We start from the raw sequence: 57,671 nt of genomic DNA on the forward strand, positions 1-57,671 counted from the left end.
TATCAGCGGGCCGGAGTACGGGCCGAGGATGTGGACTTCGTCGAAGCACACGGCACCGGAACGATTCTCGGTGACATGATCGAGGTCAAGGCGCTCGGCGCACTGCACGGGACCGACCGAGCCGAACCCTGCGGTATCGGTTCGATCAAGGGCAATCTCGGCCATACCGAGGGCGCTGCCGGTGTCGCCGGACTGATCAAGGTCGCGCTCGGTCTGCACCACGGTATTGTCGCGCCGACGAGATTCGCCGCGCAGGAAAACCCCCGGCTGCGGATGAGTCACCATGGTCTGCGCTTGGTCGCGGAACCGATGCCGCTGCACGGACCGGCACTCGGCGGGGTCAGCAGCTTCGGGATCGGTGGCACGAACGCGCACATTGTGCTGGCTAGCGCACCCGCGAAGTCAGCTCCGGCGGCGTCCGGCGGTGGCGTGCTCACGCTGTCATCGAATGACCTGGATGGGTTGCGTCGCAATGCGCTTCGGCTCGCCGACGCATTGGCGACGGTGCCGGAGGATCGGTTCGCACAGCTGTGCTGGACCAGTAACCAGGTCAAATCTTCCGGACGCACGCGACTGGCGATCGTCGCGACCGATCGCGCCGACGCTATCGCACGCCTGCGGGTCGAGCCCGAAATCGGTGTGGCACAAGCGGTCGGCACCGGTTGGATGTTTACCGGTCAGGGCTCGCAGTTCGCCGGGATGGCACGGGCATTGGAGGCGACGAACCCATCGTTCCAGCACGCCCTCTGGGCAGTCGATGATTGCATGTTCGACCACCTGGATCGCTCGGTGCGCGATCTGCTGCTCGATGAGAGCACCGATATCGACCGCACCGACCTCGCACAACCCGCCATCTTCGCGATGGAATACGCACTCGCCCGCTCACTCGCCGACGCGGGCGTGCGGCCCACATGGCTCATCGGCCACAGCATCGGCGAATTCGCGGCCGCGGCCGTCGCGGGCGTTTTCGACCTCGACGACGCGTGTCGACTGGTGGTCGCGCGCGGTCGGCTGATGCAGCGGTTGCCCGAGGGCGGCGCGATGCTCGCCGTTCGCGCGGACGAGGACCGGGTTGCCGATCTGATCACCGACGAACCCATGGTCGCGATAGCCGCCGTCAATGCGGGCACGGAACTCGTGCTTTCCGGTCCCGGCGCCGCGCTCGACCGGATCCGGGGCACACTCGAGGCACACGGGGTGAACACCAAGGCGCTCAACGTTTCCCATGCGTTCCACAGTCCATTGATGGCACCGATGCTGGCCGAGTTCGAAGCTGTCGCCCGTCGCTGCACCTACCGGACACCGAGCATTCCCATCTACTCGACCGTGCGCGGCCGACTGCTCGACGAGTCCGAGGCAATGGATGCCGCGTATTGGACCGAACACATCCGTGCGACAGTACGTTTCGCCGACGCCGTCGAGGCCGCGCTCGACACCGAGCCCAGCCATATCATCGAGATCGGACCGCGCCGGATCCTGACCGCCCTGGTCAGCCGGATACGGCCCGAGATGACACCGCGCTGCCTCGTGCCGAGCCCCGGACCGGCGGCGACCGGCACCGAATTCGCGCAAACCGTTGCCGCACTGTATCGCGACGGTTTCACCCCCGATTGGGATCAGCTCTACCGACCGGCGCAGCGTGTCCGGCGCCGCCTACCGACCTACGAGTTCTCGACCGCACACCGATTCTGGGTCGAACCCCCCACCCCCACAACGACTTCCACGACTCCTGAGGCAACAACCACGATGGATCAATTGATCGCACTTTTCCGCGAGCAGGCCGCCGTATTGGCCAGTGTCGCAACGGCATCCACCGAGATACGCACGCCGCTGCCGGATACCGACCGGTCGTCCGTCAGCCCGGAGACGGTCGCTGGCATCGTGCGCGCGGAGATGGCCAGAGTCAGCGGCTTCGCGGCCGACCGATTGCGGGACCACCAGACGATCACCGATGGGCTCGGGCTCGATTCGATCATGCTCACCGACCTGTTCGGCGGACTCGTCCGCAAACTCCCCGGACTGACCATCGATCCGAGCTGGTTCACGGCGGCGACGACGCTGGGGGATGTCATCGGCTACGTCGCGGATCAGGTCACCGGTGCGCCCACTCCCGCCGCGCCCGAACCCGAACCGGAGCGCGTCGCCGTCGCGCCGGAGTATCGGATCTCGGAGTTCACCGAGGTGCGGGCGATCGCCGATCGGCTCTCCGGTGCCGAGGCACTCGGGCTGTCGAATCCGTACTTCCTGATCAATGACGGCGTCACCCGGGACACCTCGGTGATCGACGGCGCACCGGTGCTCAATTTCTCCAGCTATAACTACCTGGGCCTGTCCGGTCATCCGGCGGTCGTGACGGCCGTGCAGGATTCGGTCGCCCGCTATGGCAGTTCGTGTTCGGCCAGCCGCGTGCTCTCCGGCGAGAAGCCGGTGCACCGCGAGCTCGAGGCCGAACTCGCCGGTTTGCTCGGCACCGAGGATGCGATCGCACTCGTCGGCGGCCATTCGACGAATGTCACGATCATCGGACATATCGTCGGACCGCAGGATCTGGTGATCCACGACAGCCTCGCGCACGACAGCATCCTGCAGGGCTGCAAACTCTCCGGCGCGACGCGGCGGCCGTTCCCGCACAACGACCACGCGGCGCTCGACCGGCTGCTCACCGAGATCCGGCACCAGTACCGCCGTGTGCTGATTCTCATCGAGGGCGTCTACAGCCAGGACGGCGATATTCCGGATCTGCCCGCGATCATCGAGGTCAAGCGGAAGCACCGGGCGCTGTTGATGATCGATGAGGCCCATAGCATCGGTGTGCTCGGCGCTGGTGGTGGCGGTATCGGCGAATACTTCGGCGTCGATCGCGACGACGTGGAATTGTGGTCCGGCACAATGTCGAAGGCGCTGGCTGGCTGCGGCGGCTATGTGGCGGGTAGCGCCGAACTGATCCGCTTCCTCAAATACACCACGCCGGGATTCGTCTATAGCGTCGGCATGACCCCGATGAATGCGGCCGCGTCGGTGGCGGCGATCCGCCAGCTGCGCGCCGATCGGGCTCCGCTGAATCGCCTGCGGCACAACGCACAACTGTTCCTGCGGCTCGCTCACGATGCCGGTATCGACACCGGCGACAGCGCGGATACCCCGATTATCCCGTGCATCATCGGCGACTCGATGCAGACGTTGACACTGTCGAACGCGCTGTTGCGTCGCGGCATCAATGTCAACCCGATCCTCTACCCAGCGGTCCCGGAAAATCTTGCCCGCCTGCGCTTCTTCGTTACTGCCTGTCACACCGAGGACCAGATTCGCGACACGGTCAAGATCCTCGCCGAGGAGCTGGCCCTGCTTCGGTCAGCCGGCCGAGCCGAACTCACTACCGATTTCGGCGAATAACACCGGGGCATCGGCACCGAAGGTGACCGCGGCGGTATGCAGCGCTTCTATCGCCGCGGTCAACGCGTCCGGATCCATCGCGTGCTCGATGACGCTCAATGCGAAGTGGGGGCGATGCACGGGACCGATATCGAAGGGACTCGTCTGCGAACGCCTGGACGCGCCGAGGGTTGCGACAAGTTGGCGCGACCTGTCCTCGGCAGGTCCGAACTCCTCCTCATCCAGACGCGCGAAGGCGGTTGCCATGTCATCGAATGGCGGGGGCAACGGTCGCCCCTCGTTCAATGCCGTCAATGCCGGTGCCACCCAAGCTCTTTCGGCGATACCCGCCAACTCGCAGGCCTTGACCGCGCACCGTCGAGCCAGCCGCCGCAAGGTCGGCTCATCCATGACGGCGATCGCCTCGGCGAGCGGGCGGTCGAACCGCGCTAGTTCCGCGGCCGAAAAGTGTTCGCTCAGTTCCGCTATCGGTTCGCCATTCCATTCCGTGCGCGCCATCTCCGCCTCGAGGTCAGCGGCCGGGATGCGTCGCGAACCCGTGGAGTCCATGAGGAGAACCCACTGCTCATCCACGAAATCTTCCGCCGCGTTTCGCTCGGAAATCGGCACATCTTCCGGGATGCCGTAGCCGGGCATATCCCACTGCCGGTGCGGCAGGAGATCACCACCGTCGTCGGGCCACAACCGAATCCGCCAGATATCACCGGGCGTCGTGGTCCCCGGCCATCCGTAGCTCACGAATCCGCGACCGCTGACTTCGATCAGATAATCACCGGGCGGCACCGGACACGGATCGGCCCAGGTACCCGGCGGCGACGAGATAGTCAGCGTCCCATCGGAATCCACGCTCAACCTACCCTCGCAAACTTGCTGCCAGTCGTCGCGATCGTTCGGCGGCCTGCCATCCCACACCTGCACCGTTATCGACATCTCGAAGTTGTTCTGATGCGGACTCAGCACGAGCAGAGCGGTGCCGTCGCCCGCGCACGGCCGCTGCGCACATGCCTGATCGAGTAGGTCGAGTTCGCTGTCCGGATCGCCGAAACCGCCGTCTATGCAGAACTGGCCGTAATCCATCATCAGCTGGACGGTATGCTCGGCAATCCGGTTCACCCCGTTTGTCATTCGGTCATCCTGGCATCGCGGAGCCGATCCGCGAACTGTCTACCCGGCCAGCCCCTCCGCCGCGATGGCGAGATCCTTATCGCCGCGACCGGAAAGACCGAGTACCACGATCGAATCGGCGGGGAGCTCACCGCACTCGGCCAGCTCGAGGAGATAGCCGACGGCGTGGGCGGATTCGAGGGCGGGAATGATGCCTTCGGTTCGAGTGAGGGCGTGCAGACCTCGCAGGGCCACCGCGTCGGTGGCGGTGCGGTAGGTGACGCGACCGATGTCCTTGAGATAGCTGAGTTCCGGGCCCACGCCCGGATAGTCGAGCCCGGCGGCGATGCTGTGGGTCGGCGTGACCTGTCCGTCGTCGTCCTGCAGCAGATAGCTGTAGGCGCCGTCCATTTCGCCGGGACTGCCCGCACTGAGGGTGGCGGCGTGATCACCCGTTTCGACGCCGAGGCCCGCCGCCTCGACACCGATCAACTGGACCTCCGGTTCATCGACGAAGGGGTGGAACAAGCCGATGGCATTGCTGCCGCCGCCGACACACGCCACGAGATAATCCGGCAGTCGGCCTTCGGATTTCAGGATCTGCAATCGAGTCTCGCGGCCGATGACGGTTTGCAGATCGCGCACGATCATCGGATACGGTGCAGGACCCGCCGAGGTGCCGAACAGGTAGTGCGTGGTGTCCAGATTCGACACCCAATCCCGGACCGATTCGCTGATGGCCTCCTTGAGCCTGCGGCTGCCGGTCTCCACCGAACGCACCTGCGCGCCGAGCAGCGTCATCCGCATGACATTGGAGGCCTGGCGGCGCATATCGTGCGCGCCCATATAGATGACACACGTCATGCCGAGCATCGCGCAAACGGTCGCCACCGCGACGCCGTGCTGACCGGCGCCGGTCTCGGCGATGATCCGGGTCTTTCCCATCCGCTTGGCCAGCAATCCCTGGCCCAGTGCGTTATTGATCTTGTGTGCACCGGTATGGGCCATATCCTCGCGTTTCAGATACACCCGTACGCCGGGAACCGCGAGCAACTCGGCAAAGCGCGGCACCTGATGTAGCAGCGTGGGACGGCCGACCCGGCTCCGCAACAATTCGCGTAGTTCGTCGTGGAATCCGGCATCGGCCCGCGCCAGCGCATAGGTCTGTTCCAACTCCAGCAGCGCCGCCATCAGACCCTCGGGAACATATCTGCCGCCGAACTCGCCGAACCGCCCGCGCTCGTCCGGAAGTGTGCTCGTTAGCAACGTGCCCCGCGACACATGATCAATAACCATCCACACCAACGCTTCCTGCCGCGAGTCCCCAGCACCTGTCTACTTCGACTCGCCGCGCGGCGCGCACCCGCAACGGATTAGTTAACAGTCTCTTTAGGTTCCCGATTCGGGATTCACCACATCGGCAGCTCGGCGAAACCGCCGGTTCAGCTGTCAGACCGGCAAATCCGAGCGGTTGCGGACAGTGGCTACCCTGCGCACGCGCAGGCGGTGCAATGCGGGCTCGGCCAGGCGGGCATCACCGGCCAGCACATCGCCGCGGTGAACCAGGTCCGGGTAGTCATTGGCGATGCGGCGCTGGAAGCGATGGGCCGGAACGTAGACCGACAGCGTCACGGCAATCATCCCCCTGATCGTGGGACCGGCCGAAGCGGTCCGTTTTCCACCAATCCGAATACCGCGCCAAACCACTCCGGCCGGCATCGATCTGTTCGACGGCTCGCCGCTGCAGCGGATCCAGGAGCGCAGGTGCATCCTGCCACAGCTCGTCCAGCGCCATGGTCAATTCCTGTTCCAGTTCGGGATCGTTCAGATGCACCACGCGCAGTCCGCTCCTGAACATCTGTGCCAGGCCGTGGAATTGTCGTCGTAATACTCCGAGGCGGTGATGCCGACGGCCGGAATTCCCTGCGACAGTGCGAAAACCGCCAGATGATAGGCACTGGTGACCAATACGCGACACCGCCCGACCTGCCGGAACACATCCACTGGCGTGCCACCGCGGCCGACCGGCGGTAGCACCTTGTCCACCCCGCCAGTAGCGGCAACGTCGAAAGCCGTTCCTCGGAGGCGTATTCGGAGATGATCAGTGGCACCAGCCCGGCGTCCAATTCCGTGGCGCGGGTGCGCACCACCCGCCCGACAATCTCCTGGGCTTCGACGCTGACCTGTACATGATCCGCGCCGGGCCAGCTGGCTAATCCGTTGTCCGCTCGGCGATCTGGCCGCTGTGGACCGCACGCAACGACGCCGCGGCGAAGGCTGCGCAATAGTCGATCAGATTGTCCATCGGCACGTCCAACCGACCGCCCTGCTTCTCCACGATCACCCGCTCCAACGTCCCGACCACCGACAGCGCGAAGATATCGATGATTTCCGCGGGCGGCTGAACGTCCGGCAGCGCCTCGGTGGCCGTGGCCGCGACCAATCGGGCGAAGCGCCACAGTGCCTCGCGCATTCGATATTCGGCACCGGCAGCGGTGGGTTCGACGAAAACGATGCGCAGTTTGCGCGGATCCTCGGCCAATGCGGTGAGATACGTGCCGATACCGGCCCGCAGTTTGCGCGTCCCACGCGGCTCGCTCGCCCCGACCGCCGCGGCCACGGATGCGAACAACTCATCGATGACGTGGTCGAATACCGCCGCGAACAGCTCCTTTGTTCCGGCGAACGATTCGTAGAAGTACCGGTCGGTCAATCCGGCCGCACGACACAGATCCTTGACGCCGGTCGCCGAGTAGCCGCGCGTACCGAACAGCTCCAGCCCGGCGTCCAGGAGTTTGCCGCGCCGCGCCGCGACTCGGTCCTCCGCGCCGATACCGCCATAGGTCCGCACCGGGCGCCGCTGCATCGTCATCTTTGCATTGTCTCCCATCCCGACCGGCGATCTGATAAATATGACGATCGAAATAGTCAGATTTAGGGGTCGTGCAATGACAACTCAGCATCGGGACAACCAGCTCAGCAGACGCTCGCTGCTACGTGGCGCGGCTGCGGTGACGAGCACCGCGGGATGGGCGACACCGACCGGAATCGCGGCGGCCCAGCCGACGCCGCGACGCCGAAATAGCCCGGCGCGCAATACCGTCGCGGTGCTCGGCGCGGGCATCGGTGGGCTTACCGCAGCGCATGAACTCGCCGAACGCGGCTACGCGGTAACCGTTTTCGATCGCAAGGAACTCGGCGGCAAATCCCGCACGATTCCGCTGCCGGGCACCGGGATCGGCGGCCGCGCACCACTGCCGGGCGAGCACGGCGCGCGCGGTTTCACCTCGTTCTATCGCCACGTGCACGACACGATGCGTCGCATTCCACTGCCGGGCACCCGAAAGTCGGTGTACGACAATCTGATTCCATTCTCGGTGAGCGATCCACGCTATCCGCGCTCGGGCGATCTGCCCGACGGCTTCCCGCTGATGTTCGGGTTCTATTTCGACCCCACCCAGGCGCTCACACCGGAAGGATTGCAGCGCATCCTGGTCGAGGTGTTCATGAAGAACAATCTCGTTCCACTGCCGGAGGCCATGTATATGGCCGGACGGGTGGTCACGTATCTGACCTCGAGCGAGGAGCGTCGCTTCGGCCAGTGGGAGCATGTCAGCTGGTGGGATTATGTCGGCGCGGCAAGCAGATCCGCACAGTTCCAGGCGCTGGCCGCCACCGGCCTGACCCGAGCTCTGGTAGCCGCCAAGGAATATGTGGCCAGCACCAGGACCATGGGCAATATGATGGAGGGCTTCTTCATCGCGCTGCTGCAGGAACTGACCGGCGGCCCGAAGGTCTACGAGGTGCTCAACGGACCAACCAATGAGGCCTGGCTGGATCCGTGGATCGGGCTGCTCGAGGGCATGGGTGTGCAATTGCGGCCCGGCCACGCGCTAGAGGAATTCGTGGTGGCCGACGGTCGCATCGGCGGTGCGCGCATTCGGCGCCCCAATGGCAGCAGCGAGGTGTTCGACGCGGATTGGTATGTCTGCGCGGTGCCGACCGACCGCGCGCGACGGCTGTGGTCACCGGAGATCCGCGAGCTGGATCCGGCGCTCGGTCGAATGGATGCGCTAACCGTCGACTGGATGAACGGCATGCAGATGTTCGTCACCGAAAAGCTGGATCTCGGCAAGGGATACAACATCTACCTCGACGCACCGTGGCGGCTGACCTCCTATACCCAGCGCGCGTTCTGGGATGTGGATTACGCCGCGAAATACGGTGACGGATCGATCGTCGACGGCCTCACCATCGATATCGCCGACTGGGATACCCCGGGCATTCTTTTCGGCAAGACCGCCAAGGAATGCACCCGCGACGAGATCTACCAGGAGACCTGGGCGCAGATGACCGCCGCGCTCAACGACGACGGCCGAATCCAGTTGAAGGACGGCATCGTCGGCGAGTGGATGCTCGATCCGGGCGTCGAATGGGCGGACGGGCAGAATACGAATGACGAACCGCTGCTTGTGAATACGATCGGATCGTGGGCCGATCGACCGACCGCGCACACGCAGATCCCGAACCTGTTCCTGGCCGCCGACTACGTGCGGACCAACTTCGATCTGGCGACCATGGAGGGCGCGAACGAGGCGGGTCGCACCGCGGTGAACGCACTCCTCGACGCATCCGACTCCCCCGCCGCTCGCGTCCAACTCTTCACGCGCGATTCGATTCCCGCTTTCGAACCGTTCCGGCAAATGGATGCCGCTCGCTATAAGGCCGGTCAGCCCAATCTGTTCGACCTCGGCTGACCGACAACAGCCTGGTCATTCGCCCCGCACGGGGTTGATCTCGACCCGTTCTGCGGGAGCTGCTGGATCGCGTCGTGCTCGGTCGATCCGCGGACCACGACAATCGGCTCACCGCACGCACCGAGGACGGCGGCAGTTGGACGCTGCCGGCTCGCGGCGACACCGCCGAGGTGGACCGACCCGCGCAGACCTGCCGACGCTCGGGCAAACACATGATCAGCCCTGGACCATCGCCAGCGATGGTCATCTGCAGGATTCGATCATGATGGGTACCGACGTGCACGGCGTCGTCCACCGTCGGCACGGGCGGTCCGACCAGGCGCTAGTCGAGGGGTTCGGACAGGTCGGTCTTCAGGTGTTCGAGTCCGGCCCGGATCCGGGATTTGACCGTGGGGAGACCGACGCCGAGACGCGCCGCCACCTCGGGATAGCTGAGTCCGGAGTAGTACGCGAGCGCGATGGATTCGTGCTGGAGTTCGGTCAGATGGGTGAGGCTGCGGCGCAGGGCGTCCCTCTCGTCGTGACGCACCGCCTCCTCGGCCACCACATCGGTGGGGGGCTGATAATCGCGACTGCCCCAGGAGTGATTGTGGTCCACGGTGGCGCGTTCGTGCCGGACCCGGTCCACGGCCTGACGATGGGCCAGCATGCGCAGCCACGTGAGCACCGAACCGCGGTGCTCGTCGAACCGGATCGCGCAGCGCCACACCTCGAGGTAGACGTCGTGACAGGTCTCTTCGGCGTACCCACGGTCACGGACGATCGCCAGCACGCGCTGGTAGACCAGACCGCGGGTGCGGCGATAGAACTGCGCGAACGCATCTTGATCGCCGTCGGCTATGCGATGTACCAATTCGGCATCGACATCATGGGATTCGATATCAATCGGATCACGAAACTGACACGGAACGGGCCGCAGCGTGGTTGGAATTCGTTCGGGCCGATGTGGAATGCGTTCGGACCGAGATGAAACGAGCAGGATCACGATTGCCCCCAGACAAACAAGTGATGCGACAAGCAGGTTGATTTGGACGTATGAAGCTGCGTCGAAGCGGACCGTCGAGGGCATGGACGGCACTGGCGGAGAACGGAATCCGGCCGGGGACAGGGGCCGATAGTCCAACTTTCACATTACCGCGCCGCGCGCAAATGATCATGTACTTTCGCGCGGTAATGGATTTACTCAGACTCGCAGGCCGAGTTCGACGATCCCCTTCGCCACCGCATGTACCGCGACCCGATTCTTGCGTGCATGCGTGCGGATCAGTTCGAACGCCACCTCCGGCGTGGTGCGCCTGGCATTGGCGATAACACCCTTGGCCTGTTCGATGACGATCCGCGAATCCAGCGCATGCTGCAGCTGCGCGGTCAAACGCTGCTGCTCGCGCAGCACGTTGGAATTGACGATGTGGCCGGTCGCCATGCTCGCCAACAGTCCGCCCACCGAAAGATCCTGATCGGTCCAGACCCGTGGGCTCGGACCGTACAGGCCCAGCGCGCCGACCGTGGTCTCACCGACCCGCATCGGAATCTCGGCCAGCGAGGACAGCCCGTGCCGGACCGCCTCGGCGGCGAACTCCGGCCAGCGCTCGCCATATCGACCGATATCGTCGATCGCGATGGGTTTGCCGGACCGGAACGCGTCTACGCTCGGACCCCGTTCACTGCGATGCTGACAGAGTTCCATGGCCGTCAGCTCCTCCGGAGCCGCGGCGGCCATCCGGGAGCGCTCATCGGGCGTGAGCGCCTCGTCCGGCATCAGCATGACGGTGCAGCCGACCAAGTCGAGCGCGACAATCGCGCTGTTCATCAGTTGGCGCACCATCTCTGCTGTGTCGCCGATCACAGGTAGCAGCTCGGCCAGCCGCGCTGCCGCGGCCACCAGCACCTCATTGTCAGACACTCGCATCACCCCGCACGCGCGAAAGTCGGTCGTCCCCTCAAGTCCCGCGCCGCACTTGCTGACATTCCCATGGTATGGCTAAGCGAAGTCGCACACCACAATTTCGACACCACCTTGCTCCTTTGAATTGTCCAGCTACTCATCGGATTCCGTTGGCCGCCATCCGATAGTGGTCGACATGACTACTATTCGGATGCCACGATGGACGACAGACTCGACCTGACCGTGCCACAAAGATGTACCCGGTGAGGCTTATTTTCGCTGAATGCTCGCCGTCAAAATGTGCCGCATTGCGGCGATAGCAATCACCGCGACCGGGAGACTGCAATGGTGCCTCCGTTCGACGATCGGCAGCGCGACCGATCATCCGAGCCGCTGCCGGATTCGATCCAGTTATTACGATCACTTGTGCGCGCGGTCGACTCGCTGGCTAGCGATTTCGACGTTGTCGAACTATGTCAGCAGCTACTGGAGGCCTGTACCGAAGTCACTGGCGCGACTGATGCCGGATTGTTGCTAGCCGACCAACGTGGTGAGCTACAGGTACTGGCCTCAACAAACGAGTCGGCCCGACTGCTCGGTTTGTTACAGTACGAGGGGCCGAGCCTGGATGCCTATCGGAGCAGGACCGCCGTATCGGCTCCCGATCTGCGTGCCGACGGGGCGCTGTGGCCGGAGTTCGCACATGCGGCAGCGGCCGCGGGATATCTGTGCGCCTATGCCGTGCCGCTGCGGCTGCACCGCGACAGCATCGGTGCGCTCACCGGACTTGCAGGCTCGGCAGCCGCGCTCGGACAGCTGGATCTGCGCATCGGGCAGATCCTCGCCGATATCGCGGCCATCGGCATCGCGCAGCACGTGCTGCGCGCGCAGGACGCGACGATCCAGGCGCAGTTGCCGACCGCGCTGAACACGCGCGTAGCCATTGAGCAGGCCAAGGGTGTGCTCGCCGAGCGCGGCGACCAGGATATGGATCGCGCATTCCAAATCATGCGCGAATACGCCCGCGGCACCGGACGGCGGCTCACCGATATCGCCGGTGACATCGTCGAAGGGCGGATCGATCTGCGTGCCGATGCGGCGGAGTGAGTCAGGTATCGAAGCGGATACGATTTTCCACGACCAGCACCGCGACCTCGGCCAGCGACAACCCGTGCGCGAAGGCATAGGCGCGCAGCCGCGCATAGGCGTCGGGAGCCCCGATATCCAACTGCGCGAGCACGATTCCGGCCGCCTGGTGGATCGTGCGACTGGTCAGCGGCTGATCCCACCATTGCGCGGCGGCATGCGCGGATTTCGCCGATCCGGCCACCAACTGCGCGATGACCAGATCGGCGATATGCAGTCCCGCCGAAATCACATACGGTTCCGGCTTGCCCGGTTCGGCCCGATACAGATCGAGCACGCCGAACCGCACCACACCCAACTGCAAGGGCACCGCGACCATCGAACCCGCCACCGCGACCCGGTTCAACTCATCGGCGAAACCCGGCCACCGCACATCGGTTTCGGCCAGATCGGCCACCAGCACCGGTACACCGGCGACGACGGCGTCCACGGCCGGCCCCTGCCCCGCGGTGACCTGCACCGCCTCCACCCGCGCCGCCACCGAATCACTTGTGGCCCACAGCTGCAGCCCGGCTTCGCGCTCCTGGATCAGGATCGCGGCACGCTGCACCGGCAGCACCCGCACACAGGCGCCGCACAGGGCGGTCATCCCACCGCCTTCGGCCGACAGCTTCGTCAGAAACTCGAGGGCCGACAAAAATTCGTCGGTCAATTGATCGAACTGCCCCACACCATTCCTACGAACTCTCACGACCGTTATCCCCGCCATGAGGTCGACGGTCCCCTTGTCCAAGGATTCGTCACGACCCCGGCACTGGACCGCAACTACGCCGCGGGAAATACGGCGGGTCGGCACCGCAAGAATACGAAACACCGATCGTCCACACCAGGGCCGAACGTCCCACAGTCGCGGCAGCCAGGTCGGTGCGGGGGTCAGCCCATCATGGGATCCATCACCAGTGCAGGCCGGGGATTACCCGGGTGACCCGCGCGGCCGGGCTGGGCAATGCCATCAGCGGCAGGACCACAGGCGCGAGATAGGACAGCGCGGTGCGACCGGAGTCCTGATCCGCCTGCGCCTCCTCGACCGCGTCGGACGCCACGGTCTGCTTCCCCTGTGCCGCATGCGATTCACCGAACCAGCGGAACCCCTGGTGCATGATCGTCCGCTTGACCGACGGCATCAGCAGTTCGACCGCCTGGGCGAAGGTGCCGACCGGTGTGTCGATGCGGTGCGGGCGATCCTCGATGGCGCGCACCACGATGCCGGCGGCGCGGTCGGGATCCGGCACCGGAAGCGAGCGGTAGAGATCGGTCGGCGCGATCATCGGGGTGCGCACCAATGGCATGCGTACCGAGGTGAAAGTGATTCCCGCATCCCGATTTTCGACCGCAGCAATCTCGCTGAAGTTGTCCAGCGCGGATTTACTCGCCACATATGCCGCGAAGCGCGGCACCTTGGTCTGCACGGCGATCGAGGAGATGTTCACGATATGTCCGAAACGCCGTGCCCGCATCGATGGCAGCAGTGCGAGAATGAGTCGCACCGCGCCGAAGTAATTTACCGCCATGGTCCGCTCGAAATCGTGCATGCGGTCGGTGGAATTGACCACCGAACGACGGATCGACCGTCCCGCATTGTTCACCAGATAATCGACATGACCGTGATCGGCGAGCACCGCGGCGACCAAATCTTCGACTCCGTCGGAATCGGTGATATCGCACGGATAGGCATGAGCGACACCACCTTCGGCCCGCACCGACTCCGCCGCGGCTTGCAAATCGTCCACACCGCGCGCCACCATCAGCACGATCGCACCGCGCTGCGCGACGGCATGGGCGGTGGCCAGTCCGATACCGGAGGAAGCCCCGGTGATCAGCACGACGCGGCCGTCCAGCGGGTCGCCGCTATCGCCGGGCCGACCCCGGTTCGGGTCCAGGTTCTCGGCCCAGTACCGCCACAGGCGCTCGGCGTAGCTGTCGAACGACGGCACCGCCAGACCCGTCCCGCGCAGCTGCGCCCGGGTGGAGTCGGAGACGAATTCCGCGGCGAACGAGGTGTGCGGTGCGACCTCGGCCGGAATTCCCAACTGCTCCAACAGGAAATCGCGAACGGTGGAGACACCCGGGAGGTGGGCGAGACCGTTCAGCGCGAACCCGCTGCCGGGCACCGTGCCGATTCCGGTCGGCGCACCCGCGGCGGCCGCGAGCGCACCATAGATCTCGCCGAACGGCTGCGGTTCCAGGTTGACCAGGTGGAATGTGCGCCCGTCGAGACCCTTGCGGCGCACCAGCTCGACCATCGCACCTGCCACATAGTCGACCGGCACGATATTGGTCGCGCCCAGATCCGGCAGCAGCATCGGCAGTTCGGCAGGCAGCGCGCCCAGGCGCGAGATGGCCGGGAAGAAGTAGTACGGACCATCGATCTTGTCCATCTCACCGGTACGCGAATCGCCGACCACGATCGCGGGCCGGTACACCCGCCAGCGCACCCCTTTGGATTCGCGGACCAGCTTCTCCGCGGCGAATTTGGTCCGGTGGTACGGCGAAGTCAGCTGCTGCCCCAGGTCGAAATCCTCCTCGAAGAATTTGCCCTTGTGGTCACCGGCGACGGCCACCGAGGAGACGTGGTGCAGCACCGCGCCCAATTCGCGGGCCAGCTCCAGCACCGAGCGAGTGCCAGCGACATTGGCCGCGTGCGCGGTCTGCTCGTCGGCGGTCATGTCGTAGACCGCACCGAGGTGGATCACATGGTCGGCCTTGGGTGCGTCCTCGATCAGACCGAGGCCTTCGGCGGTCAGATCACCGAGCATCGGAAAGGCGCGTGCGCCACCCTCCCAGCCCGCGGTGAGTTCACTGAATTTCGCCACCGATGCGGTGCGAACCAGCACATGCACAATGGCTTCGGAATCGGCTGCCAGGAGTTCCTGAACCACCCGTCGGCCCAAGAATCCGGTTCCACCCGTCACGATGAAAGTCGTCATCGCATTTCCTCCTGCTGTCGCACTCGAATTGAGTTGTCACACAAGCGCGCCCGACATGCAGCAGTGAATGCGGACATCATTGATTCGGCTTACAGCCAAGTAGTTGCTGAGCCAAAGCAGGGAACACCATTGCCCTACTGGTCGGTAACTTTAATGGGCGCAGCTAGTTGCGGGCAAGCGAACGGCAGCCCAGAGCGATGTGTGAATGGTCACCAATGGGTGCCGCTAATATTGTGTGTTACAACAGTTTTCAGATAATGCTCGAACGCGAAACCTTAATCAGGACACCGCGTTTGCGCACCGGCTCAGCGCTTCTCGGTGCGGGCGGACGGGGATTCCAGCGGTGGGCGCCCCTTCAGATAGGTCTCGAAAGCATCAAGATCGATGGGCCCGACCGTCTTGTCGGCACCCTCGGTGAAGACCGTGAAACCGTCACCGCCCGAAGCCAGGAAGCTGTTGGTGGTGATGCGGTAGGTGGCGACCGGGTTGAGGGGTTGGCCGCCGATGCGCACGCTGTCGGCGACGACCTTGCTACCCTTCGGACTCGACTCGACGTAGGTATAGGTCAGCCCGGCTGGTGAGAGCACGGTCGCCTTGCCATTGCTCCATTGCTGTTCGAGCAGGCGCAGGATCTGACTGCCGGTCATGGTGAGGGTGACGACCTGATTGCCGAACGGCTGCACGCTGTAGATATCGCCATAGCTGATCCGACCGGCCTTCAGGTCGGTGCGCACACCGCCCGGATTCATGAAGGCCGCGACCGCCGCAGCGGGCGCCACCGCGGTGACCGAGAGCATCGAGTCGGCAATGACATCACCGAGCGGCGATTCACCGGAGCCCGCCGGTTCGTGCGGCAGCGACGCCGCCGCGATGCCGACCGGCCGCTGCGCGCGTGGCTCGGCCTGCGCGGCATAGAAGTCGATCAGCGAGGTGGTGGCCGCGTCCGGCGTGACCTCCCTGGTGACCACCCGGTTGACCGCCGATGCCTGCACACCGTCGGCGCCGAAGCGCAGGGCGACATCGGTGATCAGCCGACCGTAGGAGGCGGCCTGGGTGACCACCTTGCCGTCGATGGTGCAGACATACGGCTGGTGCGAATGTCCGGTGAACAGCACCCGCACCGCGGGATCGACACCCGTCGCCAAGGCGGTGACCTCGGCGGAGATGTTCGCGCAACCGTTGTAGTCGACCACCGCATTCTGGGCCGGCTGCTGCACCCCGCCGTCGTGCAGCAGCGCCACCACGGTCTGCGCGCCCGCCGACTTCACCTCGGGGACATAGCGATTGATCGCCGCGACCTCATCGCCGAAGGTGTAGCCCCGAATGCCTTCCGGGAAAACAATGCTCGCTGTCTCGGGTGTCACCGTGCCGATGACACCGATCTTGTGTCCGCCGAGCTCGAGTATCGTCCACGGCCGCAGCGTCGGCGGCAATTTACCGCCCGCATCGGTGACATTGGCGGCCAGGAACGGGAACTTCGCACCGGTGAACGGCGTGCCGGGCGAGCATCCGGCGGGCGAGCACCCACCCTGCTGTAGTCGCGCCAATTCGATGACGCCGTTATCGAACTCGTGATTGCCCACCGAGGAAGCGGCCAGTCCGATCGAATTCAAGAAGGTAATGGTCGGCTCGTCGTGGAAGAGTCCGGAGACCAGGGGGCTCGCGCCGATATTGTCCCCGGCGGACACCACGGCACTGGCCGGATACGCCTTCTTCAACCGTGCCAGATGGGTGGCGAGGTAGGCGGCGCCGCCCGCGTCGTATCCGGCGATCTTGCCGGTGGAACCCGCCGGTGGCTGCAGATTGCCGTGTAAATCGTTGAGCCCGAACAGATGTACCTCATCCGTCTGCGCGCCGCGCAGATCGTCGGTCGAGATGAGCGGGATCACTCCCGGCGCCGTCGAGGCGGTCGGTCGACCGCTGTCGGATGCGCTACCGCAGCCCGCAACCAGGGCGATGCTCATGAGTCCCGCAATGATCATGCCGATGCGACGCTGCGCTGTCATATTCAGACTGTCCCACGCCCGGGTGCCATCGGCATGAATCTCGTGCGAACACACCGGCGGCGGGGTCGGTGCTCGACCCCGCCGCGCGGATTTCCCGGTTACACCCGGCCCGCCGCGAAATCCGCGGCCGGCCAGAACGCCCAGCCGTAGTTCGTGTGCTGGCTCGGGTCGATGCCGCCACCACAGATCGGATCACCGCCGGTGCAGTAATCGGCGGTCTTCCAGGCGTAGTTGCCGGGGACCCCCCAGCCGATCAGGCGGAGGGGATCACCGAACAGCAGAACTGCGGACACCTTCCATTCGAGATCGCCGGGGAGCACGTAGATCCCGGGCAGCGCGGTCACGATGCCGGTGCCGACGACACCGTGTACTACGGCCGCGCCCTGCGAGTAGCCGACCAGGATGAACTGCTGATCCGGGCACATTTGCGACTGCCGAATGACATGGTCGGTCATGTCCTGGGTGCCGCGGCTGAGCGAAGTGGGGTCGAGCAGGTCCGCGGGATAGTCCACCCGGTAAGCGCTGCTGCTCACCGGAAGTGCTTGGAGCAGCGTGTCATACAGCGGGTCGCCGACGACGGAGCCGAGCCAGCCGGGTTCCCCGGTGCCTCTGGCGACCACCACATCGACCGCAGCACAGTCCGCCCGTGCCTGCGCGCCGATGCTGGTCACCACCCCCGCCGTAGCGACGAGCAATAGCACAGCGAATACCGGTGCCAGCCGCCACTTCTCGAATTTTCTTACCTTCCGGATTTCCATCGTGATCACCTCTCACGCCGTTGTGAGAAGCCGAGTGACGCTTGTCAGCGACAAGTGTCACTCGGCTACATTCGCGAAGGTAGGGAAGGTAGAGAGTTGCGTCAAGCAACTCAGCTGAAGCGAGACCGGTTCAGCGCTGAATCGTGTCCTGGAATCCGGTCCAGCGCACGACGATTCGGGCGCCTACGGGATGAGAACCGCTGCGCCGGTGAAACGTCCGTGTGCGAGATCCGCGAGGGCTCGATCTGCCGTACCGAGGGAGTACCCCGTTGTGGTCACATGTATACGGTGTTCGCCCGCCAGCGCGAGGAATTCGCGCGCGTCGGCGCGGGTATTGGCAGTCACCGAGCGAATCTCGCGCTCCTGGAACAGATGCCGCTGGTAGTTCAGTACCGGGATATCGCTGAGATGGATGCCCGCGATGGCGAGGACGCCGCCGCGATCGAGCGCTTCCAGCGCGGGTAGCACCAGCTCGCCGATCGGCGCGAACAAGATCGCCGAATCCAATTGCACCGGAGGCCGATCCGCCGCACCCTGCACCGAGGCGGCGCCGAGGTCCGCGGCCAACTCGCGCGCGGCCGGATCCCTGGTCATTACATGCACCTCGGCACCGCGCGCGAGCGCCACCTGCGCGGCGATGTGCGCGCTGCCGCCGAAGCCGTAGATCCCGAGCCGTCCACCCGTGGGCAGATCGGCACGCTGCAGCGCCCGATAGCCGATGATCCCGGCGCACAGCAGCGGCGCGGTTTCCATATCGCTGTATCCATCGGGCAGCCGGTGGGCGTAAGCCGCTGGGACAGTGGCATATTCGGCGTAGCCGCCGTCCGCGTCCCAGCCGGTGTACTCCGAATTCGGGCAGAGATTCTCCGCGCCGCGCAGACAGTACCGGCAGCTGCCGCAGGTGTGGCGCAACCAGGCGATGCCGACGCGATCACCGACCGCGAACTCGGGTGCCGAAGAGTCCGGTGCCCCAGCCGATCCCAACCCTTGCGCTACCACCTCCCCCACCACCTCATGCCCCGGCACCACACCGGGCCGATGCACCGGCAGATCCCCTTCGGCAACATGCAGGTCGGTGCGACAGACTCCGCAGGCCAGCACTCGCACCAGGAGTTCACCGGCCTGGGGTTCGGGCACCGCCTCGCGGACGAAGTCGAGCGGTCCGCCATCGATCGACCCAGGCCGTCGCACCCGCCAGCCGATCATGCCCGTGGTCGCCGCACTCACATTCATGCCGATCACTCCTCACCGACAGGGAGAACGGTCTCTTCGGATTATCCCCGCCGACCACGCTCGTTCACCCGTTCCGCCAAAGGTGAGTCGGCCCTTCTGATACATTTCTGTATTGAATACATAGCTGTATCGAAATGGCCGGGAGTACGAGGAGGTGCGCGTTGGCATCGACCACCGATACGGAGGTCTCGGTGCGCCGGGTGACCCGCCGTCGCACCGAGACCCGCAAACGCCTACTCACCGCCGCGTACCAGGTGTTCGCCGAGGAGGGCTTCGGCCGCGCCTCGGTGGAACGGGTCTGTGAGCGGGCCGGGTTCACCCGTGGCGCCTTCTACTCCAACTTCACCTCGCTAGACGAGTTGTTTCTTGCCATGTGGGAGCAGCGATCGGCCGCCATGATCGCCGGTATCCGCGCGACCCTCGACGGCTTCTCGTTCGACGGCGTCGCCGATATCCGCGCCGTGATCGAGCGCTTGGACCGCGCTGTGCCGATCGACGAGGACTGGTTCCGCATCACCGCCGAATTCACCTCACACGCGCTGCGCACTCCCGGCCTGCGGCAGGTGATGGCCGGACGTGAGGAAGCGATCGTCGCTGCACTGATGCCGACGATCGTCGACGCACTGGCCCGCGTCGGCCGGACGGTGGCCGATCCCGTCGCACTGGGTCAGGCGCTGGTCGCGGCACACGACGGCACCGCCGTTCAGGTGCTGATGGAACCCCGCAGCCGCACAGTGCGCAGCCGACGCACCGACCTTTTCTGCCACATCGTGCTGGCCTACAGCACCGAAACCGAAGGATGATCATGACCGACCCGAGCCGCGAATTCACCCAAGAGGCAGATGTCATCGTCGTCGGTGCGGGCCTGGCCGGACTCGTGGCGACCCACGAATTGGTCAAGGCGGGCCGCAAGGTACATGTGCTCGACCAGGAGAATCGCAATAACCTCGGCGGCCAGGCCTTTTGGTCGCTCGGCGGACTGTTCTTCGTGGACAGTCCGGAGCAGCGCCGCCTCGGCATCAAGGACTCCTACGAACTGGCACTGCAGGATTGGTTCGGTTCGGCGGGCTTCGATCGCGAGGACCAGGACTACTGGGCCCGCCAGTGGGCGCGAGCCTATGTGCGCTTCGCGACCACTGAGAAGCGGGATTACTTGCGCGAGTTGGGTTTACGGGTGACACCGCTGGTCGGTTGGGCCGAGCGCGGTGGCGCCTTCGCCGATGGGCACGGCAATTCGGTGCCGCGCTTCCACCTCACCTGGGGTACCGGGCCCGAGGTGGTGCGGGTGTTCCAGGAGCCGGTGCTCGAGGGTGAGCGTCGCGGACTGGTCGGCTTCAGTTTCCGGCATCGGGTCGACGAGTTGATCGTCGAGGACGGCGCGGTGGTCGGCGTGCGCGGCAGCGTACTCGAGCCGACCGATCTGGAACGCGGTCGGGCTTCGTCGCGAAATGTGGTCGGCGACTTCGAATTTCGCGCCAAGGCGGTGATCGTCACCTCCGGTGGCATCGGCCACAATCATGAGCTGATCCGCCGGAACTGGCCCACCGAGCGACTCGGTCCGGCACCGGAGACCATGATCTCCGGTGTGCCCGCGCATGTGGACGGGCGGATGCTCGGCATATCCGAGGCAGCGGGCGGCGCCATCGTCAATCGCGATCGCATGTGGCACTACACCGAGGGCATCAACAACTGGAATCCGATCTGGCCCGATCATGCCATCCGGATCATTCCCGGTCCGTCCTCGCTGTGGTTCGACGCCAATGGCAAGCGTTTGCCGGCACCGTGTTTCCCAGGCTTCGACACCAATTCGACCATGAAGGAGATTCTGGCCACCGGCTACGACTACTCCTGGTTCGTACTCACCCAGTCGATCATCGAGAAGGAGTTCGCCCTCTCGGGCTCGGAGCAGAATCCGGATATCACGGGCAAGGATCTCAAGCTCACCCTCAAGAGCCGGGTGGCCAAGGGTGCGCCCGGTCCGGTCGAGGCGTTCAAACAGCACGGGGTCGACTTCGTGGTCGCGAATACCTTGCGTGAGTTGGTCGATGGCATGAACAAGATCGCGCGCGGCCCGCAGCTGGACTTCGACGAGCTGGAGCGACAGATCGTCGCCCGCGACCGGGATATCGCCAATAAGTACTCCAAGGACGCGCAGCTGATGGCGATCAACAACGCGCGCCAGTACTTCGGCGATAAGGCGGGTCGCGTGGCCAAACCGCATCGCATCCTGGATCCGGCGAACGGGCCGCTGATCGCGGTGCGGCTCAATATCTTGACCCGCAAGACGCTCGGCGGACTGCAGACCAATCTGGATTCGCAGGTGATGCGGCCGGACGGCACACCGCTGCCCGGACTGTATGCCGCGGGCGAGGTCGCCGGATTCGGCGGCGGCGGCGTGCACGGCTACAACGCGCTGGAGGGCACCTTCCTCGGTGGCTGCATTTTCTCCGGCCGTGCCGCGGGACGGGCCATCGCGACGAAGCCGAGTTAGTTCGCACAGCCCGTCGCGGCGACGCGGGACAGCGGCTGCGGTGTCGTGGTCGCGATCTCCGGCATCGGCGTGGGCAGCGGTTCCGGGGCAGGCTCGGCGTAGAGGCGCATTCCGGTGTATCGCGGGCCCTGCTGCAGGGAGATCCCCGAGATCTTCACCTGATTCCCGTGTACATCGGTCACCTGTGCCGAGAACGGTCCTGGCCCGGCGCCGCTGATTGTCCAGTAGTTGTCCATGCCGCGGTCGAGTTCATGCCACGGGCCGCCCGCCGCGGACCGTAATGCGATGCGCTGGATGGGATTTCCCGATCCGGTCACCAGCATGGCCAGCCAGGAGGCCGAGGAGTCGGGCTTCAGCTCGTAGATCAGCTCGGGTGCGGGCTGCGGATCACGGACCACGGTATAGCGGATCTGTGCGACGCCGTCGGACCGATTCGCGATCTGTTCGAAGGCCGTGGTACTCAAATCCAGTTGTCCCGGAGCACATCCCGGGCAGCGGTCGGCGATGAGCACCCGGACGTCGCCGCGCGGGCCGTGCACATCGAGATACGCACCGCACAGATCGGCCAGCCCATACTCCTGAGTAGAGACGCCCACGTAGAAGCCGTTCGTCGGCAGTCCGGTGAATGAACACGCGACGCCGGGGCCGAATGCGTAGTACCGTGCCTCGCCCGGGCGCGTGGGTGGCGACGCGTCCACCGTATGCCAGTTGGCGATACCGGTGCTACTGCTGGCCACCATCATTCGCGAGGTGCCGGTTCCGGGATCCGGCACCGCATGTGTCGCCTCGCAGGACGACTGCTGCTCGGGTCTCGCGGCCCAGATCGCGACCGCCACCGCGGTCACTATTACGCCGACGGACGACCACAGCCACCCCGAGCGGAAGTGCTGCTGTTGGATCGGTATTCGGTGCACCGCTGTCCCCGACTTCCGGCTCACCCAACTCGCGGACTCTCCATCCTGACCCCATCAGGAAAGCAGGCCGACCCGCGACGTATGACTCGAACGAAAAATCTCCGTAGTGAAACATGCACGTGTCGGCAATCTCATGGCAAATAGCCAGCATTCGGCGACGAAGATCGGAAAAGATCCGTTACTACGAGGTGGCCCTTGCCGGTTCGGCGTCCACACCCGAGAGTTGATGATCCATCCGGTCGCGCTTGGCGCGCAGGTAGCGGATGTTGTGTTCGGTCGGCGTCGCCTGCAGCGGCAGCCGCCGCACCACCGTGACCCCATACTGTTCGAGGTCCGCCTGTTTGGCGGGGTTGTTGCTGAGCAACCGCACCGACCGGATACCGAGATCGGCGAATACCTGCGCACCCGCCGCATACCTGCGGGCATCGACCGGCAACCCGAGTGCGAGATTCGCTTCAACGGTATCGGCGCCGCGATCCTGTAATTCGTACGCACGCAATTTGTTCAATAATCCGATGCCCCGGCCCTCTTGTCCGCGCAGGTAGACCACCACGCCACTGCCCTCCTCGGCAACGGCACGCAATGCGGCGTCGAGTTGGTCGCCGCAGTCGCAGCGCAGCGAACCGAGGGCGTCACCGGTGAGGCATTCCGAATGCAGCCTCGTCAGCACGGACTCGCCGCCGGGCGCACCGAAAACCAGTGCGAGGGTTTCGGTTCCGGAGATCTCGTCGCAGTAGCCGATGACCCGGAATTCGCCGTACCGGGTCGGCAAGCGGGTCTCCACAACCCTCGTCAGGGTGGGTTCGGCGCGGCGGCGGTAGGCGATCAGATCGGCGATCGAGATGATCGGTAGCCCATGGGTTTCGGCGACGTCGAGCAGTTGCGGCAGCCGGGCCATCGAGCCGTCGTCGTTCACGACCTCGGCGATGACACCTGCCGGGCGCAGCCCGGCCAGCCGAGTCAGGTCGACGGCGGCCTCGGTGTGGCCCGCGCGACCGAGCACACCACTGGGATGTGCGCGCAGCGGGAAGACGTGGCCGGGCCTGGTCAGCTCGTCCGGAGTGGTACGCGGATCCGCCAGCGTGCGCACGGTATGGGCGCGGTCCGCAGCCGAAATCCCGGTCGTCACACCGGAAGCCGCATCCACCGACACCGTGTAAGCGGTGCCCTTGGGGTCCTCGTTGATCGGTGTCATCGGTGGCAGTTGGAGCCGATCCAGGTCTGCGCCGGGCAGCGGCGCGCACAGCACGCCGCTTGTATGCCGGACCATGAAGGCGATGGCTTCGGGCGTCGCCAGTGCGGCGGCGATTACCAGATCGCCCTCGTTCTCCCGATCTTCATCATCTACGACCACGACCATGCCGCCCGCGGCGAGAGCGGCCAGCGCCGTCTCGATCGTGTCCAGCGAACGCTGCTGTGCGAATTCGGTGCGCATATGACTAGTAGAAGTATTTCTATTAGTCATAGCAAGCGCCATCCCGCTCAGTGAGCGGGACTAGGAAGCGCGACGTCCTTTACCCTTCGCGGACTTCTTCGCAGCGGTCTTGGTCGCGAGTCTGTCCACGTCGGCGAGCAGTTCCTCGGCGAAATCGCGTTCGGCCTCGTAATGCCGTATGCACCAGCGCAATACCGCGCCCGGATAGGCCCAATTCGGGTTCTCGTCGGCGCCCTCGGCATCGACCTCGGCCAGTTTGCGCATCCGCTCCGCGTATCCGATGTGCTCGGAGAGAATTTCGCGCAACCGGTCCGGTTCGGCGAGATGGCCCAGCCAGACCCGCAGCATGACGCTGTGTTTGAGTATCGGCGCCTCCACGGGTGCGTGGTTCACCCACTGCGCCGCGGCCGCGCGACCACTCTCGGTGATGGCGTACATGCGCTTACCGCGCACGCCGTCGTCCTGCAGCACGGTGCGCGAGGTCGCGTAACCGTGCTTCTCGAGGCGTTTCAGCTCGGCGTAGATCTGGCTGAACGATGGACTCCAATAGAAGAATTGCAGGCTCCAGTCGGCCCATTTCTTCAGGTCATAGCCGGAGAGTTCATCGGCGTGCGAGAGCATGCCGAGCACGGCCCAACTCGTAGTCGGCAGGTCGGGGACTTCGGCGCTCGCCGCAGACTTCGCTTCGGTCACGATGGGACTATACCGCTTAGGCATATTTCGGGTGCAAAGTCCCGCTCAGTAGGACACGCCCCGGTTATCGGGGCGCGGGCGCCGGGAGTAGTCTCGCCGCATGTCGCGCACGCGCATTATTCGGATCGGCACCCGATCCAGCCCGATGGCCTTGGCTCAGGCCGAACAGGTCGCCGGACTGCTGGCCGGGCTCGGCGTCGAGAGCGAGCTGGTCAAGGTAACCACGGCAGGCGATCGTTGGATGGGCGATCTGTCCAAGCTCGGTGGTAAGGGCGCCTTCGTCAAGGAGATCGATCGGGCACTGCTCGATGACGAGGCCGACCTGGCGGTGCACTGCCTCAAGGACATTCCCGGTGATATTCCGGTGCCGGAAGGACTCGCGTTCGCCGGTTATCTGCCGCGCGAGGATGTGCACGATGCGGTGATCACCCGTACCGGCGCACCGCTCGCCGAACTCCCCGAGGGCACGGTCGTCGGCACAAGCTCGGTGCGCCGGACCGCACAGCTGCGGCTGCACTATCCGCATCTTGCGGTGAAACCGTTGCGCGGCAACGTCAACACCCGATTGGCGCGCCTCGAAGAGGGCCATATCGATGTGCTGATCGCGGCCGTGTCCGGTCTGCACCGCGTCGACCAGGCGCACCGGATCACCGAAACCCTCGACCTGGACACCATGTGCCCGCCGATCGGGGCTGGCGTGATCGCACTGCAGTGCCGCGCCGACGACACCCAACTGCTCGATCTCGGTGCGCGCCTGGACGATCCGGCCACCCATCGTCATGCGGACGCCGAACGCGCAATGCTGCACGCACTGCAAGGCCACTGCAACTCCCCGATCGCCGGACACGCGACGACCGACCCCACCGGTCGACTCACGTTGCACGGCAAGGTCTTCAACCTCGACGGCAGCCAGTGGCTGGACGCCAAACACTGGGGCGTCCCGGAGGACCCGAGCGCCCTCGGCTTCTTCGTCGGCGCGGACCTACTCCGCCAGGGCGCCCGCGCCATCATCGACTCCATCCCCCACTGAGCTTTCTCGGAAGCAGGCAGGCCCCGCGCACAACTTCACACGACGCGCACCAATTTGCCCGGTCAATTCATGCGTGGCGCGCAAAACCGTGCGCGGCAATCCCCGACTCGCCCCGACCACGACGCCACGCAGCAGACTCGAATCACCGCCACCGAGCGTGACGGGGGAAGAGGGCGCGGGCCGCCTCGTGTGCGGCTTCGACCAGCACTCGCGCCAAACGCGCGGTATCCAAGGCCGTTCGGTCCCCGCCGATTTGACCGGATAGCGACAGGGCACCCACCGCTGCGCCGCGCCCGCGAATCGGCACCGCGACGCAGCAGATCCCGGTCACCGACTCCTCGTTGTCCACCGCGATTCCCTGCCGATGCCGGATCCGCGTCAACTCGCGGTGCAGCTCCGCCCGGTCGCAAATGGTGCGTGGCGTCAACTGCGGCAACCGGTCTCGGTAGGAGGTCTCGATAATGCTCGGCTCCAGCGAGGCCAGCAGCGCCTTGCCCAGGGCCGTACTGTGCGCGGGCATCCGGCCGCCGAGGCGAGTCGGAATGCTGGCGGTATAGCGACCACCGGCCTTGTCCAGGTACAGCACCTCGCGTCCGTCGAGCACGCCGAGGTGGCCCACCATGCCGGTCCGCTGACACAGCTCGTGCAGCAGCGGACTCACCGCGTCGCGAATCTCATGATGATCGGCGGCGAGTCCACCGAGTTCCAGCGGACGCAGGCCGAGGCGGTAGCCGCCGGGTGCGTGCGCCAACCAGCGCAGCCGGATCATCTGGTCCAGGATGCGGTGCACCGTGGACCGCGGCAGGCCGGTTCGCTCGGCCAATCCGAGCAGCGTCAGAGTCGGCGTCGAGCCGTCGAAAGCGTCTAGGATCAGCGTCATTCGCTCGATCATCGAAACCGGCGGCTGCGCGGGCCGGGCGGTCGGACGCCCCGGACCCGATAACAGCTCGTCGGATCCCGGACCGGTCAGCACCTCGACCGTCATGGCGCACCTCCATTGTGTAGCCCATACAGCTTAGAAGTATTTCGATTAGGCATGTCCGTTTTCGGCATACCTTCTTGTGTCCCCAATCACAGTGCCGTCAGGCGCACGACGTCGAATCCCGGAAACTACGGAGATCGCTACGGATCTTCTCGGTAGCCGGAACCGGTCATTGACAGCGCACCGCGCGCGCCGCTTACCTTCATGGCGAAACGGAATATTTCTAGTAGAAACTAGGAGCGCCATGGCCGTCGTGCTCGACTTCAAGGCCGTCCTCGGCCGATTCGCCACCGGAGTCACCGCGATCACCGCCCTGGACGGTGCGCAACCCGTCGGGTTCGCCTGCCAGTCCTTCTCCGCACTGTCGCTGGATCCGCCTGCGGTAGCGCTGTTCCCGGCGCGGACCTCCACCACGTGGCCGCGGATCCGCGCGGCGAACAAGTTCTGCGTGAATGTGCTCGCCGCCGATCAGGAGCAGGTGTGCAGACAGCTCGGACGCAGCGGTCCCGACAAATTCGACGGTCTCGACTGGAGCCGCTCCCCCAACGGTTCACCGCTGCTCGACGGATCCATCGCATGGATCGATTGCGAGCTCGGCGGGGAGCTCGACGGCGGCGATCACACCATCGTCATCGGCCATGTCACCGCACTCGGCGCGGGCCGCGATGCCGATCCGCTGCTGTTCTATCGCTCCGGATTCGAGCGCCTCACCACTGCATGAGCGAGCGCAGCGACCGAACAATCAACCCAGTCTCCCGACCAGTGAGACAACACCTTTGCGCGCTCATCGGCGCGCCGAACCATCGAAATGACAGCCCGACGAACGTGGAGGAACAATGACCGACGATCAGGTGCGCGTGATCGACACCGGCGCCCCGCCCACCCGGTATGCCCGTGGTTGGCACTGCGTCGGCCTTGCCGACAGCTTCCGCGACGGCAAACCGCACACCGTCGAAATCTTCGGCACCGAACTGGTCGTCTTCGCGAGCGCGGACGGCACGCTCAATGTGCTCGATGCCTATTGCCGGCATATGGGCGGCAACCTCGGCGACGGCATTATCAAGGGCGATACCATCGCCTGCCCGTTCCACGATTGGCGCTGGCGCGGCAATGGTCGTTGTGCCGCAATCCCTTACGCGCGTCGTGTACCTCCGCTGGCCCGCACCAAATCGTGGATTACATTGGAGCAGAATCGGCAGCTGTTCGTCTGGAACGATCCCGAAGGCAACCCGCCGCCGGCGGATATCACCATCCCCCGCCTCGAGGGCGCGTTCAGTGACCAGTGGAGCGACTGGACCTGGAACCAGATCACCATCGAGGGCGCGAACTGCCGTGAGGTCATCGACAATGTGGTGGATATGGCGCACTTCTTCTACGTGCACTTCGCCTTTCCGACCTACTTCAAAAATGTCTTCGAGGGCAATATCGCCAGTCAGTACATGACCTCGATCGGACGCGCGGATGTGCAGGGCGAATTGGCCAAGGAGGCGGGCGCGGAGAACACGCTGCATTCGGAGGCGCACTACTACGGCCCCTCCTACATGATCGATTACCTCGTCAACGAATCCAGCGGGCAGACGGTCGAATCCGTGCTCATCAACTGCCACTACCCGGTTTCGCCCACCAAATTCGTGCTGCAGTACGGCGCGATCGTGAAGAAGCTGCCCGGCCTGTCGCCGGAAGAGGCCGATGCGATGGCGGTGCGCTTCGCCGATGGTCTCGGGCGCGGTTTCGAGCAGGATGTGGCGATCTGGGAACGCAAGACCCGCATCGATAATCCGCTGCTGTGCGAGGAGGACGGGCCGGTCTATCAGCTGCGGCGCTGGTACGAGCAGTTCTACACCGATATCGCCGAAGTGGAGTCGAAGATGACCGACCGTTTCGAATTCGAGGTCGACACCACGCGTGCGGTCACGGCGTGGGAGGCCGAGGTCGCCGAGAATCTGGCCGCGCAGCGCGCGGACGCCTGAACGGATCTGTAATGGATTGCATCACCTGCCATACCTGCCGAAATCAGGTGTCGGTGGTCAAATTCAGCCCCGCGCACATCAGTGTGCAGTGGAGTTCCGCCGCTCGCGCGGGGTGTGCCGAGTTCACCCACACGGGCGGCGGTCCGGTGCGCGGGTGCGCGGCATTGCGCGACAGTATCGAAAAAGCGGTCACCGCAGGCGAAGTCGGGTTGACTACCCGTGATGGGGATTTGTTGTGAGCGCGGCGGTGACGCTTCGAGTTGTTCGAGTAACCGCCGAAACCCGGGATGCGGTCGCACTGGAGTTGGTCGCCGAACCGGAGCGACCATTTCCCTATCGGCCCGGCCAGTTTCTGACACTGCGGATACCCAGCGAACAAACGGGTTCGGTGGCGCGCTCCTACTCACTGTCCAGTGCGCCGCATGAGGGCCGACTCGAGGTCACCGTCAAGCGGACGGTGGGCGGATACGCATCGAACTGGTTGTGCGACAACGCTGTTCCCGGCATGACGATCGACAGCTTGCCGCCCGCGGGAATTTTCACACCCGATTCACTCGACGCCGATCTGCTGCTGCTGGCTGCGGGCAGTGGGATAACGCCGATGCTGTCCATCCTGAAATCGGTACTAGCGCAGGGCGCTGGACGGTGCACGCTGATCTACGCCAATCGCGACGAGGAATCGGTGATCTTCGCAGGTGAACTGAAGTCATTGACCGCCGAGCACCCGAACCGGCTCGTTGTGCTGCATTGGTTGGAGGCTGTTCAGGGCTTACCGTCGGTGCCCACACTGACCACCCTGATCACACCGTGGATCAGTCGCGAGCTATTCATCTGCGGCCCCGCGCCTTTCATGGATGCTGTCGTCACAGCCGCCGACAACCTGGGCATATCCCGGGTGCACGTCGAGAAATTCGTCTCGATCTGCGGTGATCCCTTCGCCGAAACCGAGGTCGAGGACACCGACGACGCTGCCCTGGTCGAAATCGAGCTCGACGGCGCCACAAGAGAATTCGCCTGGCCGCGCAATACCGTACTACTCGACGTGCTGCTAGCGCGCGGGATGGCAGCTCCGTACTCCTGTCGCGAAGGCGCCTGCAGCGCCTGTGTCTGTCGTGTCGTCGAGGGTGAAGTGAAGTTGCTGAGTAACGAAGTTCTGGCACGCGAAGACCTGGCCGACGGTTATGTACTGGCCTGCCAGGCGGTGCCGGTCACTGATGCGGTCCGGGTCACCTATGAATGAGGAGAATATGGCAATCATCAGCTCGCTCGGTTATGTGCGGGTGGCGGTCAGCGATCCGGGCGCCTGGCGCACCTTCGCTTTCGATGTGATCGGTTTCGCCGAGGGCGCGGGTCCGGATCCGGACGCCATCTATCTGCGCATGGATGAGCACGTCGCACGATTGGTCCTGGTGCCCGGCGACACCGATCAGGTGCTCGCCATCGGCTGGGAGGTCCGCGACCATCGCGCGCTCGCCGCGGCACGCGAAGCTGTGGAGAAGGCCGGAATCGAGGTCACCGCGCTAACCGTGACGGAGGCAGATGCCCGCAGCGTAGAGGCGGCATTCACCTTCCGCGATCCCGCGGGCACCAGCGTCGAAATCTTCCACGGCCCGGTCCTGGACCATAGCCCGGTCGTCGGCGAATACGGAAACCGTTTCGTCACTACGGGACTCGGCCTCGGCCACGCGGTGCTGCCGGTCCCCGATCTCGACGGGGCCTTCCATTTCTATACCGACGTGCTCGGATTCCTGCCGCGCGGTGCGTTCCGGCTCCCCGCACCGCCCGAATACGGTCCGGTGCGCATCCGCTTCCTCGGCGTGAATCAGCGCCACCACAGCCTGGCGCTGATCCCCTCCGGCGGTAAGGCGGGCTCGGGGCTGGTGCACGTCATGGTCGAGGTCGACAGTCTCGACGATGTCGGCCGCGCACTCGATCGGGTGAACAAGGCCGGTTATCACCTGTCCTCGACGCTGGGCCGCCATACCAACGACAAGATGATCTCCTTCTATGTCCGCACCCCCGGTGGCTGGGATCTCGAATTCGGCACTGAGGGCGTGCTGGTCGACGAGAACACCTATACCGCGGAGGAAATGACCGCCGATAGCTATTGGGGTCACGACTGGAATCGAGACTGACAAGCACATGCGACGACTCGCGGCCTGAAACCCCTGACTATCGTCGATAACGACGGAAGGGGTTTGGCGATGGCATTGCGCACCGAGTTCACCGACCTGCTCGACATCGAGCATCCCGTAGTCCTCGCACCGATGGGTGGCGTCGCGGGCGGCGAACTGGCCGCAGCGGTCTCCGAGGCCGGTGGACTCGGCCTCATCGGTGGCGGCGGCGGGGATGAGAAGCTGCTGGATCAGGAATGTGCGTTGCTTACCGCTCGCACCGAAAAGCCTTGGGGCATCGGCTTGTTGAGCTGGGCCATCGATATCGATACAGTGCGCAGGACGGTGCAGCGCCGACCGCATGCGATCCTGCTGTCGTTCGGCGATCCCACTCCGTTTGCCGCCGTGGTCCGGGAATCCGGGATTCCGCTGCTGGTCCAGGTCACCACCACCGACGAGGCAGCGCGTGCCCTGGAGGCCGGGGCCGATGTGCTGATCGCCCAGGGTGCGGAGGCGGGCGGGCACGGCGGTGGGCGTGCGACGCTGCCCTTCGTACCCGCGGTCGTTGATCTGGCAGCGGGTACGCCGGTGCTGGCCGCAGGTGGGATAGCCGATGGACACGGACTCGCGGCCGCACTCGTACTCGGTGCGGCGGGCGCGCTGATCGGCACTCGCTTCGAGGCGACACACGAATCCCTGCTCTCGGCCGAAGAGGCCAAGGCCATCATCGCCGCACGTGGCGGCGATACCGAACGCAATCGCATTATCGATATCGCCCGCGAATCCCCGTGGCCCGCCGAATACACCGCACGCACACTGCGCAACCGTTTCCTCGACGAATGGGCCGGACGGGAGGCCGAACTCGCGGCTGATCCCCTTGCCCGGCAACGCTATCGGGCGGCTGCCGAGCAGGCCGATCTCGACTGTGCGCCGATCTGGGCGGGTGAGAATGTCGACCTCATCGACAGTCTCGAATCCGCCGCTGATCTGGTGCGGCGTATCAGCACCGACGCCGAACAGGTCTTGCGGCGAGCGGCGGCGCAATGCGACTAGTCCGCGTGTTCCTCGGTCGAGGCGCGGAGCAGTTCACGGGTGTAGCGCTCGGCGAGTAGGGGCAGGAAGTTGTCGATGGTGGCGTGGTCCGCGAGGTAGTCATAAGCGGAGTACAGCCATCGTTCGATGGCTTCGTCGCGGGTGCTTTCGAATTCGCGTTCCAGGCGGCGCGCGGCGGCCCTCAGTGCGAACTGTTGATCGAGGGACGGTTCGTGGAGGGGCGGGTGCGTAACTGGACCTTCGGTCATTGCGGACTCCTGGTCGGGGACTTCCAGTGCGAGGACGGCGGTCGAAAGCCGTGTCCAGTCGATCGAGTACCCGATGCGTCGGCGACGAACACCCGGGACTTTGGACGCACCCGGGACTACCCTTTCGATATATGCCAACAGACTTACGAAGGTGGCCGGAATGAGCGAGAACCTGCTCTGGGTGCCCGATGCGTGCACATTGCCCACGACCGAGCAGCCGTTGCGCGTGGCCGAATTCACCGATCTCTTCGCGGCCGCACTGCGTCGAATCGAACGCATCGCGCCGACCCGCCTACGGCTGGAACTGGCCGCAGCCCACGAAGACACAGCTCGCGACCTCGCCGCCCGCGAGAGCTCCTGTTGCGGATTCTTCGACTTCAGCTTCGTCGCCGCGGCCCCTGATGCGATTGCGATGGATATCGAGGTACCCGCCAGCCGGATCGCCGTACTCGACGCGTTGGCGAATCATGCCGCCGAAGCCCGAGCAAAGTAGAACAGGTTCTTGTCTGAGGGCTCGGTAAATGCCAAGCTGAACGGATGGATCTCGCCGCCATCGAAGCCGTCCGCCAGCTCAAGTACCGCTATTTCCGGACCCTCGATCTCAAACAATGGGACGACTTCGGGGATACCCTCGCCGTCGACGTCGCCGGTCGCTACGGCACCCACGCCCTCGGTGAACCGCTCACCCTCGACGGCCGCGACGCTGTCACCGCATTCATGCGCGAGAACCTCGGCCCCTCCGTGGTCACGACCCATATCGCGAACCATCCGGAGATCACCGTGGACGGCGATACCGCAACGGGCTCATGGGCTTTCGAGGACACCGTGATCGCCACCGAATACGGCATCCTCATCCGCGGTGCGGGCTATTACTCCGACACCTACCGACTCGATCCGGACGGCCACTGGCGCATCACCTCGACCAGTTACCAGCGCATCTACGAATCGATGCAGGCCCTCGCCGACACCCCCAGCTACCAGCTGCTGACCAACATGTGGGCGACACAGAAATAGCAGAGCGCGGCGGATTTGAGGCCACTATCTTCCCGGTGGCACTCGACTCGAGCCACAGCGGCGGCGGAGGGTGGGAGCATGTCTTCCCTTGCGCCCGCCGAATTCACGATCGAGACCGCCTACCTGAACACCGCTTCCCACGGGTTGCCGGCCGCGCGAACGTTGGCGGCATTGCAGGAGTTCAACACGCTCTGGGCGGCCGGCCGTGCGGCACCGACGACGCGGGACTATCTGGTACCCGAATTGCGGGCCGGATTCGCGCGACTACTCCCGGGTGCCTCGGCCGACGATATCGCGCTGGGCGGTACCGTGGCCGCGTTGATCGCGCCGGTGGTCGCCGCGCTGCCGCCGGGAGAAGAGGTATTGCTCGCGGAAGGCGAATTCTCCTCTGTCTCCATGCCATTCGTACACCGTGGCGATCTGAATGTCCGGTTCGTGCCGTTGGAGCGTATCGCCGACGAGGTCCGGCCCGAGACAGCGTTGGTAGCGGTCAGCGTTGTCCAGTCGAAGGACGGTCGAGCCGTCGATCTGCCGATGCTGCGCGCGGCAACTCTTTCGCATAATGCCCGACTGCTCGCCGATGCCACCCAGGCCGCCGGTTGGGTGCCACTGCGTTTCGTCGATGCCGACTACTGGGTATGCGCGACATTCAAGTGGCTGATCGGCGCGCGCAGCGTGGCCTTCTTCGCCGCACCGCCGGAAGCGGCCGCGCAGCTGCGCCCGATCAGTCCCGGCTGGTACGCGGCGGCCGACCGCTGGGCCGAGCTGTACGAGCCGATCGCGCTGCCGATCACCGCCCGGCGTTTCGATTCGACACCGGACTGGCTCGGCGTCATTGTCGCACTATCAGCGCTGTCGTTGATCGAAGAGCTGACCGTCGACAAGATCGGCGCGCACAATCGCGAACTCGCCGCACAATTCCGAACCGGTTTGGCGGAGTTGGGTTTTCAGTCCGTGCCCGCCGACTCGGCGATTGTCGCCGTATCGGGTGCGGGCGATGCGGCAGCGCGTCTGGAAGAGGCAGGCGTACTCACCTCCGCGCGTGGCGGCGGCCTCCGCTTCTCGTTCCACCTGTACAACAGCGCCGCCGACGTCGACCGCGCCCTCTCCGCCCTCGCTCAGTAACACGCCCAGGCAGCCCGGTAACAACCAGCCCTCGGGGATTCGCACCCGAAGGTGCCCCACCTCGGGTGCGAATCCCCGAGGAACTACGCCGGGCGAGTGGCGGGTGCGGTGATGAGTGGGAGATCGAGGGCGGTGAGGATGCCCGCTGGGGCCTGCACCACGGCCGGGACGGCATTGACGATGCGCATGGCGGTCGCCAGGAGGGTGGCGTGGTTGTGGTCGCCATTGCGACTCGAGGTGACCAGGTCCATCGCGTAACTCGGCTCGCCGGTGATCTCGACGCGGTAGGAGCCCTCGTGGTGTGCGGGTTGTGGCCAGTCCGGGCATAAGTCGGGGCGTAACCGCGTGACATGCTCGAGAACCGTCACGGGCTGGTCGCCGACCATGCCGCGGACCTCGAAACGCAGTGCGGCAGCGGTACCTTCGGCAATGTGGCCGGTGGCGATGTCGAAGGATTCGGGGGCGGGGATGCGCTCGTAGGTCTGGGTGACGGCGTCGAGGGTGACACCGATTCCCGCCGCCAGCTGGCGCACGGTGCCGCCCCACGCGAGCGATAGCACCCCGGGCTGCAACAGCATCGGGATCTCGTCCAGCGGTTTGCCGAACCCCATGATGTCGAACATGACCTCGCGGTTGTCGTAGCTGGCGTAGTCGACGATCTCCAGACACCGCAGTTGATCGATGCGCAGGCAGGTGCCCGCGAGCGCGAGCGGCAGCAGATCATTGGCGAAACCGGGATCGATGCCATTGACCCACAGCGACGAATTCCCTTGTGCCGCGGCCTCTTGGATCGGCTTCAGCAGTTCGTCTGGCAGCACGCCGTACGGGTACTGGAAGAACACCGGCGCGCACGCCACCACATTGATGCCCGCGCTCAGCAGTCTGCGCAGATCCTCGACAGCCTCCAGCAGGCGATTGTCGGTCATCGAGCAGTAGACGACACAGTCGGGTTTCGCGGCCAGGATCGCCTCGGCATCCGTCGTCGCGGTCACACCGACCGAATGCTCCAATCCGGCAATGGTTCCCGCATCGAGCCCGTCCTTCTTCGGACCCGACACCCACACCCCGACCAGCTCGAGATCCGGATTCGCGATGACACCCGCCAGCGCATGTGCGCCGACATTCCCGGTGCCCCATTGGACTACGCGGTAGCTCATGACAGATCCGGAAGAGGGAGGTCGAGATTGGGGGCGATCAGACCACCGTCGGGTTCGAGTACCTTGCCCGTGACGTACTTTCCGGCGGGCGACACCAAATACAGTGCGGCGGCGGCAATGTCCTCGGGCTCACCGATGCGATGCAGCGGCGTCTTGGCCTCCAGCTCGGTGCGCATCGCGTCATTGCCCGCCACGATCTCCAACGCCGAAGTCAGAATCGACCCTGGCGCAATGGCATTCACCCGAATGCGCGGATTCAGATCCATCGCCGCCAACCGGGTGTAGTGCGCCAGCGCCGCTTTCGCCGTTCCGTAGGCGACGAAGGCGCGGCCGGGCAGCCGCCCCATGGTCGAGGTGATATTGAGGATCGAACCGCCACCGGCGGTTTCGAGTATCTTCGGCACCGCCGACCGGACCAGCGCGTGCGCATTGGTGACGTTGAAGTTGAACGCCTCCACCAGCGCGTCCGGCGTGGTATCGAGCAGCGGGCACGGCAGCGCACCGCCGACATTGTTGACCACGATATCGAGCCGCCCGAAGCGTTCGACTGCCGCAGCGGCCAGCCCGGCGGTCGCCTCGATATCGCTGAGATCGGCGGGCACCACGTGGGCCTGGCGACCCACCGCCCCCACCTGCTCGGCGACCTCATCCAGCTGACTCTTGGTGCGGGATGCGATGACGACGTCCGCGCCCGCCTCCGCGAAGGCCACCGCGATCGCCGCTCCGAGGCCGCGCCCCGCGCCGGTGACGACGGCGACCTGTCCGTCGATTCGGAATCTGTCCAGGATCATGCGCGCTCCAATTGTCGAATATTCGACGGCTACTTGTCGTAATATTCGTCATCGTAGAGCTGTCCTGTTGAACCGCACAAGGGGTTGCAAATGTCCGACCGGTCCCCCTCCCCGCCGACCCGCCGGGTCATCGATATCGTGTCGCTGCTCGCCGCGACACCGGAGCCGATCAGCGTCGCGGGCATCGCGGACCGGCTCGATATCGCCCGCGCGACCGCAACAGCGATTTTGGCCGAACTGGATTCGGCGGGCTGGGTTCGACGCGACTCGAGCCGCGGATACAGGCTCGGTCCGAGACTGGCGAATCTGCACGGCCCCGCCCTGCCGCACGCACTCGGCGATATCCTCGCCGAACTCACCGCCCGAACCGGCTACGGCGCGACATTGAGTCGCATAGAGCCCGATCACCTCACGGTGCTCGAGGTGCGCCACGGGCCCGAACGCGTCGTCCCAGGCATCCCCGTCGGCCATCGCATCCCGATGCAGTTTCCGGCCGGGGCAAGCGTTATGCCGTGGCGTTCGGCGACCGAGCAGAACACCTGGCTGGCCACCGCACCCGACTCCGACCGCCGCATCGCCAGCGGACTGCTCACCCTCGTGCGCGATCGTGGCGTTGCGCTGTTCCGTCCACGCACCGACGATGCGGGCACAGTCGAACTCCTCGCCGACCTACTGAGTGCGATGGGGACCGAACTCGTACAACCGCACCTGCGCACGCGGGCCCTACGCCGCCTCGCATTTCTCACCTCGCGGCCATTCACCAAGGCCGAACTCGACTCCGATGCCGAACTCCCGCTGAGTTACCTCGCCGCACCGGTTTTCGATGCGAAAGGTACGGCAGCGTATGAAGTCCAATCGGGGCCGCTGCGGGCATCGACCACCAAATCCGAGCGCGACGAATTCATATCCGCCACAGTCGATATCGCGCGGTCGTTAACGGAAGCATTGGCATCATGAGCTATTTCGTCAAGGCGTACGCCGCACCGCGATGCAAGGGCACCGGAGCCGTAATCGTCGCGGAATCGCGGCTGATCCCTTTCGCAGCCGAATTGGCCTGCTCCAGTTGGGGTTTGCGATCGAACAGCGTCCTGGTCAGGACGCACGCCAGATTCGCGTCCAGATCATCGCGCACCAGCAACAGATTCGGCACGACAATGGTCTTCACATCGGCGGACAGCCCGTAGACGGTGGCCGGGATCGTGCCCTCCTCGTAGACCGAATTCACCGCGTGCATACTGCCGGTGAGTTCGGGGATATCGAGGAAACGCACCTTGCCGTTGGCGGAGGTCAATAGATCGGTGATACCGGGTGTCGGCAGGCCGCCGGAGAAGAACATGGCGTCGATGGAGCCGTCCTTCATACCGTCCACCGTCTTGGTGAGATCCAAGCGCTGGGCCTCGATATCGTTGTCCGGGTTCAAGCCCGCGGCCTGCAGTATCCGCTGGGCGATTACCTCGGTGCCGGACTTCGGCGAGCCGGTGGAGACCCGCTTACCGCGCAGATCCGCGACCGATTCGATATCGGCGCCGGTGCGCACGATCACCTGGGTGTAATTCGGGTACAGCCGCGAAAGTGCCTGCACCGGTTGCTTTTTCCCGTCGAAGCCAGCATTGCCGAGCACCGCGTCGGCGGCGGTATCGGCGAGGGAGAATGCGACCTGATAGGTGCCTGCCACCAATTGCTGGATATTCTGCACCGACGCACCGGTTTCGGCCGCGGTCGCCTTCACCTTGCCGCCGGTGGCCTGCGAAATCTGGTCGGCGTAGGCATTGCCGAGGGCGAAGTACACGCCGGTCGAATTGCCCGTCGCGATGCCGACGCGGGTGTCGCTGTCGACCTCGCAGGTGACCTCCCCGCCGGTGTCGGACTGCGGTGTGTCGCGGCGGCCCCCACATCCGGTCAGCAATCCGGCCGACACCATGGCGACGGCGAGTCCTATGGCAACTCTTCTCAAGTCGTCCTCCTTCGTGAGAGCAGCGTTACCCCGACGGCCGCGGTCAGCGCGGCCAGACCAACGACGAGCGCGCCGGGTTCCAGGTACAGCAGCGCCAGTCCGGCCACCGCGGCGAGCAGCCGGGCCGGGAGTCCGGCCGGGCCGATGCCGAGGATCCAGCCGCCGGTCGCGGCGGCTAGCGCCGCGACGCCGACCCCGGCCACGATCGTCGTCCACAGCACACCGAGCACGGGCCCGTGCCCGAGCAGATACTCGCCGGGGCCGCTGAGCACGAACACGATCGGTACCAGGAAGGCGGGCAGCGCGTACTTCAATGCCTGCCACATGGTCGGCACCGCGCGCGCACCGGTGATGGCCGCCGCGCCCACCGCGGCCAGCGCCGTCGGTGGCGTCACCTCCGACAGCACCGAGTAGTAGAAGACGAACATCGCTGAGGCGGGCGGGGATACATCGAGCGCGAGCAGGGCGGGACCGATGATCGCCCAGCCGATGATGAACGACGCGGTCACCGGAACCGCGAGCCCGAGCAGCGCGAGTGCGAGCGCGGCGAGCACCACGGTGCACGCCAACACCACGGTGTGGTTGTCCGACAATGCCTTTCCCGCACTCACCAGCAGTGATGCCAGCTGCGCGCCGAGGCCCGTTTTGGTGGCGATGGCGGTGATCACCCCCGCCGATGTGCACACCGCGACCACCGGCAGCGCCGAACGCACACCGCTGCCGATCATTTGGAAGATCCGTCGCGGTGATCGAGCCTCGGCGCGAATGCGCGAATCGACGAAGGCGAGCACGAAAGCCAGTGCGGTGGCGTACACCACGGCGCGCGCGGCACTCAGGCCGATCAGCAGCAGCACCACGATCGCGATCAAAGACAGGAAGTGGTAACCGAATCGGGCCAGCAGCCGCCACACCGAGGTGGTGCTCATCTCCACCGACTCGGCACCGAGCCGGCGCGCATCGATCTCCACCGCGAGCAGAATTCCCAAGTAGTACAGCAGCGTCGGGATCATTGCCCACCCGAGCACCGTCACATAGGAGACATCGAGATATTCGGCGACGATGAAGGCGGCGACACCGAGCGTCGGCGGTGACAGGATCGCACCGACACCTGCCGCGGCAAGCACACCGGCCGCCTGTTCGGGCGGATATCCGGCGCGACGCAGGATCGGCCAGGTGACCGCGCCGACCGTCACCGCGGTCGCGGTGCCCGATCCGGAGACGGTGCCCAGCAGGAATCCCGATGCCACGGTGGTGCGTCCGGCCGCGCCGCGCGAGCGCCGGAATGCCGCGACCGACAGATCGACGAAGAACTGTGCCGCACCGGAGAATTCGAGTACGGCGCCGTAGAGGGTGAACAGCACGATGTAGCTGGCCGCGACATCCAGTGGCGTGCCGTAGAACCCGCTACCGGAGTTGTAGAGCGCATCGATGATCTGTCCGAAGTCGAGTCCGGCATGCGCGATGGTCCATTGCTGTGGCAGGTACCCGCCGTAGTAGCCGTAGGCGAGGAACGCCATGCACACCGCGGGCAACATCCAGCCAGTGGTGCGCCGACAGGCCTCGAGCACCAAGACCAACAGCACCGTGCCCATGGCGGTGTCGACCGGATCGAATAGACCCTGCCGATCCAGGAATGCGTTGTATCCGCCCCCGCCGGACCCGATCGCCATCGGCAGCACCGGATACAGGCACACCATCAGCGCGACCACCGCCAGCAACCAGTCGAGCCGACCAGGACCATTCCATCGATCGAACCATCGCAGCCCGGACCGATAGGCCAGGAACACCACCGGCAATGTCCCGGCGAGGAAGATCACCAGGTAGTACTGGCTCCCCTGCGCCAGCGGCCGAAAGACCTGCCACAGCACCAGCAACGCGACCGCGAACGCGACCGTCGCCAGCACCCACTCGGCCCATCCGCGCAATATCCGCGCGGGCTTCTCCTCGTCGTCGACCTCGATCTTGCCCGGCCCTGCCCGGTCCGGACCGCCCCGGGGCCGCACGGCGTGGCGGTCGGCGGGAGGCTCGGCTGCTAGATGAGCGTCCCGCATGTCCGACATTGCGCGACCATATCAACGCACGACCGTCCGTATACGGCTAACAAACATGTAGCCGAGAAAAGTAGAAAAGCGGTCGGTTTGTCGCCCTAAGTCGACCTGGTCGCCCGACCACCCAGCGGCACCTTGTGCGCGATCAACCGGCGATACGAGATGCGCCAGCCGGTTGCTCCGCGCACGACCGTATCGTCGTATTCGATGCTTCCGCTGGTCCCATCGGCATAGATCCCGATCCCCTTCGACCGCACCCGAACCGCACCGCCCACCTCGGCGATGACCACGTTCGTAATGTGATGCCCGACCGGATTTCCATTGCCGAGGGCGACCGCGGCCTCCTGCAGCGCCGGAATTCCGCGTAGCTCACCGGCCCCGAAATCACTGAGGTCGTAGATGATTTCAGCGGTGAACAGCTCATCCATCCGATCGAGCTCACCCGCATCCATCAGATGACCGTGCAGCGCGATCAGATCACCGATCTCGAACCGATCCTGCGCCGATAACGCCATGTAAGCCTCCTGCCGCCCCACTTTCCTGCCGAAGATGAGGCCTGGTCCGGTTATCCGCGACTGTAACGGACGAGTGATCGCTTACGCCGCTGCTTTATCCGGGCTATGCGGGTGTGGCGGTCCGTGCCGATGGGCGGCGCTTCATGATCCAGCGCAGGAAATTGACCCATGGGGACGGGCGGGCCGGGGTGACGGGCGGGTGGCCGAGGGAGACCGCGGTTCGGTCGAGTAGTGCCTCGATCATCGCGTCGTGGATCCAGCGGATGGCCAGGGGCCACAGCAGGTAGCCGATACCGCGCAGGCGGCAGTCGATCTCGTGGCGCAGGATGCTGCTGTCCGGCCACCGGCCGTCCAACACGTCGAGGCTGTGCGTGCCGACCAGGAAGGATCCGGGCGCGAGGGTGAACTCGATGCGGCGGCCCGGTATCCACTCGGTACAGCGATACCGGATGACTCCGTGTCCACCGTCGGCACCCACCCCGAGTGGCCGGTCGAGGACCAGCGCGGGCCAGCCGGGCGGCCACACCGGACTGTCCGGCTCGGCGGCCCTGGCGAGCAATGCGCCGAGCTGATCCGTAGGCACCGGGTATTCCCGCTGGTGGACATTTCGCACCATGCCCCAACCTCCATTCGCTACCGTATGGAACACTGCCCATACGGTAGCGTATGGAAGTCGGCGCGCGATGTTATCCGAGCCACACGGGGCAGTTATCCGACAGAGGGCTCGTACACGACGATCGCCCACGGGGATTCGCGGGACGGGCGGACCGAGGTACGCCGTTCGTGCCGACCGGTCACCGGATCGTCGGCCGGAAATCCAGCGGCGCGCAGGCGCGCGAGGGTCGCGTCCAGGTCCCCGACTTTGACGGCGAGCGACGGGATATCGCGTTCATCGGCACCGGCGAGCATGACCCGGGTCGGGCCGATATCGAATTGCGCCCATCGATCACCGTCGACGAATGTTGCGGTCGTGCCGAGTACCGCGGTGAGTAGATCTATTGCGGCGGCGAGATTCTCGGCAGGGAATATGGTGCCGATACGTTCGACGGTCATGGCTTCTCCAATGCTCGGCGCACAGCCGAAAAGGCTTGGTCGGCGGCATCTTTCGCATCAGACAGGTTGTCGGCCATGCTGAAGAAACCGTGGAATTGCCCGTCGTAACGGATCGTGACGGTCTCGACTCCCGCATCCCGCAGCCGCCGCCCGTAGGCCTCGCCCTCATCGCGGAGTGGATCGAATTCGGCGGTGATGATGTAGGCGGTCGGGAGGCCGGACAGGTCCGTCGCACGCGGCGGTGCGGCGTACGGGTTCTCGGCATCGGCGTCCGAGGCGAGGTATTGCTCCCAATACCAGCGCAAATGGTCGTCGGTGACGAAGTAACCGCTGGCATTCTCCCGATAGGAGGCGGTGTCACGGGCCGGATCGAGCATCGGGTAGATGAGCAATTGATGGGCGATGGCCGGGCCATTGTGATCCCGAGCCATCAGTGCTGTCACGGCGGCGAGGTTGCCACCGGAACTGTCACCGGCCACCGCGATGCGAGCGGGATCGCCGCCGAACGAAGCCGCTTGGGTCGCAATCCATTTCAGGACGATGAACGCATCTTCGGCGGCGGCCGGGAACCTATTTTCGGGAGCCTGCCGGTAGTCGACCGATACCACGATCGCACTGACACTATTGCTCATCGCACGACACAGCTGATCGTGGCTGTCCAGACCACAGATCACGAAACCGCCGCCATGGCAGAACAGCACGACCGGCAGGTCGGCACCGGGCGCAGCGGGCCAATACATACGGACCCGAACCTGCTGCGCTCCAACAGGTCCCGGTACCAGGCGCTCCTCGACCCGCCCTACCGGAATCGGATCGACCTGGGCCGCCGGACGCGCGGCAAGTATCCGACGCGCCTCGACGGCATCGAGCACTTCAGTGCCCAGCGCGGGAAACGCCGCCGCGGCGAGATCGACGATCACCTGCGCTTCGGGCTTCAGCGGCATGCCTATCCCTCGCCCACGGCTTCGACCGGCGGCAGCGCGTCCGGGGGAATGAACTGTCCCGCCGACAATCCGCCGTCGATGGCCAATTCCGCACCGGTGATGAACGCCGCGGAATCGGAAGCGAGGAATACCACCAAATCCGCTACCTCCGAGGGCAATCCGACGCGACCGAGGGGTAGCGAGGGAAAGCTGCCGGCACCGGTGCTCAGCCCGAGATGCCCGATCATCGGTGTCGCGATCGGACCCGGATGCACCGAGTTGACCCGGATTCCGAGCGGTCCCAACTCGAGTGCGGCCGTCTTCGTCAACCCGCGCAGCGCCCATTTGGACGCACCATAAGCGGAATGTCCCATCAGCCCCTGCAATCCGGCCTGCGAGGAGATATTCACGATCGAGCCGCCCGCCGCCCGCATCGGATCCACGACGGCCTGGATGCCGAGGAACGAGCCGATCAGGTTGATACGCAGAATGCGTTCGAGTTCGGCGGCGGAGGTTTCGATAAGCGGTTTGGCGGTGTAGATCGCCGCATTGTTCACCAGCACATCGATGCCGCCGAATTCGACGATCGCGGTCTCGACGGCGACGGCCCAGTCGGTGGCGCTGCTGACATCGTGAGTGACGAAACGGGCGCAATCACCGATGGATTCGGCAACTGCTTTGCCCTCGGGTTCCAGCACATCGGTGAGGACGACACGTGCGCCAGCGGCGGCGAACAGGCGCGCTTCCTGCTCGCCTTGGCCACGTGCGGCGCCGGTGATGAGGGCGACTTTGCCAGTGAGGTCGATCATCTCAAGCTCCTACGAATTCGGTTGTCTCAGCACGCTCCGCTGCCCTGAAGTGCGGAATGACCTTCTCGCCCCAGTGCCGAATGGTCTCCAGACATGCCTGCTGCGGCACCGTTCCCATCTGGATCAGGCACAGGATCTCGTCGGCACCGGCCGCCTGCAGCCGCTCGACATACGCGATGGCGTCCTCGGGGCTGCCGTACGCGTGCTCGGCATTGAAAACCGAAGTGGCCCCGGCCTTCACCGGAATCTTCGCCTCGTGCAGATACGCCACATGCTCATCGGCGGCCTCACGAATCTTGGCCACCTCGTCCACCGTCGGATCGATGGCCTCGTCCGGCACCGGACCCGCGCCGTACCAGTGCTTGATGGACTGCGCGAAGAACCGCTGCCCACGCGCGCCGATCTGCTGCGCCTTCTCCCGGTCGTCGAGCACGATCGTCGGGCACAGGGCCGCGAAGTGATCGTTGACGACCGTGGAGACGAACTTCTCCCCTGTCCGCTCGGCAATCGCCGCGTCATAGGTGCGGCGCAGTTCGGCGATCTCCTCGACACCTGCGAAACCCAGTACCAACGCGCCGATTCCGTAGTCGGCGGCCAGTTTCAGCGTGTCCTTCTTGGTGCACGCCATGAACAGCGGCGGATGCGGCAGCTGCACCGGACGCGGCAGCATCGGATGCGGATCGATATCGAGCAGCTCACCGTGCCATTCGAATTCGCCCTCCGGATCCTGCCAGGCCTTGCCGATAATGCGCAGCGACTCCTCGACCTCCTGATAGGTGCGGTCGGGATCGACACCGCACATCGAGGTTTCCTGCGGGGTGGCCCCGCGCCCCGCACCGAGATTCACCCGCCCGTTGGAGAGCACATCGAGCATGGCCGCGCGTTCGGCCGCGCGCACCGGGTGATTGAAGTTGAACGGCATGCACACCACACCGTGGCCGATGCGGATCCGCTCGGTCCGCGCGGCCACCCAGGTCAGGAAGATCTCCGGGGCGCTCATGTGCGCGTACCACTTCAAGCCGTGATGTTCGACCGCCCAGACAGTGTCGAATCCCATCTCCTCGGCCAGTACCGCCTGCTCGACACAGTCACGCAATACCTGCCTTTCGTGATCGGCCGACGGGTCGGTCATTTGCGCCTCGAAGATCATCGAGAACTTCATGCATTGCCTCCATCTGTTCTTCCCACCCCACCGGCTCCGCCGGCTGTCCATCCCCAATTCGATATGCCTAGTAGAAATATTTCCGATGCTCTTGTTGAGGTCAGGTGCATGTCTCGGTGGATGGGACTATTCCGGTTCGCGCCGTCCGCGCGCCCATAGCGTCGAGATCGCACACGGCGTTCGAACCAACGCCGGAGAAAGGACGGACCTGACGTGGGTCGACTCGATGACAAGGTCGCGCTGATCACCGGCGCCGCGCGCGGGATGGGCGCCGAACATGTCCGCCGCTTCATTGCCGAGGGTGCGCGGGTGGTATTCGGCGATGTCCTCGACGAACAGGGCGAACAGTTGGCCGCCGAAACCGGTGCACGCTATCTGCACCACGATGTGACCAGCGAGGCGGACTGGGCAGCCGCGGTGCGGACCGCGGTGCAGGAGTTCGGCAGGCTCGATGTGCTCGTCAACAATGCCGGCCTGCTGCGGTTCCAGCGCATCGCCGAGATGAGCCTGGCCGATTTCACCACGATCATGACGGTGAACGTCACCGGCACCTGGCTCGGCATCAAATCCGCCGCGCCCGCGATGACCGGCGGTGGCGCGATAGTGAATATCTCCTCGGTGGAGGGATTCGTCGGTGCCGCAGGCCTATCGGCCTACAGCGCAAGCAAATTCGCCATTCGCGGACTGACCAAATCGGCCGCGCGCGAGCTCGGTGCGATCGGAATCCGGGTCAACTCCATCCATCCCGGTGGTATCGCTACGCCGATGACGGCGGCGGCGGGTTCGGGCGTCGACGGCAATACCTTCTTCGCCGGATTGCCGATTCCGCGCTGGGGACAGCCCGGTGAGGTCTCTGAGGCGGCCGTCTTCCTGGCCTCGGATGCCGCGAGTTATTGCACCGGAACCGAGGTCGTCATCGACGGCGGCATGCTCACCGGCGCCGGTTACTAGGGAAAGGGAGCCAGATGTCCGAGGAATACACCTACGACGTGGTGGTCGTCGGCTCGGGTGCGGCGGGGATGACCGCCGCACTCACCGCCGCCTATCGCGGGCTTTCGGTGGTGCTGATCGAGAAGAGTGGCAGCTTCGGCGGTTCCACCGCGCGTTCCGGCGGTGGTGTATGGATTCCGAACAATCCGGTGCTGGTCCGCGAGGGCGTGCCCGACAGTCCGGATCTCGCCCGGGTCTATCTGAAATCCGTTGTCGGCGATCGTGTTCCGCAGGCCAAACAGGACGCATTCCTCGACAACGGCCCGCGCATGATGACCTATCTCGGCGCACGCACCAACCATCTACAATTCGTCTACGACCGCGGCTATTCCGACTACCACCCGGAACTGCCCGGTGGCCTCGCGCAGGGCCGCAGCATCGAACCGGCGATTATCGATGGCCGCCTGCTCGGCGAGGATCTGGAGCTGATCAACCGGCCGACCATGTCCGGGCCGAAGGGAATCGCATTCACCGTCAGCGATTTCCACGATCTGAATATGATCGCGCGGACCTGGAAGGGTAAGCGCACCGCGATGAAGGTCGGGGCCAAGGCGGTGCTGAACCGGATCCGGGGACGGCAGCCGCTGAGCCTCGGCAAGGCGCTGGTGGCCCGGCTGTGGTTGGCGCTGCGCGACGCGGGCGTGCCGGTCTGGCTGAACACGCCGCTCACCGAGCTGATTACCACCGACGATGCGGTGGTCGGAGTGCGCGCCGAGCGCGATGGTGCACCGATCGTCATCCGTGCGCGGCGCGGTGTGGTGCTCGCCGCTGGCGGTTTCGAGCACAACCTGGAGATGCGTAAACAGTTCTTCACCGCGCCGGTCAGTACCGATTGGACCGTCGGCGCGACCGAGAACGTCGGTGACGGCATCCGGGCCGGTGAAAAGCTCGGCGCCGCACTGGATCTGATGGACGATGCCTGGTGGGGACCGTCGGTGCGCAATCCGGACGGGCCGCCGTTCTTCTGCCTGGCCGAGCGATCCCAGCCCGGCGCGATCATGGTCAACGATGCGGGCGAGCGGTTCACCAATGAATCGGCCAGCTATGTCGATGTGGTGCACACCATGTACCAGCGACACGCTACCGGTGTGGGGCACGTGCCAGCGCACTTCATCATGGATCAGCGCTTCCGCGATCGATACCTGTTCCTCGGCACCTTCCCGAAACAGGCCATCCCGCAGAAGTATTTCGATGCCGGGATCATCAAGAAAGCCGATACCCTCGCCGAACTCGCCACCAAGATCGGAGTTCCGGCCGATTCCTTGATCGCCACGGTGCAGCGGTTCAACGGTTTCGCACGTGCCGGGCGAGACGATGACTTCCATCGCGGTGAATCCGCTTACGACCGCTATTACGGCGACCCCACTGTGCAACCGAATCCCTGTCTGGCACCAATCGATAAAGGGCCGTTCTACGCGGTTGAGATGGTGCCCGGCGATCTCGGCACCAAGGGCGGCCTGGCCACCGACGAACATTCCCGGGTGCTGCGCGAAGACGGCGCGCCCATCGCCGGACTGTATGCGGCGGGCAATAATTCGGCCGCCGTGATGGGCAACAGTTACGCGGGCGCGGGCGCGACAATCGGGCCCGCCATGGTGTTCGGCTATATCGCGGCAAATCACATCGCCGATCTCGAAATCCGAGCGGGAGCATGACGTGGACAGGGTAAGCGGCAAGACGATCATCGTGACCGGTGGTGCGCGCGGTATGGGCGCGGCATTCGCCCGTCGGCTGGTCAGCGAGGGCGCATCGGTGATCGTTGCGGATGTGCTCGCCGACGAGGGCAAGGCGGTGGCCTCCGAACTCGGCGATCAGGCCATGTTCTGTCCCCTCGACGTCACCGACGAATCTGCCTGGGCCGCATTGATTGCCGAGACGGAGCACACCTTCGGCCCCGTCTCCGGACTGGTCAACAATGCGGGCATCGTGCACGTCGACCCGATCGAGCGGCTCGCCGAGGCGGATTACCGCCGGGTGATCGATGTGAACCAGGTCGGGGTGTTTCTCGGCATGAAAGCCGTTGTGCCGTCGATGCGCCGGGCGGGCGGTGGCTCGATCGTCAATATCTCCTCGATCGGCGGCATCATCGCATTCAGCAATATCCTCGGCTACGTCGCCTCCAAATGGGCCGTGCGTGGGATGACCAAGGCCGCCGCCCAGGAGTTCGGCGCCGACGGCATCCGGGTCAACTCGGTACATCCCGGCGTGGTGGCCACCGAAATGACCGCCGACTCCGATCGCTCGCACTCGATGGTGCATGACCAGCCCCTGCCCCGCGCCGCGGCACCGGGTGAGCTGGCCAATCTTGTGCTGTTCCTCATCTCCGATGAGGCAAGTTTCTGTACGGGCTCCGAATTCGTCGCCGACGGCGGCTACACCACCAAATGACCAAGGACAGCTGCTGTGAAGAACTTTGAGGACAAGGTCGTCGTCATTACCGGCGCGGGCGCGGGCATCGGCCGCGCGCTCGCGCTCGAACTCGCCGGCCACGGCGCGCGGCTGGCATTGTCCGGCCGAAACCTTGCCAATGTCACCGAAACCGCCGCGTTGTGCGAGAAAGCGGGTGCCAAGGCACGGGCCTACAAACTGGACGTCACCGATCGCGGCGCCGTCTACGCCCACGCCGATGAGGTCCGATCCGACTTCGGCCCGGCCAATCTCGTGGTCAACAATGCGGGCGTCTCCCTCACCGCGAATATCGAGGAGCTGACCTGGGAAGACTTCGAGTGGATCGTCGATATCAACTTCTGGGGCGTCATGTACGGCACGAAAGCTTTTCTGCCACAGGTGATCGCCTCGGGCGACGGTCATATAGCCAACGTCTCCAGCATGTTCGGCCTAGCCGCCTGCCCGAGCCAAGCCGCATACAATGCGACCAAATTCGGCATCCGTGGCTTCACCGACGCGCTGCGTCAGGAGATGAAGATAGCGGGCCACCCGGTCGGGGTCAGCAGTGTCCATCCCGGCATGATCAAAACCGAAATCGCCTGGAAGGCCCGCACGGGCGGCGACCGCGACCGCGACGCCTTGGCCGCCAACTTCGACAGACTGGCCAAGACGACACCCGAATCCGCGGCGAAGACCATCCTGCGCGGGATCCGAAAGGATAAGGCCAAGATCCTCATCGGCGCCGATGCCCGCGTAATCGATTTGTTGCCAAGGATCTTCGGTTCGGGTTACCAGCGCATCATCACCGCCCAGATGCGAAACGAGGTGTAGATCGGGCGGCACTTGTCGATGGTGAACCCGCGGTTCCCGCACTATGTCGCTGATCGCATTCGGCATCATTTTCCGCATTCAGATGAATCCGCTCCGGCGGCGCGCAGTAGTTTCGCGCCGAGATCGGCCAGCATTTCCGCCATCTCCGGCGGTTCTCTGACCTCGAATTCCAGGCCCAGGTGGGCGATGCGCACGGCGGTCCATTCCAGTGAATCGGCGGTGGTGCGGAGCAGGCAGGATTTCTCGTCGATGGGCTCGATTTCCTCGGGGCGGACCCGAAAGGTTTCGATCAGCTGCGGGGCCGGGGCGTGGACGAGGAACACGACTCGGCGCAGCGGGCGGGATCGGGCCAGCGACCGGGTGACGAACGCAGCAGCGTCTTCGGTGGGCAATTGCCTTGGGGCACTATGTGTTCCGATCGGTCGCGGAGAATCGATGCGGTCTACGCGAAAGGTGCGCCAGTCGGTGCGGTCGATATCCCAAGCGACCAGATACCAGCGGCGGCCCGCGGAGACAAGGCTGTGCGGTTCGGTCAGTCGGCGAGTCTCGGTGTCGCCTTTATCGCGGTAGCGGAAGCGGGTGCGTTCGCGGTCACGGCAGGCGGCGGCCAGGACGACAAGGGTTTCCGGGTCGACCATCGGTCCAGCGGCGGGGCCTGCTAGCGACACCGTTGCCGACCGTACCGCCTCGACTCGGCGGCGCAGTCGGGCGGGCAGCACCTGTTGCAGCTTGACCAGCGCCCGCGCCGATGACTCGTCGATACCCTCGACCGCGCCCAGCGCCGCATTGCGCAGTCCGAGCGTGATCGCGACGGCCTCTTCGTCGTCGAGCAGCAACGGCGGCAGTGCGGTCCCGGCCTCCAGGCGGTAGCCGCCGATCGAACCGAGGCTGGCATACACCGGATATTCCAGTTCCCGCAGCCGCTCGATATCGCGGCGCACCGTCCGGACCGTCACGCCGAGGCGTTCGGCCAGCTCGGGGCCGGTCCATTCGCGGCGGGTCTGCAACAGGGCGAGCAGTTGCAGCAGGCGGGCGGCGGTTTCGGTCACAGCCTCGAAGTATCCGCCGCAATGAGGACCAAACCTGACCTCATTGGCACCTACCGTGGCGATTGTGAACGCAGACCGAGACACCATCCAGATCATCGGGGCCCGCGCCAACAACCTGCGCAATATCTCCGTGGCCATCCCCAAAGGCAAGATCGTCGTCTTCACCGGCGTATCCGGATCGGGCAAATCGTCGGTGGTCTTCGGCACCGTGGCCGTCGAATCGCAGCGTCAGCTCAATGAGACCTTCACCTGGTTCATCCGCAATCGACTGCCCAAATACGAGCGGCCCGAGGCCGATGTGATCGACAATCTGGCCCCCGCGGTGGTGGTCGACCAGAAGCCCATCGGCGGAAATTCCCGCTCCACCGTCGGCACCATGACCGATATCCACTCCATAATTCGGGTGCTGTTCTCGCGGTACAGCGAGCCGAGTGCCGGTGAAGCGACCCGCTATTCGTTCAACGACCCGTTGGGCATGTGTCCGGAGTGCGGCGGGCTGGGCCGAGTAGTGCGGCCGGATCTGGACAAGTTGCTCGACACCGCCAAATCACTCAACGAGGGTGCCATCAACTTTCCGCCGTTCGCGGTGGGGACATTTCAGTGGCAGATCTACGCCGAGTCCGGACTCTTCGATCCGGACAAGCCGTTACGTGACTTCGCCCCGGATGACTGGCAGTTGTTCCTGCGCGGCAAGGGATTCCGGGTGCCGCGCCCGAACAAGACCGGTTCGATGGGCAGCAATGCCTATGAGGGACTGTTGGAGCGCTTCGACCGGCTCTACATCAAACGCGACCTCGGTGCGCTGAGCGACAAGATCCGCGCGGCGGCGATGGAAGTGGTACACGCGCAGACCTGTCCGGAATGCGGTGGCGCACGGTTGAATTCCGCCGCGCTGGCGAGCCGGATCAATGGATTCGGCATCGCCGACTTCGGCCGCATGGAGGTGTCCGATCTCATCGAAGTGCTCGGCGAGCTCGATGAGACCGCCGCCGCCTTGATCGCCGATGCGGCCATTGCCCGGTTGCGCCGGATCGAGGAGGTGGGGCTCGGCTATCTCTCGCTGGATCGCGAGACATCCACGCTTTCCGGCGGAGAAGCACAGCGTCTCAAGGTCGTTCGGCATCTCGGCTCCAGCCTCACCAGCATGACCTATATTTTCGACGAACCCAGCGTCGGCATGCATCCGCGCGATATCAGCCGTTTGAACAAGTTGCTGATCCAGTTGCGCGACAAGGGAAATACAGTGCTGGTGGTCGAACATTCCCCCGATGTCATCGCCGTCGCGGACCACATCGTGGATATGGGGCCCGGCGCGGGCGGACACGGTGGTCAGGTCATCTTCCAGGGCACCGTCGAAAAGTTGCGCACGTCGGGCACCTCGACCGGTGAGCGGCTACGGCGGGTGCAACAAGTCAAAAGCGTGAGCCGCACTCCGACCGGCTGGCTCACGGTCACCGGCGCGGATTCGTACAACCTGAAGAATCTCACCGCACGGTTCCCCGTCGGCGTGCTCACCACGGTCACGGGTGTGGCGGGTTCGGGCAAGAGCACGTTGGTATCTGGTGCATTCGCGCATGCTTACCCGCAAGCGATCGCGGTGGACCAGTCCGCCATCGCCGCCTCCCGACGCTCGAGCCCCGCCACTTACACCGGCATCATGGACCCGATGCGGCAGGTGTTCGCAAAGGAGCACGGCGTCAAGCCGGGACTGTTCAGCTTCAATTCCGCGGGCGCATGCGCCGAATGTGGTGGTGCGGGCGTCATTTTCACCGATCTCGCCTATATGGACCCGATCACCACGGTGTGCCAGAGCTGTCACGGACGCCGCTATCGTCGCGAAGTGCTGGGCTATACCGTGCGCGGTGCATCCATTGCCGACGTGTTGGATATGACCGCGGAGCAGGCCATCGACTTCTGGAATGGCAATGCGGGCAGCAAGATTCGCACTCCGCTGCGGGCGCTGAACGAGGTCGGTCTCGGCTATCTGACGCTCGGTCGCTCGCTGAGTTCACTCTCCGGCGGTGAACGTCAACGCATCAAACTCGCCGACCACCTGCATCGCAGCGGCGGCATCTACGTACTCGACGAGCCGACCACCGGACTGCACATGGCCGATGTCGAGGCCCTGATCGCCCTGCTGGACCGGCTGGTCGACGCGGGCAATACGGTCATCGTCATCGAACACGATCTCGAGGTCGTCAAACGGGCCGACTGGGTGATCGATCTCGGACCGGACGGCGGCAAGCACGGCGGCGAAATCGTCTTCACCGGAACACCTTCGGCGCTACTCGACGATCAGCGCTCCATCACCGCCGACTATCTGCGGCGCAGCGTCGCATGACACCCGGCCGCGGCCCCTCGACGTGACCATGCCCCCGCGGACCAGATTTCGATACGACAACCGCATCCAGAGCTTGCCGACACCGGCACCGGACAAGCGCGGCATGACAACCGAGCGACCCGTCGTCAGCAACAGCAGGTCGGCGATGCGGCCACGTACCTCGTCACCGGCGCCGACCGCCCAGTCGGCGTCGGTCGCGACGAGCCGGAATCCCTCGAGCCGGTGCTTCGCCCAGAACGGCCACCCCATCGTCCACACCCGAGTGGCCGCCGTCACCGCGGCTTCGATCGGGAGGTCGACCTGCCTGCACGTCGGGATCGCGATGTCCTGCCCGTGCACCATGATGCCGTAGAGGATATTGCGATAATTGGTGACCGCCGGCAACTTTCGCGATGCGGCATGCGCTCGGATTTCGGCTACAAGATCATGCCCCGCCTCAGCGTAGCGGACGGACACATCGTGATTCAGCCGATGGAACCGCCCCCGCGCCCGCAGCCCTTCGCGAACCATACCGACCGGGCCGGGCGGCTGCGGTGCCAACGCGATATGCGCGGCCACATCCCGAACCCGCCAGCCCGCACACAGCGACGGCAGCTCCCACTCATTCGGCGCGAGGTCGTCGAGCACGTCGGCGACGGCACGTCGTTGCTGCTCGATGACCCGCCACTGCGCATCCCGGTCCATATCGGCCTCCGATACAATTTAGTCAGTGTCACTGACTACTATAGTCAGATAGACTGACCAAATCAAGATTGTGCTGCGCCCCAAAGGACGTGCCGCTCAGATCAAGGGGCAGTGCGACTGGTTCGGTAGCGGCCCGGGGTGGTGCCGATGATGTTGGTGAAGGCGGCGATGAAGCTGCTGGGGTTCGCCCATCCGCAGGCGTACGCGACGTGGGTCGTATCGTGACCGTCGGCAAGCAGGACAAGTGCGTGATAGATGCGTAGTTGTGTGCGCCATTGATAGAAGGTCATGCCGAGTTCGTTGTGGAACAGTCGGCTGAGAGTGCGTGCGCTGGCTCCGATCTGCTGTCCGAGTTCGGCGAGTGAGCTGTTGTCCGCGGGCCGCTGGTACAGCATTTGCGCAATGGCGCGCAACCGATCGTCGCGTGGTTCGGGCAGTTGCAGTGGCTGCTCGTGTGCTTCGCGGAGTTCGTCGACGAGTACTCGGCGAAGCCGAGCAAGTGCGGCGCGATCGAATTCGCGTGGGCCCGTGAGGGTCAGCAGGATTTCGCGGGCGAGATCGGAGACCATGAAAACGGCAGGTTGCTCTGGCGCGAGCCGGGCCAGGGACGCCGGGAGGAACAGGATCCGCATATCGGTATCGCTGTGCGCGCGGTGGTAGTGCGTGAACCCGGCGGGGGTCCATGCGATTCGATTGGCCGGAACGATCGATGTGCCACGTTCGGTGTGCACTGACAGAACGCCGCGCGCGGCGTACACCAGGTGTCCACGTGGATGGGAATGCACCGTGCTCGTTCCCCCCGACGACCAGAGATGAACTCCTCCAGAGGGCCACAGACGCGACGTCCGACCGGGCGAGGGAATTTGGCGGCCTACGGGCATATGTTGGCATTCTACCGGTAGCCAGCCATACGGCCTACTGGCCAGAGTGAAGGCATGCGCGATGATCTTCACTCAGCCAGCACCACGAACTCACGCCGTCGGAAAATGCGAGCGGCGGTCTGTGTCCGAGCCGGTGGCCCGGAAGTACTGGAGATTCGTGAGCTACCGGTGCCAGCGGTTCGGGATGGCTGGAGCCTGGTGCAGGTCAAGGGCGCGGGCTTGAACCGATCGGAGCTGCGGACCCGTCAAGGGCATTCCCCGAACGTGCGGTTCCCGCGTGTGCTCGGGATCGAATGTGTGGGAATCGTGGCAGCCTCGACCGATCCCCTACTGCCGGAGGGGACGCAGGTTGCCGCGGTGATGGGTGAGATGGGCCGGGAGTTCGACGGCGGCTACGCGGAGTACGCGTTGTTGCCGAACTCGCTGCTCATGCCGGTCACGAGCACGTTGCCGTGGGATGTGTTGGCCGCGCTACCCGAAACCTACTTGACCGCACAGGGCTCGCTGGACGCGTTGGGCATAGTGCCGGGTAGCACGGGACAGCTGCTGATCCGCGGCGGGACCTCGTCGGTAGGGATGGCCGCCGCGTCGATCGCATCCGGCTACGGCGTCGAGACCGCGGCCACGACTCGGCGACAAGGCAAGAGCGACGCATTGACCACGGCCGGCGTCGACCACGTACTCCTCGACACCGGTGAATCGCTGAGGGCGAGCGTGCACGCGGTTTGGCCCGAGGGCCCGGACTATGTCCTGGATCTTGTCGGGACAAGCACGGCGGTGGACTCGTTGCGCCTGGTCCGTCGCGGCGGGACAGTGTGTGTATCAGGCTCTCTCAGCGGCTGGCTGATCCAGAACTTCGAACCGATAGCGATGATCCCCTCTGGCACCAAGCTCACGGCTTTCCACAGCGACAACTTCAAGGGGCGCGCGGGCACGACCGTGTTGCGACGCGTCATCGGCCAGGTCGAGGCGGGCGTCTATCGGCCAAACATCGACCGCGTCTTCGGCCTGGACGACATCGTCGCGGCACACCACCACATGCAAAACAACCAAGCCACCGGAAAAGTTGTCGTCGTGCCCTAGCTACATCCTGCTGACCGAGACGGCCAGTACACCGAGCCGGGGCTGGGCGGCAGGCTGAAATCGAGCTTCCCGCGGTGTGCGCACTGCGGGGTTGCGCCATTTGCCAGGGCGTTCGGGCTGTGCCAGCGGCCCGGTGATCTGCCCTTGTCATGCGCTTGGTTGCGCGGTGGCTGTCGATGACCGAAGGAGTGTTATGACGATCGGAGTGGAGCCGGTGCGGCGACCGGAGGGCGCCTTCGGCAGGGCCGGCGCCGATGGTTCGGTCGTGGTGGCACTCGATGGGGCGTGCGGACTTTCGCGGGAGCGGATCGGGGGCAAAGCGTGGAGCGTTGATCACATGCGAGGGTTGGGGTTGCCGGTCCCGCCCGCATTCGTGCTGACAACCGAGGCCTGGGCGGAATTCGGGGCCAACGGTGGGATGCTCGGCGCGCAGCTCTGGGCCGGAGTGCGAGACGGTATCGCCGCATTGGAGCGCGGAACGGGGCGGCGGTTCGGGGCCGCCGAGCATCCGTTGCTGGTGTCGGTGCGGTCCGGGGCCGCGGTGAGTATGCCGGGGATGATGGATACCGTGCTGAATCTGGGCATGAACGACTCGGTCGAGCGAGCATTGACCGCCGAGACGCGAAATCCGGGATACGCCAGTGATACTCGGCGGCGGTTCGTCACCCAGTATCGGGAGATCGTGCTCGGTGACCCGAATGGCGTGGTGCCGGAGGATCCCTGGGAGCAGTTGCGTGGCGCGGTCACCGCGGTATTCCGTTCGTGGGATTCCGCGCGGGCCAAGACCTATCGGCGTACCCGGGGTGTTTCCGATGCGCTCGGTACGGCGGTCACGGTGCAGGCCATGGTCTTCGGAAACCTCGACGCGCTCTCGGGGACCGGCGTGCTGTTCAGCCGGAATCCGAATACCGGTGCGCGTGCGGTCTTCGGCGAATGGTTGGTCGGCGGACAGGGTGAGGATGTCGTCTCCGGACGCACCACCCCGCGTCCACTCGACGAACTCGCGGTGACGCTGCCGCAGGTGCACCGCCAATTGCTCGCCGCCGCCGAACTGCTCGAGCGCGACGGTCGCGATATCCAGGATATCGAGTTCACCGTCGAATCCGGCCGCCTGTGGCTATTGCAGTCGCGACCGGCGAAACGCTCTGCGCGCGCGGCGGTTCGCGCCGCCGTCGCCATGGCCGATGAGGGACTCATCGATGCGGATGAGGCACTGCGCCGGGTCGATGCCGACCAGGTGCGCACCGTCCTGCGGCCCGCATCGGGCGATGACACCGGACTGAGCCCGCTGGCCCAGGGTGAATCCGCATGTCCCGGACTCGCCTCCGGCATCGTCGTCACCGATCCCGACGAAGCCGAAACCCGTTCGGCCGCAGGCGAGCACGTGATCCTGGCACGTCCGACCACCAGCCCGGACGATCTGCACGGGATGATCGCGGCGCAGGCCATCGTCACCGAACTCGGCGGTGCCACCTCGCATGCCGCGCTGGTCAGCCGGGAGCTGGGCCGTCCGTGCGTAGTCGGCTGCGGGGCTGGGGTTGTCGAGGCACTGGTCGGTCGCATCGTCACCGTCGATGGTGGGGCGGGCACCGTGTGGCCGGGCCAAGTGGGCGGCAAGGCAGTGGAAGCCTCGGTAATCGAGGATATCGAGCGACTCGCACAATGGGCACAGGTCGATTCGGCCCAGCTGCCCGTGTTCCTGTCGAAACGGAACGACGATCGTTCAGCGGCAACGGATTCCGATTCGGCTCGTTTGCCGATGACCCAAGATACCAACGGCAACAAGGTCTCCGAACTCGCTGTCCTGCGCCTGATCGGCATCAAGGGGCGAGTTGAGCCGGACACCATCGCCGCAAGCCTCACAATCTCCGAGACCGAAGCCGGCTCGCGCACTGCCGATTTCGTGACACGCGGGCTGTGCGCCCGCACACCTGTCGGCGTTCGCCTGACCCCGCAGGGCCGCGAACAACTCGCCCAACTCCTCGAACACGAGCGCGCCGATCTCGACCGTAGCGACCTCGCCGCGGCCTACGATGAATTCTGCGAGTTCAATGCCGAGCTGAAGGCAATCATCACGGCCTGGCAAATGAAGGACGCGAGCACGGTGAACGATCATTCCGACAACACCTATGACGCAGCTGTTTTGGCGCGCTTGACCGCACTGCACCACGGCGTCACACCCCTTGTCGAACGCATCAGCGCCATCGCGCCGCGCCTGGCTCCCTACACCGACCGCCTGGCCCGCGCCGTCGAGCGGATGAACGGCGGCGACCACAGCTGGGTGGCTCGGCCGATCATCGACAGCTATCACACCGTGTGGTTCGAATTGCACGAGGACCTCATCGGTCTGTGCGGCCTGAGCCGCACCGACGAGGCCGCCGCGGGCAGGGCCCACTAGCGCGATGTTCACCGATAGCGCCCAGCGGCGATGGGTCGAGTTCGCCGAGATCGACAATGTCCGCGACCTCGGCGGACTTCCCGTGATCGGCGGCGGCACAACCCGATTCGGCGTCGTCTACCGCTCCAGCACCCCCCAGCATCTCACCGAGGACGATCTGGCCATGCTGACCGGCCCGGTCGGCGTGCGCACGCTGATCGACCTGCGCAACCCCGATGAGGTACTACGCGAGGGTTATGGCCTACTGACCGGCAGCGCGACGGTGCGCATGGTCAATCTCCCGGTGCGCAAGTCGACCGACGTCGTCGCGACCCCCGCCGATCTGGTTCCCGACGG

Annotated in this window: 53 protein-coding genes (2 of these 53 cut by a window edge); 23 read left to right on the forward strand and 30 right to left on the reverse strand. The window is 65.1% G+C overall.

The window, feature by feature from the left end:
• A protein-coding gene (locus tag AB0J47_RS10615) for an aminotransferase class I/II-fold pyridoxal phosphate-dependent enzyme (protein WP_364343274.1) crosses the window boundary here: on the forward strand, positions 1-3,393 show its 3' portion. It extends 867 nt beyond the left edge of the window; 3,393 of the gene's 4,260 nt are visible here — the last part of the coding sequence; its start codon lies beyond the left edge, outside the window; the stop codon is at positions 3,391-3,393.
• Here the strand turns inward: AB0J47_RS10615 and AB0J47_RS10620 are convergent.
• The 5 genes from AB0J47_RS10620 to AB0J47_RS10640 form a co-directional block, all read right to left on the reverse strand.
• On the reverse strand, positions 3,352-4,518 hold the full coding sequence (locus tag AB0J47_RS10620; RefSeq protein ID WP_364343277.1) for a hypothetical protein: 1,167 nt from the start codon (positions 4,516-4,518) through the stop codon (positions 3,352-3,354). The genes AB0J47_RS10615 and AB0J47_RS10620 overlap by 42 nt on opposite strands.
• Before the next feature lie 39 nt (positions 4,519-4,557).
• Positions 4,558-5,793 carry a tryptophan synthase subunit beta gene (trpB, locus tag AB0J47_RS10625; protein ID WP_364343280.1) on the reverse strand — a complete coding sequence of 412 codons (1,236 nt, stop codon included), beginning with the start codon at positions 5,791-5,793 and terminating at the stop codon, positions 4,558-4,560.
• Positions 5,794-5,946: 153 nt separating this feature from the next.
• Positions 5,947-6,138: a hypothetical protein gene (locus AB0J47_RS10630; RefSeq protein WP_364343283.1), complete on the reverse strand. Its 192-nt coding sequence runs from the start codon at positions 6,136-6,138 to the stop codon at positions 5,947-5,949.
• Between the two features lie 183 nt (positions 6,139-6,321).
• Complete coding sequence (locus AB0J47_RS10635; protein WP_364343286.1) at positions 6,322-6,753, reverse strand: polysaccharide pyruvyl transferase family protein; 432 nt, start codon at positions 6,751-6,753, stop codon at positions 6,322-6,324.
• On the reverse strand, positions 6,710-7,369 hold the full coding sequence (locus AB0J47_RS10640) for a TetR/AcrR family transcriptional regulator (RefSeq protein ID WP_364343289.1): 660 nt from the start codon (positions 7,367-7,369) through the stop codon (positions 6,710-6,712). Before AB0J47_RS10640 ends, AB0J47_RS10635 begins: the two co-directional genes overlap by 44 nt.
• A gap of 76 nt (positions 7,370-7,445) precedes the next feature.
• On the opposite strand from AB0J47_RS10640, the gene AB0J47_RS10645 reads away from it, so the two are divergent.
• Positions 7,446-9,254: an FAD-dependent oxidoreductase gene (locus tag AB0J47_RS10645; protein ID WP_364343292.1), complete on the forward strand. Its 1,809-nt coding sequence runs from the start codon at positions 7,446-7,448 to the stop codon at positions 9,252-9,254.
• Positions 9,255-9,576: 322 nt separating this feature from the next.
• Here AB0J47_RS10645 and AB0J47_RS10650 read toward each other — a convergent pair whose 3' ends face one another.
• Together AB0J47_RS10650 and AB0J47_RS10655 are read right to left on the reverse strand one after the other, a co-directional pair.
• Positions 9,577-10,239: a sigma-70 family RNA polymerase sigma factor gene (locus AB0J47_RS10650; RefSeq protein WP_364343295.1), complete on the reverse strand. Its 663-nt coding sequence runs from the start codon at positions 10,237-10,239 to the stop codon at positions 9,577-9,579.
• Positions 10,240-10,437: 198 nt separating this feature from the next.
• Positions 10,438-11,157 (reverse strand): GAF and ANTAR domain-containing protein, encoded by a 720-nt coding sequence (locus AB0J47_RS10655; protein ID WP_364343297.1) that lies wholly within the window; start codon positions 11,155-11,157, stop codon positions 10,438-10,440.
• A 327-nt stretch (positions 11,158-11,484) separates the two neighbouring features.
• Between AB0J47_RS10655 and AB0J47_RS10660 the strand changes: the two genes are divergently transcribed.
• A complete protein-coding gene (locus AB0J47_RS10660; protein ID WP_364343300.1) occupies positions 11,485-12,246 on the forward strand; it encodes a GAF and ANTAR domain-containing protein in 762 nt (253 codons plus the stop codon).
• 1 nt (position 12,247) lies between these two features.
• On the opposite strand, the gene AB0J47_RS10665 is transcribed toward AB0J47_RS10660, so the two are convergent.
• From AB0J47_RS10665 to AB0J47_RS10685, 5 genes are all read right to left on the reverse strand, one after another.
• Complete coding sequence (locus tag AB0J47_RS10665; RefSeq protein WP_364343303.1) at positions 12,248-12,955, reverse strand: GAF and ANTAR domain-containing protein; 708 nt, start codon at positions 12,953-12,955, stop codon at positions 12,248-12,250.
• Positions 12,956-13,178: 223 nt separating this feature from the next.
• The gene (locus AB0J47_RS10670) at positions 13,179-15,212 is read right to left on the reverse strand and encodes an SDR family oxidoreductase (RefSeq protein WP_364343306.1); all 2,034 of its coding nucleotides are present in this window, start codon (positions 15,210-15,212) and stop codon (positions 13,179-13,181) included.
• A gap of 305 nt (positions 15,213-15,517) precedes the next feature.
• Positions 15,518-17,218 carry a 5'-nucleotidase C-terminal domain-containing protein gene (locus AB0J47_RS10675; protein ID WP_364343309.1) on the reverse strand — a complete coding sequence of 567 codons (1,701 nt, stop codon included), beginning with the start codon at positions 17,216-17,218 and terminating at the stop codon, positions 15,518-15,520.
• 98 nt (positions 17,219-17,316) lie between these two features.
• Entirely contained in the window at positions 17,317-17,976 is a 660-nt protein-coding gene (locus tag AB0J47_RS10680; protein ID WP_364343312.1) for a cutinase family protein, read from the reverse strand.
• Between the two features lie 183 nt (positions 17,977-18,159).
• Positions 18,160-19,209 carry a zinc-binding alcohol dehydrogenase family protein gene (locus AB0J47_RS10685; RefSeq protein ID WP_364343314.1) on the reverse strand — a complete coding sequence of 350 codons (1,050 nt, stop codon included), beginning with the start codon at positions 19,207-19,209 and terminating at the stop codon, positions 18,160-18,162.
• Positions 19,210-19,343: 134 nt separating this feature from the next.
• Between AB0J47_RS10685 and AB0J47_RS10690 the strand changes: the two genes are divergently transcribed.
• The gene (locus tag AB0J47_RS10690) at positions 19,344-20,012 is read left to right on the forward strand and encodes a TetR/AcrR family transcriptional regulator (protein ID WP_364343317.1); all 669 of its coding nucleotides are present in this window, start codon (positions 19,344-19,346) and stop codon (positions 20,010-20,012) included.
• Positions 20,009-21,700, forward strand: coding sequence for an FAD-binding dehydrogenase (locus tag AB0J47_RS10695; protein ID WP_364343320.1), 1,692 nt, complete (start codon positions 20,009-20,011; stop codon positions 21,698-21,700). The genes AB0J47_RS10690 and AB0J47_RS10695 overlap by 4 nt, the downstream gene beginning before the upstream one ends.
• On the opposite strand, the gene AB0J47_RS10700 is transcribed toward AB0J47_RS10695, so the two are convergent.
• The 3 genes from AB0J47_RS10700 to AB0J47_RS10710 form a co-directional block, all read right to left on the reverse strand.
• A complete protein-coding gene (locus AB0J47_RS10700; RefSeq protein WP_364343323.1) occupies positions 21,697-22,536 on the reverse strand; it encodes an expansin EXLX1 family cellulose-binding protein in 840 nt (279 codons plus the stop codon). The two genes, AB0J47_RS10695 and AB0J47_RS10700, sit on opposite strands and share 4 nt — an antisense overlap.
• Positions 22,537-22,795: 259 nt before the next feature.
• On the reverse strand, positions 22,796-24,049 hold the full coding sequence (locus tag AB0J47_RS10705) for a bifunctional 3,4-dihydroxy-2-butanone-4-phosphate synthase/GTP cyclohydrolase II (protein ID WP_364343326.1): 1,254 nt from the start codon (positions 24,047-24,049) through the stop codon (positions 22,796-22,798).
• Positions 24,050-24,109: 60 nt separating this feature from the next.
• Positions 24,110-24,742: a helix-turn-helix transcriptional regulator gene (locus AB0J47_RS10710; RefSeq protein ID WP_364343329.1), complete on the reverse strand. Its 633-nt coding sequence runs from the start codon at positions 24,740-24,742 to the stop codon at positions 24,110-24,112.
• A gap of 100 nt (positions 24,743-24,842) precedes the next feature.
• On the opposite strand from AB0J47_RS10710, the gene hemC reads away from it, so the two are divergent.
• Positions 24,843-25,772 (forward strand): hydroxymethylbilane synthase, encoded by a 930-nt coding sequence (hemC, locus tag AB0J47_RS10715; RefSeq protein ID WP_364343332.1) that lies wholly within the window; start codon positions 24,843-24,845, stop codon positions 25,770-25,772.
• A gap of 142 nt (positions 25,773-25,914) precedes the next feature.
• On the opposite strand, the gene AB0J47_RS10720 is transcribed toward hemC, so the two are convergent.
• Positions 25,915-26,757 (reverse strand): IclR family transcriptional regulator, encoded by an 843-nt coding sequence (locus AB0J47_RS10720; RefSeq protein ID WP_364343335.1) that lies wholly within the window; start codon positions 26,755-26,757, stop codon positions 25,915-25,917.
• Between the two features lie 241 nt (positions 26,758-26,998).
• On the opposite strand from AB0J47_RS10720, the gene AB0J47_RS10725 reads away from it, so the two are divergent.
• From AB0J47_RS10725 to AB0J47_RS10745, 5 genes are all read left to right on the forward strand, one after another.
• Complete coding sequence (locus AB0J47_RS10725) at positions 26,999-27,475, forward strand: flavin reductase family protein (RefSeq protein ID WP_364343338.1); 477 nt, start codon at positions 26,999-27,001, stop codon at positions 27,473-27,475.
• A 115-nt stretch (positions 27,476-27,590) separates the two neighbouring features.
• Positions 27,591-28,724, forward strand: a complete 1,134-nt coding sequence (locus tag AB0J47_RS10730) for a Rieske 2Fe-2S domain-containing protein (protein WP_364343340.1) — start codon at positions 27,591-27,593, stop codon at positions 28,722-28,724.
• A gap of 235 nt (positions 28,725-28,959) precedes the next feature.
• A complete protein-coding gene (locus AB0J47_RS10735; RefSeq protein WP_364343343.1) occupies positions 28,960-29,964 on the forward strand; it encodes a ferredoxin--NADP reductase in 1,005 nt (334 codons plus the stop codon).
• Positions 29,965-29,971: 7 nt separating this feature from the next.
• Positions 29,972-30,859: a VOC family protein gene (locus AB0J47_RS10740; RefSeq protein ID WP_364343346.1), complete on the forward strand. Its 888-nt coding sequence runs from the start codon at positions 29,972-29,974 to the stop codon at positions 30,857-30,859.
• Between the two features lie 69 nt (positions 30,860-30,928).
• Positions 30,929-31,891, forward strand: coding sequence for a nitronate monooxygenase (locus AB0J47_RS10745; RefSeq protein WP_364343349.1), 963 nt, complete (start codon positions 30,929-30,931; stop codon positions 31,889-31,891).
• On the opposite strand, the gene AB0J47_RS10750 is transcribed toward AB0J47_RS10745, so the two are convergent.
• Positions 31,888-32,139 (reverse strand): three-helix bundle dimerization domain-containing protein, encoded by a 252-nt coding sequence (locus AB0J47_RS10750; protein WP_364343352.1) that lies wholly within the window; start codon positions 32,137-32,139, stop codon positions 31,888-31,890. The two genes, AB0J47_RS10745 and AB0J47_RS10750, sit on opposite strands and share 4 nt — an antisense overlap.
• A 160-nt stretch (positions 32,140-32,299) precedes the next feature.
• On the opposite strand from AB0J47_RS10750, the gene AB0J47_RS10755 reads away from it, so the two are divergent.
• From AB0J47_RS10755 to AB0J47_RS10765, 3 genes are all read left to right on the forward strand, one after another.
• Positions 32,300-32,632: a hypothetical protein gene (locus tag AB0J47_RS10755; protein ID WP_364343355.1), complete on the forward strand. Its 333-nt coding sequence runs from the start codon at positions 32,300-32,302 to the stop codon at positions 32,630-32,632.
• A 44-nt stretch (positions 32,633-32,676) separates the two neighbouring features.
• The gene (locus AB0J47_RS10760) at positions 32,677-33,153 is read left to right on the forward strand and encodes a nuclear transport factor 2 family protein (protein ID WP_364343358.1); all 477 of its coding nucleotides are present in this window, start codon (positions 32,677-32,679) and stop codon (positions 33,151-33,153) included.
• Between the two features lie 78 nt (positions 33,154-33,231).
• Positions 33,232-34,278, forward strand: a complete 1,047-nt coding sequence (locus tag AB0J47_RS10765) for an aminotransferase class V-fold PLP-dependent enzyme (RefSeq protein ID WP_364343362.1) — start codon at positions 33,232-33,234, stop codon at positions 34,276-34,278.
• Between the two features lie 83 nt (positions 34,279-34,361).
• On the opposite strand, the gene AB0J47_RS10770 is transcribed toward AB0J47_RS10765, so the two are convergent.
• Both AB0J47_RS10770 and AB0J47_RS10775 read right to left on the reverse strand, forming a co-directional pair.
• Complete coding sequence (locus AB0J47_RS10770) at positions 34,362-35,435, reverse strand: diacylglycerol kinase (protein ID WP_364343365.1); 1,074 nt, start codon at positions 35,433-35,435, stop codon at positions 34,362-34,364.
• Positions 35,432-36,226: an SDR family oxidoreductase gene (locus AB0J47_RS10775; RefSeq protein ID WP_364343368.1), complete on the reverse strand. Its 795-nt coding sequence runs from the start codon at positions 36,224-36,226 to the stop codon at positions 35,432-35,434. Before AB0J47_RS10775 ends, AB0J47_RS10770 begins: the two co-directional genes overlap by 4 nt.
• Before the next feature lie 90 nt (positions 36,227-36,316).
• Between AB0J47_RS10775 and AB0J47_RS10780 the strand changes: the two genes are divergently transcribed.
• Complete coding sequence (locus AB0J47_RS10780; protein ID WP_364343371.1) at positions 36,317-37,183, forward strand: helix-turn-helix domain-containing protein; 867 nt, start codon at positions 36,317-36,319, stop codon at positions 37,181-37,183.
• A gap of 1 nt (position 37,184) precedes the next feature.
• On the opposite strand, the gene AB0J47_RS10785 is transcribed toward AB0J47_RS10780, so the two are convergent.
• The 8 genes from AB0J47_RS10785 to AB0J47_RS10820 all read right to left on the reverse strand — a co-directional run bounded on the left by AB0J47_RS10785 (position 37,185) and on the right by AB0J47_RS10820 (position 44,690).
• On the reverse strand, positions 37,185-38,180 hold the full coding sequence (locus AB0J47_RS10785; protein WP_364343374.1) for a TAXI family TRAP transporter solute-binding subunit: 996 nt from the start codon (positions 38,178-38,180) through the stop codon (positions 37,185-37,187).
• Complete coding sequence (locus AB0J47_RS10790; protein WP_364343377.1) at positions 38,177-40,240, reverse strand: TRAP transporter fused permease subunit; 2,064 nt, start codon at positions 40,238-40,240, stop codon at positions 38,177-38,179. Before AB0J47_RS10790 ends, AB0J47_RS10785 begins: the two co-directional genes overlap by 4 nt.
• Before the next feature lie 86 nt (positions 40,241-40,326).
• Entirely contained in the window at positions 40,327-40,743 is a 417-nt protein-coding gene (locus tag AB0J47_RS10795; protein WP_364343380.1) for a nuclear transport factor 2 family protein, read from the reverse strand.
• 103 nt (positions 40,744-40,846) lie between these two features.
• Entirely contained in the window at positions 40,847-41,359 is a 513-nt protein-coding gene (locus AB0J47_RS10800) for a hypothetical protein (RefSeq protein ID WP_364343383.1), read from the reverse strand.
• 92 nt (positions 41,360-41,451) lie between these two features.
• Entirely contained in the window at positions 41,452-41,796 is a 345-nt protein-coding gene (locus AB0J47_RS10805) for a VOC family protein (protein ID WP_364343386.1), read from the reverse strand.
• Positions 41,793-42,740: an alpha/beta hydrolase gene (locus AB0J47_RS10810; RefSeq protein WP_364343389.1), complete on the reverse strand. Its 948-nt coding sequence runs from the start codon at positions 42,738-42,740 to the stop codon at positions 41,793-41,795. Before AB0J47_RS10810 ends, AB0J47_RS10805 begins: the two co-directional genes overlap by 4 nt.
• Positions 42,741-42,742: 2 nt before the next feature.
• Positions 42,743-43,528: a glucose 1-dehydrogenase gene (locus tag AB0J47_RS10815; protein WP_364343392.1), complete on the reverse strand. Its 786-nt coding sequence runs from the start codon at positions 43,526-43,528 to the stop codon at positions 42,743-42,745.
• A gap of 1 nt (position 43,529) precedes the next feature.
• On the reverse strand, positions 43,530-44,690 hold the full coding sequence (locus AB0J47_RS10820; RefSeq protein ID WP_364343395.1) for an LLM class flavin-dependent oxidoreductase: 1,161 nt from the start codon (positions 44,688-44,690) through the stop codon (positions 43,530-43,532).
• A 213-nt stretch (positions 44,691-44,903) separates the two neighbouring features.
• On the opposite strand from AB0J47_RS10820, the gene AB0J47_RS10825 reads away from it, so the two are divergent.
• The 4 genes from AB0J47_RS10825 to AB0J47_RS10840 are packed head-to-tail and all read left to right on the forward strand — an operon-like array spanning position 44,904 to position 48,899.
• Positions 44,904-45,641 (forward strand): glucose 1-dehydrogenase, encoded by a 738-nt coding sequence (locus AB0J47_RS10825; RefSeq protein ID WP_364343398.1) that lies wholly within the window; start codon positions 44,904-44,906, stop codon positions 45,639-45,641.
• A 14-nt stretch (positions 45,642-45,655) separates the two neighbouring features.
• Positions 45,656-47,335 (forward strand): 3-oxosteroid 1-dehydrogenase, encoded by a 1,680-nt coding sequence (gene kstD / locus AB0J47_RS10830; protein WP_364343401.1) that lies wholly within the window; start codon positions 45,656-45,658, stop codon positions 47,333-47,335.
• Between the two features lies 1 nt (position 47,336).
• Positions 47,337-48,068 (forward strand): glucose 1-dehydrogenase, encoded by a 732-nt coding sequence (locus AB0J47_RS10835; protein WP_364343404.1) that lies wholly within the window; start codon positions 47,337-47,339, stop codon positions 48,066-48,068.
• A gap of 15 nt (positions 48,069-48,083) precedes the next feature.
• Positions 48,084-48,899: an SDR family NAD(P)-dependent oxidoreductase gene (locus AB0J47_RS10840; RefSeq protein WP_364343407.1), complete on the forward strand. Its 816-nt coding sequence runs from the start codon at positions 48,084-48,086 to the stop codon at positions 48,897-48,899.
• A gap of 65 nt (positions 48,900-48,964) precedes the next feature.
• Here AB0J47_RS10840 and AB0J47_RS10845 read toward each other — a convergent pair whose 3' ends face one another.
• Complete coding sequence (locus AB0J47_RS10845) at positions 48,965-49,948, reverse strand: YafY family protein (protein ID WP_364343410.1); 984 nt, start codon at positions 49,946-49,948, stop codon at positions 48,965-48,967.
• A gap of 64 nt (positions 49,949-50,012) precedes the next feature.
• Between AB0J47_RS10845 and AB0J47_RS10850 the strand changes: the two genes are divergently transcribed.
• Positions 50,013-52,289: an excinuclease ABC subunit UvrA gene (locus AB0J47_RS10850; RefSeq protein ID WP_364343413.1), complete on the forward strand. Its 2,277-nt coding sequence runs from the start codon at positions 50,013-50,015 to the stop codon at positions 52,287-52,289.
• On the opposite strand, the gene AB0J47_RS10855 is transcribed toward AB0J47_RS10850, so the two are convergent.
• Together AB0J47_RS10855 and AB0J47_RS10860 are read right to left on the reverse strand one after the other, a co-directional pair.
• A complete protein-coding gene (locus AB0J47_RS10855; protein WP_364343416.1) occupies positions 52,233-52,973 on the reverse strand; it encodes a maleylpyruvate isomerase family mycothiol-dependent enzyme in 741 nt (246 codons plus the stop codon). The two genes, AB0J47_RS10850 and AB0J47_RS10855, sit on opposite strands and share 57 nt — an antisense overlap.
• Positions 52,974-53,074: 101 nt before the next feature.
• Positions 53,075-53,758 carry a helix-turn-helix transcriptional regulator gene (locus tag AB0J47_RS10860; protein WP_364343419.1) on the reverse strand — a complete coding sequence of 228 codons (684 nt, stop codon included), beginning with the start codon at positions 53,756-53,758 and terminating at the stop codon, positions 53,075-53,077.
• 201 nt (positions 53,759-53,959) lie between these two features.
• On the opposite strand from AB0J47_RS10860, the gene AB0J47_RS10865 reads away from it, so the two are divergent.
• From AB0J47_RS10865 to AB0J47_RS10875, 3 genes are all read left to right on the forward strand, one after another.
• Positions 53,960-54,937, forward strand: a complete 978-nt coding sequence (locus tag AB0J47_RS10865) for a zinc-binding dehydrogenase (protein ID WP_364343422.1) — start codon at positions 53,960-53,962, stop codon at positions 54,935-54,937.
• A 193-nt stretch (positions 54,938-55,130) separates the two neighbouring features.
• Positions 55,131-57,335 carry a pyruvate, phosphate dikinase gene (locus tag AB0J47_RS10870; RefSeq protein WP_364343425.1) on the forward strand — a complete coding sequence of 735 codons (2,205 nt, stop codon included), beginning with the start codon at positions 55,131-55,133 and terminating at the stop codon, positions 57,333-57,335.
• Positions 57,336-57,339: 4 nt separating this feature from the next.
• On the forward strand, positions 57,340-57,671 hold the beginning of the coding sequence (locus tag AB0J47_RS10875; RefSeq protein WP_364343428.1) for a tyrosine-protein phosphatase. Its footprint extends 433 nt past the window's final position; 332 of the gene's 765 nt are visible here — the first part of the coding sequence; the start codon lies at positions 57,340-57,342; its stop codon lies beyond the right edge, outside the window.

Origin of the sequence: Nocardia sp. NPDC049737, from assembly GCF_040674755.1 — a bacterium.
In the GTDB taxonomy this organism is placed as follows: Bacteria; Actinomycetota; Actinomycetes; order Mycobacteriales; family Mycobacteriaceae; genus Nocardia.

What these genes read in the sequence shown, in the direction of transcription:
- AB0J47_RS10770 (WP_364343365.1), bottom strand. Translation starts at nt 35,435, where the DNA reads ATGAGCTACCGCGTAGTCCAATGGGGCACCGGGAATGTCGGCGCACAT.
- AB0J47_RS10730 (WP_364343340.1), top strand. Translation starts at nt 27,591, where the DNA reads ATGACCGACGATCAGGTGCGCGTGATCGACACCGGCGCCCCGCCCACC.
- AB0J47_RS10660 (WP_364343300.1), top strand. Translation starts at nt 11,485, where the DNA reads ATGGTGCCTCCGTTCGACGATCGGCAGCGCGACCGATCATCCGAGCCG.
- kstD (WP_364343401.1), top strand. Translation starts at nt 45,656, where the DNA reads ATGTCCGAGGAATACACCTACGACGTGGTGGTCGTCGGCTCGGGTGCG.
- AB0J47_RS10680 (WP_364343312.1), bottom strand. Translation starts at nt 17,976, where the DNA reads ATGGAAATCCGGAAGGTAAGAAAATTCGAGAAGTGGCGGCTGGCACCG.
- AB0J47_RS10740 (WP_364343346.1), top strand. Translation starts at nt 29,972, where the DNA reads ATGGCAATCATCAGCTCGCTCGGTTATGTGCGGGTGGCGGTCAGCGAT.
- AB0J47_RS10775 (WP_364343368.1), bottom strand. Translation starts at nt 36,226, where the DNA reads ATGATCCTGGACAGATTCCGAATCGACGGACAGGTCGCCGTCGTCACC.
- AB0J47_RS10745 (WP_364343349.1), top strand. Translation starts at nt 30,929, where the DNA reads ATGGCATTGCGCACCGAGTTCACCGACCTGCTCGACATCGAGCATCCC.
- AB0J47_RS10725 (WP_364343338.1), top strand. Translation starts at nt 26,999, where the DNA reads ATGGCCGTCGTGCTCGACTTCAAGGCCGTCCTCGGCCGATTCGCCACC.
- AB0J47_RS10760 (WP_364343358.1), top strand. Translation starts at nt 32,677, where the DNA reads ATGGATCTCGCCGCCATCGAAGCCGTCCGCCAGCTCAAGTACCGCTAT.
- AB0J47_RS10810 (WP_364343389.1), bottom strand. Translation starts at nt 42,740, where the DNA reads ATGCCGCTGAAGCCCGAAGCGCAGGTGATCGTCGATCTCGCCGCGGCG.
- AB0J47_RS10870 (WP_364343425.1), top strand. Translation starts at nt 55,131, where the DNA reads ATGACGATCGGAGTGGAGCCGGTGCGGCGACCGGAGGGCGCCTTCGGC.
- AB0J47_RS10765 (WP_364343362.1), top strand. Translation starts at nt 33,232, where the DNA reads ATGTCTTCCCTTGCGCCCGCCGAATTCACGATCGAGACCGCCTACCTG.
- AB0J47_RS10690 (WP_364343317.1), top strand. Translation starts at nt 19,344, where the DNA reads ATGGCCGGGAGTACGAGGAGGTGCGCGTTGGCATCGACCACCGATACG.
- AB0J47_RS10640 (WP_364343289.1), bottom strand. Translation starts at nt 7,369, where the DNA reads ATGACGATGCAGCGGCGCCCGGTGCGGACCTATGGCGGTATCGGCGCG.
- AB0J47_RS10820 (WP_364343395.1), bottom strand. Translation starts at nt 44,690, where the DNA reads ATGAAGTTCTCGATGATCTTCGAGGCGCAAATGACCGACCCGTCGGCC.
- AB0J47_RS10865 (WP_364343422.1), top strand. Translation starts at nt 53,960, where the DNA reads ATGCGAGCGGCGGTCTGTGTCCGAGCCGGTGGCCCGGAAGTACTGGAG.
- AB0J47_RS10815 (WP_364343392.1), bottom strand. Translation starts at nt 43,528, where the DNA reads ATGATCGACCTCACTGGCAAAGTCGCCCTCATCACCGGCGCCGCACGT.
- AB0J47_RS10620 (WP_364343277.1), bottom strand. Translation starts at nt 4,518, where the DNA reads ATGACAAACGGGGTGAACCGGATTGCCGAGCATACCGTCCAGCTGATG.
- AB0J47_RS10645 (WP_364343292.1), top strand. Translation starts at nt 7,446, where the DNA reads ATGACAACTCAGCATCGGGACAACCAGCTCAGCAGACGCTCGCTGCTA.
- AB0J47_RS10675 (WP_364343309.1), bottom strand. Translation starts at nt 17,218, where the DNA reads ATGACAGCGCAGCGTCGCATCGGCATGATCATTGCGGGACTCATGAGC.
- AB0J47_RS10855 (WP_364343416.1), bottom strand. Translation starts at nt 52,973, where the DNA reads ATGGACCGGGATGCGCAGTGGCGGGTCATCGAGCAGCAACGACGTGCC.
- AB0J47_RS10720 (WP_364343335.1), bottom strand. Translation starts at nt 26,757, where the DNA reads ATGACGGTCGAGGTGCTGACCGGTCCGGGATCCGACGAGCTGTTATCG.
- AB0J47_RS10795 (WP_364343380.1), bottom strand. Translation starts at nt 40,743, where the DNA reads ATGGCGTTATCGGCGCAGGATCGGTTCGAGATCGGTGATCTGATCGCG.
- AB0J47_RS10695 (WP_364343320.1), top strand. Translation starts at nt 20,009, where the DNA reads ATGATCATGACCGACCCGAGCCGCGAATTCACCCAAGAGGCAGATGTC.
- AB0J47_RS10780 (WP_364343371.1), top strand. Translation starts at nt 36,317, where the DNA reads ATGTCCGACCGGTCCCCCTCCCCGCCGACCCGCCGGGTCATCGATATC.
- AB0J47_RS10685 (WP_364343314.1), bottom strand. Translation starts at nt 19,209, where the DNA reads ATGAATGTGAGTGCGGCGACCACGGGCATGATCGGCTGGCGGGTGCGA.
- AB0J47_RS10800 (WP_364343383.1), bottom strand. Translation starts at nt 41,359, where the DNA reads ATGGTGCGAAATGTCCACCAGCGGGAATACCCGGTGCCTACGGATCAG.
- AB0J47_RS10670 (WP_364343306.1), bottom strand. Translation starts at nt 15,212, where the DNA reads ATGACGACTTTCATCGTGACGGGTGGAACCGGATTCTTGGGCCGACGG.
- AB0J47_RS10805 (WP_364343386.1), bottom strand. Translation starts at nt 41,796, where the DNA reads ATGACCGTCGAACGTATCGGCACCATATTCCCTGCCGAGAATCTCGCC.
- AB0J47_RS10790 (WP_364343377.1), bottom strand. Translation starts at nt 40,240, where the DNA reads ATGTCGGACATGCGGGACGCTCATCTAGCAGCCGAGCCTCCCGCCGAC.
- AB0J47_RS10630 (WP_364343283.1), bottom strand. Translation starts at nt 6,138, where the DNA reads ATGATTGCCGTGACGCTGTCGGTCTACGTTCCGGCCCATCGCTTCCAG.
- hemC (WP_364343332.1), top strand. Translation starts at nt 24,843, where the DNA reads ATGTCGCGCACGCGCATTATTCGGATCGGCACCCGATCCAGCCCGATG.
- trpB (WP_364343280.1), bottom strand. Translation starts at nt 5,793, where the DNA reads ATGGTTATTGATCATGTGTCGCGGGGCACGTTGCTAACGAGCACACTT.
- AB0J47_RS10705 (WP_364343326.1), bottom strand. Translation starts at nt 24,049, where the DNA reads ATGCGCACCGAATTCGCACAGCAGCGTTCGCTGGACACGATCGAGACG.
- AB0J47_RS10750 (WP_364343352.1), bottom strand. Translation starts at nt 32,139, where the DNA reads ATGACCGAAGGTCCAGTTACGCACCCGCCCCTCCACGAACCGTCCCTC.
- AB0J47_RS10755 (WP_364343355.1), top strand. Translation starts at nt 32,300, where the DNA reads ATGAGCGAGAACCTGCTCTGGGTGCCCGATGCGTGCACATTGCCCACG.